Below are 54875 nucleotides of genomic sequence, written 5' to 3' on the forward strand. Positions count from 1 at the left end.
GTGTTGATCGGCTTCCAACCGTCACAGAGGAGGCTGAGCTTGGTATTTTGCGGCTCATAGGGGGTCAGTCTAATGATCTCTCCACCCTTGAAGCAGATTGTCTCGCCTTCAATAACCGTTAATCGGTTGCAGTTTTGACAGCTAACCGACAAAGGTTTACTTTTATTTCCCGCTCCAAAAAACGAATTACTCACCAGTGATTCTCCGTGGCTGCGCTTAACGTCAGCGCGTGCTGCTATTCCATATATCGCTAATGTAATCAAGTTTAGATCATAAAGCTAGCGCTATCTAGACTAATGTCTAATCCTTATTGGGTATTGCCTGAAGTTGCACCATATTGGGTTTTTATCAGGCTACTTGCGCCATCTTGGGGCAGGGAAAGGATAAACAAATTGTCATATTCATCCTCTCTCAATTGAGGTATTTCGGGTCCTCGAAGTGCCTTGATGATCAGTGGCACAGTATTGGAGTGGCCGGCGATGATCACATTGCCCTGCTGCGCCATCACCTTGTCGGCAATGGCCGCAATATGTTTGTCCAAATCCTTGCCTGCGTCGATGACAACTAAAGGAATTCCTCTGGCGGTAATAAGCGGCGTTAAGGTTTCCTGGGTGCGCTTAAATTGTGTGGATATGGCCAGGCTGAGTGGGGTATCGCCCAAGCTTTCAACCAATGCCTGTGCTCGCAACTTGCCCGCGTCATTCAAGCTAGGGTCGCGTCCCTGGTCTGCTTTTTCGGCATGACGCACCAGAATTACCGTCTTGCTGGCGATTGCTGGATTGGCCTGCGCCATTGGCAGGTAAGCTACCAGGGCGAAAAGTCCAATGCTGATGAGTCGTAACATGGGAACCCTTATTTAATTAACGAATTGGTTAGCATACCGCACTTTGTGTGAATTGCCGATGACAGATTAATTGGGCATTTGCGCTAAAGTTGCTTACAAAATGGACGATAATAATAGCTGAGGGCTAATTTAATTTGGTGAGCGAGGCGATTATGGAGATTCAAAATCACGGCGGAGCCGTATCTGCGGCGGCGCACAACAAGACAGATTCGACGACTAACCATGGTCAACAAGTCTCCGAAGTGGCCAAGAACAAGACGGCATTGGCGGCCAGTAAACAGCTGATGAATACGGCGATCTTGGAAGCGCAGCAAGAGGTGAACTTGAGCGCGGGCAATGAGCCCATGCAGCTGTTGTATAAGGCGGCGATTGAGGCGATTAATGAAGAGCTGGCACCAACCATGGGTGAGCACGCCATCGAGAGGGCGGCGGCTCAAGGGGTGGATACCTCACCCGAGGCGACGGCCGAGCGCATCGTCAGCTTTGCGACTCAGTTTTTTGCCATACATCAGGAGCAAAACAGCAGCATGTCCTTCGATGAGCAGCTCAGCTCCTTCATGGACATAATCGGTGGTGCCATTGACCAAGGTTTCGATGAGGCCAAAGATATCCTCTCCGGACTCAAGGTGCTTGAAGGCGATATTGCGGCTGGGGTCGACAAGACCTATGGCCTAGTACAGGAAGGGCTGCAGGCATTCAGAGACAGTTTCAATCAAGAGACAGAGCAAGAATAAGGCCTTCTGACTCCCATTAGATTTCGATAAACCCCTTAAGATAAGGGGTTTTTTGTTGTCTTGACTCGGATAGAAAATCTATGAATCATGGGAGTATCAGTATTGATTGATGCCAGCAGAGGTGGCGATATGTGGGGAGAGGCAAAGGTTGTAGAGCGGATTGACTGGAGCGATCAGTTATTTACCCTGAAGCTGTCGGCCGATATCGGCGATTTCATTGCTGGGCAATTCATTAAGTTGTCGCTGCATATTGACGATAAACGTGTCGCCAGAGCCTATTCACTGGTCAATGCGCCCGATGCGCCGCTGCTGGAGGTGCTGGCGGTCAGTGTCGACGATGGTCTGCTGTCGCCAAAGTTGCAGGCCTTAGCCCCGGGAGACAGCATCGATATCTCCACTAAGGCGGCGGGTTTTATGACGCTGGATGAGATCCCAGCCCAGGGCAAGCATATGTGGTTTTTTGCTACGGGAACCGCGGTGGGCCCCTTTATCTCCATGATGAGAACCACCGAACCCTGGCAGCGTTTTGAGCGGGTGATCTTAGTCTACGGCGTGCGCTATCAAGAGGATCTCGCCTATTATGAAGAGCTTAAGGCGTTCCAGGCCAAATACCCCGGAAAGTTTACCTTAGTTACCTCTGTGACCCGGGAGCCGGTGGAAGGCGCGCTCAGTTGCCGCATCACCCAAGGTGTCGAGAGCGGAGTGATCGAGCAGCAGGTCGGCCTCAAGCTGAGCGCGCAAGATTCACAGGTGATGATCTGTGGCCATCCCGAGATGATCAAAGAGCTCAATACCCTGTTGCAGTCCCGCGGGCTGGCTAAGAACCTTCGCCGCGCGCCAGGGCAGATCACCGTCGAGAAATATTGGTAGAGGAAGCGATATGCAATTACTCTTTTCGCCGGCGTCACCCTACGCCAGAACCGTGCGGGTCGTTATCGCGCAGTTTGCCATCAGAGGGATCGAGCCGATCGCCGTTAATCCACTTGAGAATACCGAGCTATTACTGGATGCCAATCCGCTGGCCAAGATCCCTTGTCTACTGTTAAACGATGGTGGCGCCCTGTATGACAGCGAGGTGATCCTGCGCTACCTGGATCATGAGTATTGTGGTGGCGAGCTGTTTGGACAGCCCGGTGATTCCTGGTATGGCGAGACACAGTATTCCTTGATTAAGGGCTTGCTCGATAGCGCGGTGGCCTTAAGGCAGGAGCAGATGCGCGACGATGAGGGTTTGCGTAGCCCATTTTGGACGGCGCGGTTTGAACAGGCCTTACTCAGGGGCTTGGCGCAGATAGAGTTGATGGCCATTTCTGGCCACAGCAAGGTGTCCTTGCAGCAGATCTGTCTCGCCTGTTTGTTAGAGTATGTAGATTTTCGTCATCCGGATCTGGATTGGCGTAAGGTCGCCCCGGCGACGGCTAGATGGCTACAGACCTTCTCCAAGGGCGCGGCCATGTTAACCACACGCCCCCACGCCTAGGCTTGGCTGTATCACTAAAGAGCTTGCACTCAAGGATTTGGGGTTATTGCTTAGCAGTTAGCAGTTAGCAGTTAGTGGCGAGTATCAGTATGGCGCCGTCCCTTAGCCGGTTGACTGCGTCTGTTGGGCTCGCCAAACACACCATAGAGTTCACGGGTCACACCGAAGTCGACCCGCCTATCGTCAGTTTGTTCTCTCCTGTCTTCATGATGCAGATATCGGCAGCTACATTCGTCCTCACTGCAGCCGGGAAGTGGTAGTGTCGGTGCGTCTATGGAGAGGAATCGTTTGCCTTTTAATTTCTTCGCGCTGCCACACAGGCCCTCGTCGTTGACGATCTCGACACAGTGATAGGGATGGCTGGTATTGAGGCTGTGCGTCGGCGCATGGGGAACTTCTTCGCTGATTATCCTGGCACTCAGGTTGGTCTGCGGCGCCGCTGCCCTGCGGGCCCGCCTGACCCTAACCCGAGTAAATCTATGTTTAAACAGGAATAAAATAAGAATGACGGCGAGTATCAGCGCGAGAATTTCCAGAAACATATGAGATCCTTTTTGTGGCCGAGTCCTTTGAGTCTAGTCAGCGAGGCTTTTTTGGTCAAAATGAGCGGTCTTGCAAATTTTGACGGATCTCACTTGCCGTTTACTGCCAGATTGATTACTCTTGTCGCAATTGATAATTATTATCATTAACTTTATCGCGGAGTATCTGCATGAGATTCATGAAACGTTTGGCTGTTCTGGGTTTTGCTTGTGTCACTTCAATGGCCAATGCGGCCGACAGCATCACGGTTTATTCCTACCGACAGGCTTTCCTTATCGATCCCATTTTGGCTGACTTTACCAAGGAGACAGGCATCAAGGTCAATCTGGTATTTGCCAAACAGGGCATTGCCGAGCGAATCGCCCGCGAGGGGCGTCTGTCACCTGCGGATCTCGTGCTTACCTCAGATTTCTCCCGTTTGATGGAGCTGGCGGATAAAGGGTTGGTGGCCTCGGTCGACAGCGAGACCTTAGCGCAGAACATTCCTGCGAATCTTCGCTCGCCCAATGGCGATTGGTTTGCCCTGACTAAGCGCGTGAGAAATATCTACTCTTCTAAGGAGCGTCTCGGCCCTTTGGAGATCGATTATGAAGATCTGGCGGATCCTAAATTTAAGGGCAAGATCTGTACCCGTAGCGGTAAGCACCCCTACAACATCTCTCTGGTGGCGTCGATGATCGCCCATCATGGTGAGGCAGATACCAAGACCTGGCTGGAAGGCGTTAAGGCAAACCTGGCGCGCAAGCCACAGGGTAACGACAGGGCGCAGGTGAAGGCGGTTAAAGAGGGGCTGTGTGATATCGCCATAGGTAACAGCTACTATCTGGGTAAGATGTTGCAAGATCCTAAGCAGGTACCTTGGGCCGAGGCGGTCAACATCAACTTCCCGAATCAGAAAAATCGCGGTGCCCACATCAACGTCTCTGGCATGGCCCTGGCTAAGTATGCTCCAGCGCGCGAGAACGCCATCAAGTTGATGGAATACCTCTCGGGTCAACAGGCGCAGCAGACCTACGCCGAACTTAACATGGAATATCCAGTCAAGGCAGATGTGAAGCCGTCTAAGCTGGTAGCCTCCTGGGGTGACTATAAGGCCGATGAGCTGCCCATTTACAAGCTGGCCGAGTATCACGGCGCGGCGGTGAAGTTGCTCGATCAGGTCAAGTTCGATCTCTAGTGATAGGCGGTCGTTGCTCAAAAGATAGCCTTCCTTCGGGAAGGCTATCTCGTTTTTATGCCGCATGGGTCACTATTCAATTAATAATCGTTTGCGTTTAAGCTTAGATTTAAGTTGGTCACAGATAATGGCCTGACTCGCTTTATTGAGATTTTCTATGATTTTAGGCTTTCCCAAATCCTGGTCGACCCTAAGCTATCTGACCGCCATCTGCTTCGCCCTGCCCCTGGGGGCCATCTGCATACAGGCAATGGTGCCAGATGAGGCGGTATTCGGTCACCTGATGCAAACCGTCCTGCCGACCTATATTTTCAACACCTTGGCCTTAATGTTGTTTGTCAGCCTGGGCGCCTTGCTGATCGCCGTGCCTGCGGCCTGGTGCGTGGCCCGCTGTGATTTCCCCGGACGCAATGGGTTTCAGTGGGCGCTGCTGCTACCTCTAGCCATGCCCGCCTATGTGGTGGCCTATGTCTATACGGACCTGCTGGATTATGCTGGGCCTGTTCAGGTTTGGCTGCGGCAAGTTAACGGTTGGCTGTCGCCCACGGATTATTACTTTCCCGATGTGCGCACCCTGGGCGGTGCGTCTGTGATGTTGGCACTGGTGCTGTTTCCCTATATCTATCTGCTGGCGCGCACCGCCTTCATGGAGCAGTCGCCAAGCCTGCTGCACGCCTCCAGAGTGATGGGGGCAGGGCCCTGGCGCAGTTTCTGGCGTCTGAATTTGCCTATGGCACGGCCCGCCTTGGCGGTGGGGGCGGCGCTGGTGGCGATGGAGACGGCCGCCGATTTCGCTACCGTCAGCTACTTTGCCGTGCCTACCTTGACGACGGCTGTCTACGATACCTGGCTGGGATACGGCAGTCTGGCGGCGGCAGCCAAACTCTCAGCCATCATACTGCTGGTGATCTTCTGCCTGATCGGTGCCGAGCGCTTTGCCCGGCGTAAACAGCAGCTGTTTCAGAAACAGACGCCGATAACCTCCCACGAACGATATGCGCTCTCGGGTTTCAAGGCCTGGCTCGCCGCGGGCTATTGCGCCGTGCTGCTGCTGTTGGCCTTCGGCCTGCCGGTTTGGGTCTTGCTGGGGTATGCCTGGGATTATTTTGATGTCAGTTGGAATCAGGCCTTCTGGGAATACAGTCTCAACAGCCTGATCATTGCCCTAGTGGTTAGTCTAGTCACTGTGGTGTTTGCCTTGCTGTTGATGTTTGTCCGGCGCTGCAGCCCAAGAAAAATCGATATCCTGCCGTCACGTCTGGCCTCGACGGGCTATGCCCTGCCGGGTACTGTGCTGGCGATAGGCGTCTTGGTGCCTCTGAGCCTTCTTGATTTCGCGGTCAACGATCTCTATGCGTATTTCGACCAGAGTGGGCCAGGACTCATCTTCAGTGGCACCCTGTTTGTATTAATTTTTGCCTTTGTGATCCGCTTTGCTGCCATCGCCATCGGCAGCATAGAAAACAGCTATAAACAGATCAGTCCCTCGCTGGATATGGCATCGGTCACCATGGGGATGAGGCCCAGTGCCATTCTATCGCGGATCCATCTGCCACTGCTGCGCAGCGGCATCTTCGCCGCCATCTTGCTGGTCTTTATCGAGTGTATGAAGGAGCTGCCAGCCGCTTTGCTGCTCAGGCCCGTGGGGTTTGAGAATCTCGCCACCTATGTCTACCAGTTTGTCTCAGACGAACAGCTCGAGCAGGGCGCCCTGGGGGCCATAGTGATCGTCTTGGTGGGGTTAGTCCCGCTTATCTATCTCAATCGCTCCTTGGAGCAAGGTAACTAATATGTCGACACTTACCATAGAACAGGTTCACAGCGATTATCAGGGGCAGACGATTCTGCGCGGCTTAGATCTTGTGCTGCATCAGGGAGAAATTGCCGCCCTGCTCGGCCCAAGTGGCTGTGGCAAGACCACGCTCCTCAAGGCGATTGCTGGGCTGCAGCCTATCTCCCAAGGGCGTATCAGCATCAATGGCCGACTGCTCTCTGGACCCGAGACGTTTGTGCCTAGCGAGCGGCGAGAGGTCGGGATGATTTTCCAAGACTACGCCCTGTTTCCTCACCTGACAGTGGCCGAGAATATCTTGTTCGGGGTGAAAGGCTTGGATAAGGCCGCCAGACAGGCGAGGCTGGGTGAGATGCTGGCGCTGGTGAAGCTAGAGGGCTTAGGGGGCCGTTATCCTCACGAACTCTCGGGGGGTCAGCAGCAGCGGGTGTCGATTGCCCGGGCGCTTGCTTATGAGCCAGAACTTCTGCTGCTCGATGAGCCCTTTTCCAATATCGACGCTAAGGTGCGCGGAGAGATGATGGTGGAGATCCGCGAGATCTTAAAGCAGCGCGGAGTAAGTGCCGTGTTTGTGACCCACAGCAAGGATGAGGCCTTCGTGTTTGCCGATAAGCTGGCGCTCTTCAAGGATGGGGGCATAGCCCAATATGGCAGTGCTGAGAGCCTCTACGCTGAGCCAACGGATAAGTATGTGGCGGAATTCCTCGGTCAGGTGAACTATCTTAGCTGTGAGGTGAAAGATAGCGCCCGGTTACAGACCCTGCTGGGTGAGGTACAAAGCAGCAGTGATTTGGCCAAAGCGGCCGGATATCGCGGCGAGCTCCTGCTGCGCCCGGAGCAGCTGCAGATGACAGAAGATGAGCAAGGTGAGGGCACTATAATAGCGCGGCGCTTCCTCGGTAATCTGTGCCACTACAGCATCTTGATTGGCGAGGAGATGTTGGCGGTGCGCTCGCCCCTGCACCATTTTAGCCCTGGGCAGAAGGTTGGCCTGTCGGTGATGCCTCATCCGGCGGTGCTCTTCTAAGCTGGCCTATGTAACACTTTTGTGAAGGGCATTTGCGTCTGGCTATGGTTGCCAACTTAAAAAAAAGTTAATCTAGCCGGTAAATGACGTTTCGCTTTAACGGTTTGTGGGTTGTGTAATACTAATTATCGCTAAAGTTTCGGATAATAACGCCGAAATTGAGACTGACGAAAGGTAGGTTTATTTATGGATAGTCTGGTTATGCCACGTGAACAGCTGGGTGTGTGTGCCGAAGGAAATTTACATAGCGTGTATCTGATGTTCAACGCCAACGACGGCGTCGAGTCTCAGCTGCGTCCCTGCGTCGCCAATGTCGCTCAGTATATCTATGAATTGGCCGACCAGTATGCCGACAGCGCCTTCAACGGTTTCGTAGCCATAGGTGCCAACTATTGGGATAGCCTGTATCCAGGGCGTCGTCCTTCACAGCTCAAGCCTTTTCCGGCCATGCATGCCGACAATCGTGATGCGCCAGCCCATGAATATGATCTCTTCGTGCATCTGCGCTGCGATCGTTATGACATCTTGCATCTAGTAGCCAACGAGGTGTGCCAGATGTTTGAAGATTTGGTAGAGCTGGTGGATGAGGAGCGCGGATTCCAGTTTATGGATACCCGGGATCTAACCGGATTTGTCGACGGCACAGAGAACCCTAAGGGGCGTCATCGTCAGGAAGTGGCCTTGGTGGGCGACGAAGACAAGTATTTCCGTGGTGGCAGCTATATTCATGTGCAGAAGTTTGCCCATAACCTCAGCAAGTGGAACCGTCTGCCGCAGAAGAAGCAGGAAGATATCATAGGCCGTACCAAGATAGACAATATCGAGTATGCCTCTGAGGACAAGCCGCTTACCAGCCACATCAAGCGGGTCAATCTGAAGGATGCCGACGGCAAGTCGATGGAGATCCTGCGCCAGAGTATGCCTTACGGGTCGATGAAGGAGCAGGGGCTGATGTTTATCTCCGTCTGTCGCAACTCGGTGCATTTCGAGAAGATGCTGAGCAGTATGGTCCATGGCGACGGCGAGGGGAACCATGATCACCTGATGCACTTTACCCAGGCACTGACCGGCTCGGCATTCTTTGCCCCGTCGCTTGATTTCATGGAGCAAGAGGCAGAATTCGAGGATTAGAGTTCGAGGATTAAGGCTAAGCGGCTCTCTTAATCAGTCGCTTAATATGAGTCTCTCGATGTGAGCTCCTCAAAGTGACCAGCGTCTAGCAGCTAGACGCTAACCTAATAAAAAACACACCCTAAGGTGTGTTTTTTTGTGTCCGATTATCGGTGAATTAACGGTCGGGATCCCAGTAGTTGGTGGGGCGCTTGGCATAGATCTCGTCGATGGAGCGCACCTGCACCTTATTATGCTCCGGGTACACCACCACATCGTGGGGATCGCGATTGCCCAGCACCAGAAACAGGAAGTCGGCTTCGGATTCGTTTTTCAGGGTATGGGCGATGCCTGAGTTGGCGGTAAAACAGATATAGTCGCCCTGCTTAAAGGGGTGAGGCTCACCGTCGATATACAGGGTGGCTTCGCCTTGCAGCGCGTAGAGGTGTTCCTCTTCCTTGGTGTGATAGTGGGCGACGGAGGAGAGCTTGCCGGGTTCCAGTCGTTCCATGGTGACACCGATCTGCTGACAACCGGCGGCATCGCCGATATGTTTCTGATGACTGGCGTATCGATCTGAGTGTTGCCAAGATTCCCAGCAAAGGTTGTCGATATTGATTATTTTATTGTTATTCATCTCGGGTCCTTAACCATCGGGTGACAGAGGGGATGGTTTGGACTCAGTGTATCCTATCAGATATATAGTATTCAATTTGAGCTTGATTAAACCTAGGTAAAACCAAGTCAAAACTTAGATAAAAAAACACCCTTTGCCAAACTGGCTAAAGGGTGTCTCTTGGGAGGACGGCTTAGGCCGTCCTTGCGAAGGGGCTAATCGGCGTAGTTAAACAGCGACTTGACCGTCTCGAGCGTCTTGTCCACTTCCTGAATGTTGGAAGGGCAGATGAAGATGGTATCGTCACCGGCGATGGTGCCCAGTATGCCCTCTGGCTTACCAATGGAGTCTAGCAGTCTGGCGATCAGCTGGGCCGCACCTGGGCTGGTTCTGACCACTATCATAGATTGGTTATGGTCGACATCCAGCACTAAGTTTTTCAGTGGGCTGCCGGCCGTCGGGACCCCAAGCTCGGCGGGCAGGCAGTAGACCATCTCCTGCTTGGCGTTGCGGGTGCGCACGGCGCCAAACTTGCTCAGCATGCGTGAGACTTTGGATTGGTTAATGTTGTTGAAGCCCTCTGACTGTAGGGCGTTGACTATCTCGCTCTGGGAGCCAAAACGCTCCTCTTTCAAGATAGCCTTAAAGGTCTTTACAAGTTCGTCTTGATTTTTATTGGCTTGCATATCGAATTATTCTTATATTCAAAAAACTGGCTTATTTTGAATATTTTTGCGCCATTAGTCAAGCGTTATTCGGATTGCGTGAATAAAAATTCAGGCTTACGGGGTGGTTGGAGCACTAAGGGGTCGCAGGCAAGGCCGGGCAGTATATCTTAAATGGGCTGAAAATGGCAGTTGGCTGGGCGAAATTGAAATTATCTGGCCACACGACTAAGGGATAATTGAATTTTTACCGTGATTCCAGTAATGTTGCGCCATCGGTAAATCTAGATCTATATCACATAATATCCAAGAATTAACGGAGATAACTATGAAAGTTGCTGTACTTGGTGCCGCCGGTGGTATTGGCCAGGCTCTTGCCCTACTACTCAAAACTCAACTGCCTGCCGGTTCAAAACTATCCCTTTATGATATCGCGCCAGTCACTCCTGGTGTTGCCGTTGACCTAAGCCACATCCCGACTGCTGTAGAAGTGAAGGGTTTTGCGGGTGAAGATCCAACGCCAGCGCTGGAAGGTGCCGACGTGGTACTGATCTCTGCCGGTGTTGCACGTAAGCCAGGCATGGATCGTTCAGATCTATTCAACATCAACGCGGGTATCGTGAGAAACTTGGTTGAGAAGTGTGCCGCAACTTGTCCTAAGGCGCTGATCGGTATCATCACTAACCCAGTTAACACCACTGTCGCTATCGCTGCAGAAGTACTGAAAGCTGCCGGTGTATACGACAAGAACCGTCTGTTCGGTGTGACTACCCTTGACGTTATCCGCTCTGAAACTTTCGTTGCTGAAGCGAAAGGTCTGAACGTTGCCGACGTTAAAGTGAATGTTATCGGTGGACACAGCGGCGTGACTATTCTGCCACTACTGTCTCAAATCGAAGGCGTAAGCTTCTCTGATGAAGAAGTGGCTGCACTGACGACTCGTATCCAGAACGCGGGTACCGAAGTGGTTGAAGCTAAGGCGGGTGGCGGTAGCGCGACTCTGTCTATGGGTCAGGCGGCATGTCGTTTCGGTTTGTCACTGGTTCGCGGCCTACAGGGCGATGCTAACGTTGTTGAGTGTGCCTATGTCGATGGTGGCAGCGAGCATGCTGACTTCTTCGCGCAACCTGTGCTGCTGGGTAAGAACGGTATCGAGCAGGTACTTGCCTATGGTGAGGTTAGCGAGTTCGAAGCCAACGCACGTGATGCTATGCTAGATACGCTTAAAGCCGATATCGCACTGGGTGTCGACTTTGTAAAATAAGGCTAGGCTAAGTCTTTAGTTAGTCCTTAATAAAAAATGGAGCCAATTGGCTCCATTTTTTTATGGGTAACTTTTACCTTGATATCGAGTGGCGAAAGACTGATTAGGAGCTAATTGTTTGCTAATTAGTGATCGCGCGCCACGGCGATTCTCGCCAGCGATATCAGTGCCTGCTTATAGTCACTATCGGGCAGCATATCTAATGCGCGTATCGCCTTCTCTGCTTCTTCCTGAGCGCGTTTCTCTGTGTAGTCCAGGGCGCCACACTGCTGGAGGGCATTTAATATGGTATCGATATGCTCAGTGCCGTCGCCTTTCTCGATCGCATCGCGAATCAATTGACGCTCCAGCTCGTTGCCGTTGGCGATGGCGTAGATAAGCGGCAGGGTAGGCTTACCCTCGGCTAAGTCGTCGCCTATGTTCTTACCCAGGGCCTCGGTATCGGCCGTATAGTCCAGCAGGTCGTCGGTGAGCTGGAAAGCGGTGCCCAGATACTTACCATAGTCGGCCAATGCGGTCTGCACTTCTATGCTGCTGTCGGCCAGCACACCAGCCAGACGGGTGGCAGCTTCAAATAGTTTCGCCGTCTTGCAGTAGATCACCCGCATGTAGCTCTCTTCGCTGGTGTCTGGGTCGTTGCAGTTCATTAGCTGCAATACTTCGCCTTCTGCCAAAACGTTGGTGGCATCGGCGAGCACTTCAAGTACCTCCATGCTCTTCAGCTCAGTCATCATCTGGAAAGAGCGGGTATAGAGGAAGTCTCCTACCAATACGCTGGCGCTGTTACCGAACAGGGCATTGGCGGTTTCCCGGCCGCGCCGAAGCATAGACTCGTCGACCACATCGTCGTGTAGCAGAGAAGCGGTATGGATAAACTCAACGATTGCCGCCAGTTTAAGATGCGCTTCACCTTCATAGGCGATGGCGCGGGCGGCCAAGATAGAGAGCAACGGACGCATGCGTTTGCCGCCGCCATTGATGATGTAGAATCCGAGTTGATTAATAAGGGCGACATCCGATTCCAACTGCTTATAGATAAGTTGGTCGACGGCTTTCATATCAGCGTCTGCCAGCTGACGAATGGCATTCAAATCCATATAATGGCTCTACTTTTAGGGTTGCGAGGTAATTCAGACAGCCCAAATTAAGGCGAAAATGTTATAATTATTAGATTCTACCTAAAAATGCCTCGCCTGACAGTAGCAGAAGAGTATTGTGCGAGTAATTCCGATCTTTTTTTGATCAAAGTGAATTAGGACTTGTCAGCCAGGCGAACTTAGCGTAAACTCCGCGACCATTGTCATTAAAGCTTTTATAGCACCCAGCCAAACAAAAAGGGTCTGCGTGCTAGAAATATCGGAGTAAAATAGCTATGTACGCTGTTTTTCAAAGTGGTGGTAAGCAACACCGTGTTGCTGAAGGCCATACTGTACGTCTAGAAAAATTAGAAGTTGCTACAGGCGAAACTATCGAATTCGACCAAGTTCTTTTGGTTGCTGATGGTGAAACTGTACACGTTGGTGCACCTTTAGTTGAAGGTGGTAAGGTTGTGGCTGAAGTTATCAGCCATGGCCGTGGCGAGAAGGTAACTATCGTTAAGTTCCGTCGTCGTAAGCACCACGATAAGAAGATGGGCCACCGTCAGTGGTTCACCGAAGTTAAAATTACAGCTATCAACGCTTAATAAGGGGTCTAACTAATGGCACATAAAAAAGCTGGCGGTTCTACTCGTAACGGCCGCGATTCAGAAAGCAAACGTCTTGGTGTTAAGCGTTTCGGTGGTGAATCAGTTCTAGCTGGTAACATCATCGTTCGTCAACGTGGTACTAAGTTCCACGCAGGTGTTAACGTAGGTATCGGTCGTGACCATACTCTATTTGCACTAACTGACGGTAAAGTTAAGTTCGAAGTTAAAGGTCCTAAGAACCGCAAGTTCATTAGCATCGAAGCTTAATACTTAGCTACCCAAGCTAGTTTCTAAAGCCCTGCCTCTGGTGGGGCTTTATTGTTTATGAAGAATCATTACTGGTGAAAGAGCCTGTATATCGCTCCAGCACCAGTCCAATATTGTCTCTGCCGCTTTGTGCTGGGGCAGTTGCATCATTGTTTTTTGGCGGTAAGTTTCGATAGGCAGTATAATCGGTCTATTGTTTGGCGCCTGGAGTTGGTATGAAGTTTGTCGATGAAGCCGTGATCAGAGTCGAAGCTGGTGATGGCGGTAGTGGTTGCGTTAGTTTTCGACGCGAGAAGTATGTGCCCGATGGCGGCCCAGATGGCGGTGACGGTGGTGACGGTGGCAGTGTCTATCTGCAGGCCGATGAAAACCTCAACACCCTGATCGATTACCGTTTCGAGCGTTTCCATTTTGCCGAGCGTGGCGAGAATGGTCGCGGCCGCGACTGTACCGGTCATGGTGGTAAAGATCTTATTCTTAAGGTGCCAGTGGGAACCCGCGCCGTCGATGAAGAAACCCAGGAAGCCCTTGGGGATCTCAAGACCCATGGTCAGAAGCTGTTGGTGGCTAAAGGTGGCTTCCATGGCCTGGGTAACACCCGCTTTAAGAGCAGTACCAACCGTGCGCCGCGTCAAAAGACCCTGGGCACCCCAGGTGAGGTGCGTAGCCTGAGACTGGAGCTGATGCTATTGGCGGATGTGGGTCTGCTGGGTATGCCTAATGCCGGTAAATCGACCTTTATTCGCTCTGTGTCTCGTGCCAAGCCCAAGGTCGCCGATTATCCGTTTACCACTCTGGTGCCTAACCTGGGTGTTGTTACCCCAAGACATGGCCAGAGCTTTGTGATCGCCGATATTCCCGGTCTGATCGAAGGCGCCGCCGAAGGGGCTGGCCTGGGGATTCGCTTCCTTAAGCACCTCGAGCGTTGCCGTGTGCTGCTGCATATCCTGGATATCGAGCCTATCGATGGCAGCGATCCCGTCGACAGCGCCCGGGCCATCGTAGGTGAGCTAGAGAAGCACTCGCCTCTGCTGGCAAGCAAGCCACGTTGGTTGGTGTTCAACAAGACTGACTTGCTGCTCGAAGAGGAGTTGCAAGAGCGCGTCGATCGCATCGTCAAAGAGCTGGATTGGCAGGGTGATGTCTACTGTATTTCGGCCTACAACCGCGAAGGCACGCAGGAACTGGCGCTCAAGCTGATGGACTTTATCGATGCTCTGCCACCAGAGGTCGAGGAAGATCCCGATGCAGAGGTCGAGTTCAAGTGGGACAACTATCATCAGAAGACCCAGGAAGTGGTCAACGAAGACTATGATGATGACTTCGACGACGACTTCGATGATGATGACTATGATGTCGAAATCATCTATCAAAGGTAAGTTTATTAAGTTACCCCTTTCATTCTGAGAGAATTGTGTACGCCGATACTCAAAATGATATTACCCGGCAGGTTGTCCGGGTTGCTCAACTCTTACTGGCCTATGGTGCTGAGTCCGACCTCGTCGAAGAGATCAGCCAGCGCCTGGGTCAGGCATTAGGTCTCGCCAGTGTCGAGATCTCCATCTCCTCTAACTCTCTGGTACTGACCAGCTTGGTGCATGGTCGCTGTATCACCACTACCCGGCGCATTCGCGAGCATGGCATCAATATGACCATCATCTGCGAGCTGCAGCGCATCTGTCTGTTGACGGAGAAGGGGATCTACGGCCTCAACGAGGTACGCAAACGTGTCTCGCGGATCCAGCCAAAGAGCTATCCTAGGCGCTATCTGGTGCCCATGATCGGCCTCTCCTGTGGCAGTTTCTGCCACCTGTTTGGTGGCGATACCATGGCGGTGTTGATCACCATACTGGCCGCATCAGTGGGCATGTCGGTGCGTCTGGCCATCGCCAAGCATCATTTCAATCTGTTGGTGAACTTTGCCGTGACCGCCTTTATTACCACCTTGGTGGCGCAGATGGGCTATCACCTGCAACTGACCGATACCCCTAAGCTGCCGATGGCCGCCAGCGTGTTGATGTTGGTGCCGGGTTTTCCCATGATCAACGCCATCTCAGATATGGTGAAGGGGCACCTTAATGTGGGGATCTCCCGTTGGGGCCACGCCACCCTGTTGACCGTCTCATCCGTCATAGGGATCACCATCGCCATGCAACTGGGAGGACTCTTCCTATGATGGAGCTGCTGCTCAAGCTGCTAAATGATGCGGCCTTCTCGGCTGTTCCTGCGGTGGGTTTCGCCATGGTGTTCAATGTGCCCAAACGCTTCCTGCCATACTGCGCCCTGGCTGGCGCCCTTGGTCACAGCCTGCGCACCTTGCTGCTGCATTTCGGTATGCCGATAGAGTGGTGTACCTTCGCCGCGGCGGCCTTGGTCGGGGTGTTAACCATAGGCTTTGCCAAGAAACATCTGGCACCGCCGCTGATGTACGCCGTGGCGGCGATCATCCCTATGATCCCGGGAACCTATGCCTACAATACAGTGATTGCCTTGGTGCAGTTGTCTGCCCAGTCTGAGGTGAGCCCAGAGCTGACCGCCGAGGTGATCAGCAATGGCTTGAAGACCATCTTCATCTTAGGGGCGTTATCTGTCGGACTCGCCATGCCCAGTCTGCTCTATTTTCGTACCCGCCCAGTGATCTAATTCTAAACCCTACAGACGGCACAAGACCGTTGGAGAGCCCATGAAAATAGCTATGATTGCCGCGATGGCAAATAACCGGGTTATCGGCAAAGATAATCAGATGCCCTGGCACCTGCCAGAAGACCTGCGCCACTTTAAACAGATGACCCTAGGCAAGCCTGTGGTCATGGGCCGTAAGACCTTCGAATCCATCGGCAGACCCTTGCCTGGACGCCACAACCTGGTGGTGAGCCGACAAGAAGATCTGGTTATCGAGGGCGTGACCTGCGTGACCTCATTCGAACAGGCCAAGGAATTGGTGCAGGGCTGTGAGGAGTTGGTGGTAATAGGCGGTGGTCAGCTTTATGCAGAGCTACTGCCTCAGGCGGATCGCCTGTATCTGACCGAGATCAATCTCGATGTCGAGGGCGATACCCATTTCCCGGAGTGGGATGATGGCAGTTGGCAGCTGCTCGACAGTGAATCTCACATAAATGATAAAGGTTTGGAATATCGCTTTATCAATTTGGCAAAAAAATGTTAACTTATGGTGTTGCCCCGAGTTGTCTTTAGGCCGTCACTTTAGTGATAGCCTACTGAAAAAAATAATAAATATTATAGGAGTACCCGATGCGTTTTTTACCGACTACGTTAGCTGTGGTGATTGCAGCCTCTGTTTATACCGTTCCAGCGCCAGTTCAAGCCAACGATCAACTCGTTGCCAATATCTGTAACTATGTTCAGGCCGATGATAAAAACCGTTTACGTAAGAAATTGAAAGAAGCGCGCGTTAAGCTACGCAACGTGTATGAAGGGGTGACCTGTGATGGCAACAGCCTGCTGCGTTTCGCCATGATTAGCGGTGCCAACGATGTGGGCGAGTTCATGAGCAAGCGTCTCTCCACCGAAGAGTTGAGTGTCAAGGAAGCCGATGGTCTGACGGTCGTCGAATGGGCCGAGGGTAACGGTCACGGCGGTAGCCCAATTACCGCGGCAATCAAGGAACGCCTCGCAGGTAACTAATCTGCCAAAACGCTTCGAGTAAGCATTAAAAAACCGGACCCTAGAGTCCGGTTTTTTGTACCTGTTTAAAGACATTATTATGTCTTTAGCTTTTACACCTTAAACTCGCCCACAGAGGCCTGGAGCTCTTCGGCAAGCTGGGCCACCTGATGGCTAGATTGTGCCGTCTGATCGGCGCCTGTGGCCGTCTCTTCGGAGATCGCCGCGATATGCTCTAGCTTCTCAGATACCTGCTGGCTCACCAGATTCTGCTCCTGAGCCGCATTGGCAATATGAGTACCAGAGTCATGGGCATAGTGTACCGCATTGCTGATGCTCTCCAGGGCGACGTTGGCCTGCTCTGTCTTCTCGACGCAGCTGTTGGCCTGCTGACGGCCCAGTTCCATCACGGAAACGGCTTCCTGGGTGCCCTGTTGCAGCACCTGAATCATCTGCTGGATCTCTTGGGTCGAGTCTTGGGTGCGAGATGCCAGGCTGCGAACCTCGTCGGCCACTACGGCAAAGCCTCGGCCCTGTTCACCGGCCCTGGCGGCTTCGATGGCGGCGTTCAGCGCCAGCAGGTTGGTCTGCTCGGCGATGCCACGGATAACGTCCAGAATCGAGCCGATGGAGGCGCTGTCTGAGTGAACCTTGTTGATCACCTGACTCGCCTTGGCGACTTCGTCCGCTAGCGCCAGAATGGTGCGCTTATTCTCATCGGCGATGGCACGCATATGCTGCGCCTCTTCATCGGCCTGTCTGATCTGATTCAGGGCCTCATCGGCACTGGTGCTCACCTGCATGGCGCTTGAACTGAGCTGGGTCGTGGCGGTTGCCACCTGATCGACCTGGTTTTTCTGCTCCTGAATGCCTGCGGTAGTCTGCGCCGTGATGGCCGAGGTTTCTTCGGCGGCGGCAGCCAGTTGGTTAGAGCGGTCCAGTATGCCTTGGATAAGGGTACGCAAGCTGTCGACTAACCTGTTACAGTTGCGCGACAGCTCGGCAAATTCGTCATGACCGCTATCGTCCAGCTTATGGGTCAGGTTACCCGACGCCAGGATATTGAGGGCGTTGTTGACCTTATCGAGTGAGTTCTTAAGTGGGCGGATCACCGCGATACTCACCAGCACGGCCACGACGATGGCGATCAGGACCAGTGCCAGGGTCTTATAGCTGGCGCTGTCGATCTCGTCGATCGCCTTGACGCTAACGGCCTGAGAGGTGGACTCGATAGCCTTGTTCAGGCTGCCCATGCTCTGGTTAACGGCGGTGGCATTGGACTCGACAGTATTAAGCAGTTGACTGGCCTGCAGGTTAAAATCCAGCTGTTGACCCTTGCGTTTAAGAATCGAGTCTGGGCCGTTGAGCATGGTGAACACCTTGCTCGCTTCCGTGTTGATGTTGTCTAACATCTCTTGGTCGATGACGCCTTCCCAGTGACGGCTCACATACTCCAGCTTGTTCTGGGCTTCGCTGATGATGTAGTCCAGCTCCTTGAGTATGGTCTCGTACTTGGATTTCTCCTTGGCATTGACCAGGTCATAGCTGCTGGTGATCAGGTTGCTGAAGCTGTTGTCTATGTTGCTGGCGGTGGCGGCTATTTCACGTTCTGTGGGATCTTGACTGGTCTCCAGATCGATAAGGTCCAGTAGTAGTGATGCGGTATCATCGGCGGCGCCTTCGAGACTTTCCAGGTTGTCTACCAAAGATTCCTGAGTCTGCAGCGACTGCTCTCTGGCCTGCATCATCTTGAGGCTGTTGTCGTTGAACGACTGGTAGTTGGCCCTGAGTGACTTGATCTGGCCGCCAAGATTATCCTCGTGGCCTTGAATGATACGATTGAGTTGATCCAGTTCGGTGATAAAGCCTTTGCTGAGGCTGGTGAATTGGCTGCGAACCTGAGGCAGTTCTTTGGATTGCTTGCTATGGAAGGCCACCAGTAGCTGCTTTTCTTGCAGTGCAAGATTTTGTGTCAGGCCATTGCTGCTCTTTAGGGCGGGAAGGCTCAGGTCTTGCAAAACGAGGGTGCTGCTCTTGATGTTGTCGTTGGTGACCAAGGACGCCACACCTAAGACGATAAGCAGTAAGGTGACGACACTAAATCCACCGATGACTCGAGTGGCGACATTCAATTTCATAGGGCACTCCGGTTTTTGTTGTTATATCCCTAATTACATAACATATTCTCAGGGCAGGGCGGTGATATCCGCTCATTTTTTTATCGGCCAAGCTAAGGGCTAGTTTAACTCTTTTTTAACTTATTTTGGGTAATTTTTTGATTCGATTCAAGATGCCAGAGGGTTAAATATTGTCCCCAGCAGCATCCGGTATCCAGCGCCTGCAGCCCAGGTTGGTTCACCTCTCCCATCAGGGCCGCCCAATGGCCGAAGACCAAAGTATGGCTTTTCATGGCCCGTCCTGGTTGTTTAAACCAAGGGATCAAGCCTTCCTTCTCGCCTTTTGCTGGCGGCAGCTTGCAATCGAAGTTTAATCGACCATCGCTGTGGAGAAAGCGCATGCGGGTGAGGGCGTTGATGGTATAGACGAGGCGCTTGAGTCCCTTGGTCTCGGGAAACCACTCGCTGACGGAGTTAGTGTACATCTTGGCGATGAGGCGCTCGATATAGTCATCTCTTGCCAGTGCTTCCTGTACCTTGCGCGACTCCTTGAGGGCGGTTTTAACGTCCCACTGGGGCGGAATGCCGGCGTGAGCCATCAAGACAGAATGGGCCTTATGTTCCCGGGCCAGTGGCTGTAGCCTGAGCCAATCGATGAGCAGGTTGAGATCCGGCGCCGCCAACAGGGCGCCCAGGTTATCCTTGGGATTGACCCGTTTTACCTTGCCGTGAAGGGCCATCAGGTGCAGGTCGTGATTGCCCAGCACTGGTTTTACCGAGCCCTCAAGCCCCTTGAGGTAACGTAGTGTCTCCAGGGATTGGGTGCCCCTGGCCACCATGTCGCCGACCACCCAGAGCTCATCTTTGGAAGGGCTAAAGTCCACCTTGGCCAGCAGGGCCTGGAGCTCATCGAAACAGCCCTGAATATCGCCCACGAAGTATGTTGCCATAGATGCTCTCGGTTCGCTGTGTCGAATTAATGCAGCAGGCCGGGGGCCGCTAGACGGAAGGGGGCGATGGGTGCCTTGAAGGTCTCACCCTGCTCGGTCACCATCACATAGTAGCCCTGCATGACGGCAAAGGGCGTCTCGCATACCGTGCCACTGGTGTACTGGTAGGCGGTATTAGGCTTGATGGTGGGGGTCTCGCCAACCACACCTGCGCCTTCGACCTTGCTTTCATGGCCATTGGCATCTGTGATACACCACATGCGGCTCTTCAGGGTAACGGCTTCATCCCCTAAGTTGGTGATGGTGATGGTGTAGCTGAACAGGTATCTCTCTTCTTCGGGCGAAGATTGCTCTTCGATATAGTCGGTTTTGACCTCAATCCTGATTGAGGATTCGAGTTGTTTCATTCGGATCCCTAAAGGTTAACGGGTGGGAGGCGCACAGCGCCTCCATCACGGTTAGGCTTGGCGTTTATCGACCAGATGGTTGGCCATGGCGACATATTGCTGCACAGTGATCTGCTCAGGGCGCATGCTGGCATCTATGCCCAGCGCGCTGAAGTCGTCATCGTTCAACAACTGCTTGAGGTTGTTACGTAGTGTCTTACGGCGCATGTTAAAGGCGGTAGTACACAGGTGCCTTAGCAGATCCACATCTTTGCAGGGGTAAGGCTTCTCCTTGTAGGGCACGAGCCTCACCACGGCAGAGTCGACCTTTGGCGGCGGTGTGAAGCAGCCTGGCGGCACTTCGAGTACCGGCATCACCTGACAGAAATATTGCGCCATCACGGTCAAACGGCCATAGGCCTTGGTACCGGGTGCGGCAGAGAGTCTCAGTACCACCTCTTTTTGCAGCATGAAGTGCATATTCTCGATATGCTCGGCAAACTCAAACAGGTGGAACATCAGCGGGGTGGATATGTTGTAGGGCAGGTTGCCAAACACTTTCATCTGCTTGCCTTCTTCGACCAGCTGCATGAAGTCGAATTTCAGCGCGTCGCCCTGGTGGATCTTCAGCTTGTCCTTTAGAAACGGATGTGTCTGCAGACGCTCAACCAGATCTTTATCCAGCTCGACCACGGTTAGCTTGTCGATGCTTTCGGCTACCGGCTCAGTAAGCGCCGCCAGGCCTGGGCCAATCTCGACCATCACGTGATCGTTATCGGGCGAGATGGCGCCGACGATACGATTGATCACATTGCTGTCGGTCAAAAAGTTTTGTCCGAAACGTTTTCTCGCCGTGTGGCCTAAATGTACTTTATTACTCATTACTACTCTTTAAGTGACTCATTCTTGGTGGCTAGTTCGATAGCCTTGTTTAGCGCGCAGACAAAACTGCCGATGTCGGCTTTGCCTGTGCCGGCCAGCTCTAGTGCCGTACCATGGTCGACCGAGGTGCGGATATAGGGCAGGCCTAGGGTGATATTGACCGAGCTACCAAAGCCTTGGGACTTGAGTACCGGCAACCCCTGATCGTGATACATGGCGAGGATCACGTCGGCATCTTCCAGATATTTAGGCTGGAACAGGGTATCGGCAGGCAGTGGCCCGACGATATTCATGTTTTGCTCGCGCAACTCGTTGAGCGCGGGAATGATCACGTCGATCTCTTCGCGGCCCAGGTGGCCATCTTCGCCCGCATGGGGGTTGAGGCCACAGACATAGATCTTAGGATCATCCAGAGCAAACTTGGTCACCAGATCTTTGTGCAAGATCTTGATGATCTGATGCAGACGGTCACGGGTGATCGCCTTAGACACATAGGCCAGCGGAATATGTGTGGTGACCAGCGCCACCTGCAGGCCTGGGGCTGCGAGCAGCATTACCACATCCTGACAGTTGGCCTGGTGGGCAAAGAACTCGGTATGACCGCTAAAGGGGATACCCGCCTGGTTGATGATCCCTTTGTGGACAGGGCCTGTCACCACGGCGTCGAACTCGCCATTCATGTTCTTCTCACCGGCATAGGCCAGGGTGTCGATCACATAGCTGCTGTTCTGTTCATCGAGCTTACCGCACACTGCTTCTTTTACCAGGGGGAAGGGCACTATGGTCAGGGTACCGGCTTCCTGCGGCTTAGGCGCCTGGTTGGGCTGGAAGGGACGCAGCTGGATCGGCAAGCCGATCTGCTTGGCGCGACTGGTCAGCAAAGTGGGGTCGGCACAAACAACAAGCTCAGCGGGCCAAGCGCGCTGAGCAAGTTGAATGACTAAGTCTGGGCCCACTCCGGCAGGTTCTCCCGGTGTGATGGCGATGCGTTTAGTCGTCAATATGATTAACCTCGATTGAAATCGGCATCGAATACTTCAATGTAAGCCTCTGCTCGCATTTCATCCAGCCAGTTTTGTAATTCTTCATTAAACTTGCGGCGGAAGATGAGCTGGTGCGCCCGATTAGTGTTAAATTTATCTGTCGCATCCGTCTTACGTCTCTCCTCCAGCTGCACTATGTGCCAGCCGTGGCTAGAACGGAATGGCTCACTGATCTCGTTGATCTTCAGTGCGCCCAATGTCTGTGCGAAGGCAGGTACATAGACGGTAGGATCTGCCCAGCCCAGTTCGCCGCCTTTGGCCGCCGAACCAGGGTCTTCGCTGTATTGACGGGCCAGGGTGGCAAAGTCGGCTTCGCCGCTTCTTAGCTGGGCCGCAAACTTGTCGAGCATCGCCTTGGCACGCTCTTCCGACAGGATAGGCGACGGCTTGATCAGTATATGACGTGAACGTACTTCGTCAATTTCTTTGGTCTGCAGGCCACGGGCATCCATCACCTTGATGATGTGGAAACCGGCGCCGCTGCGCACAGGGCCTATGATGTCACCCGTCTTGGCGCCGACTAAAAGCTCGGCGAACAGGGTTGGCATTTCATTGACGTTCATGTAATCCCAGATACCGCCTTCCAGCGCCTTAGGGCCTGAAGAGGAGGCGATGGCGGTCTGTTTGAAGTCGGCATTGTCTTGTAGGCGCTTGAGTACGGCGTTGGCACGGCTGCTGGCGGCCTCAAGTTGTTCGCTGTTAGGGCTGTTGGGCACCTCGATCAGGATATGACCGATCTGGTACTCCACCTGCTGCATCCCTTGTTCTTCGATTAGCTTAACCAGGCTGTTGATCTCCTGTGGAGAGACCTGGATACGACGCTGTACCTGAATACGCTGGATCTCGCCCAGGGTGATCTCTTCGCGCAGCTGCTCGCGGTATTGGCTCCAGCTCATGCCTTCGGCTTCGACCTTTTCGCGCATCATCTCAGGAGTCATCTTCTGCTCCTTGGCGATGTTCTCGATTGTCTGGTCCAGTTGCAGGTCACCGATGTGCAGACCTATGCGGTCGGCCATCTGCAGTTGCAGACGGGTCACGATCAGACGCTCGATCACCTGAGTGCGTAGCGCCTTGTCAGAAGGTAATGACTGGCCGGCGGCTTTTGCGTTGGCTTTGACTGTCTTCAACATGTTGACGATTTCGCTTTCCAGCACTATGCCTTCGTTGATCTGAACCGTCACCCTATCCAGGGGCACGTTCTCGGCCATCGCGCCGTGGCTCATCGCCAGTGTAAGTAAAGCAAAAATCAGTTGTTTACAGGGTTTCATCCACAAAAATCCTTGGCATATTCAGGTCGGTCGACACAGGTGTCGACCGAGTATCTAATTCGACTATTCTGATTGGACTACAAGTCCGTATCTAGGTTCAGCGCAAAGCCGATTAAAATATCAAAACTAGTTCTTCAGGTAGAGCGGCTTGCGATAGTTAAACAGGCCATCGTTAAGCATGTCCGATACCCCAAGCGGGCCGGAGCCACCTAATCCCTTGATCACAAAGTTCAGGTAGAAGCCGCTTTCGAACAGCTCCCTGTCGTTGAACGTGGGATCCAGGTTGTCAACATAGTTGGTTTTAATGCGGTAATGATAACTTAAGCGCACCGCCCAGCAACAAGATTCGTATTGAAATCCTGTGTAGGTCTCGACGCTACGCTTCTCATTGAGATCGTAATACCAGTTGCCCACGATATACCAGTTGTCGTTGATCGGCCAAGCCGTACGCAAGCCGGTTTGCGACACATTAACAGATTCGTTGGTGTTGCTGTTAACTAAATCGGGTACATAACGGTAGCTGAGCTGCAACAGCTTGTTGACCCCGGGGCGGAAATCCAGAGTGACCTCACTCTTCTTGTTGTTCTTATTTTTGGTGTCATATTGAATGGCACCGCTCAAGAACCAATCGCTGTAGAGCTGAGTGTTGAGCTCCGCTGCCAGCACTGAGTTTGAGGTATTTTCCTGCTTAAAGATCTCGTTGGGACGGGAAGGATCTGTAATGCCAACCTTGCTGTCTTCGAAGTAGTAGATCTGACCCAGGCTGAACTTGAAGCGCTCAAGGTTATGGTCATCAAACAGACGGGTCGTTAAACCCAGTGTCATCTGGTTGGCGTCGGCGATACGGTCCAGACCCGAGAAGCGGCGATCCCTGAAGAGGCCGTAGTAGTCTTCCTGCAGCAGCGCAGTGTCATAGATGCCGATGTTGGACTGATCTTCATAGCCGACATACAGGTACTGGAACTGTGGCTCCAGGGTCTGACGATAGTTGGCATCGAAGTAGTCGGTGAAACGCTCGAAGTTAATTTGACCGTGGATACGCACCTGGGGCAGGGTACGGCTCACCGAGCTGTCCAGCGGCTCAGTGCCTGTGTAGTTCTTGGTGTCCTGCCAATAGTTGGTCTGCAGCAGCTTAAGCTCACTGGTCAGCGATCCGGCCGGCCCGTGGATCGGCAGTGAGACGCTGGGCTCGAAGTGCAGACGGCTGGCGGTAGCATACTGGTCTTCCTTATGGCGGAAGTTGCTGGCTTCCCCCATGAGGTTGAAGTCCAAGCCTTGCCAGAAACCTGGGGCGCGATAGTTAAAGCCTATCTGCGGCATCACCTGATAGGGAGACTCTTCTTCACCCAATACCTTGATATCTTGCACCCGGGCAGACATGTCCCAGTTATCTTCGAAATAGGCGATTTCGCCTATGCGAGAGAGCTGGTTGTCGGTGGCGCGCAGCACGTCGGAGGGCAGGTCGTTGAAGTAGTTGTTGTCAGACACATCGGTAAAGTTGGCCAGTACTCGCCAGTTGTCGGCGATGGCCCCCTGATGCTCCCAGTGGTAGAGGTAACGGTCGGCGCGGTTAGGCACCAGATCGTCATTGCTCAGGTATTCCACATTCAACTGCCCCTGCTGGGCCTCACCGGCGAGATAGCGAAATTCCGACTTGAGGAACAGGCCACGTGCCGACATATAGTGCGGAGTAAAGGTGAGATCATACTCTGGCGCTATGTTCCAGTAGTAGGGCGTCGCTACCTCGACACCATTGGTGGTGCTGGTGCTGAAATAGGGGAACAGGAACCCTGACTTGCGCTTCTCCGACACGGGAATTGTCATATAGGGCAGGTAGAAGACGGGCACATCGCCTATCTTGAGCTTGGCATCCCAAAGCTCGCCCCACTCTTCGCTGCTGTCTATCTTGATGGTCTCGGCCTCAAGCAGCCAGGAGCTGTCGCCCGGCGGACAGGTCGTGAAGTTGGTGTTCGACAGGTGCAGGTTGTTGTCTTGGGTGATCTCCAGGTTTTCCGCTTCGCCGTGGATCTGCTGGCCGTGGAGCCAATATTGGGCACCCTTAAGTTGGGCGCTGTTGCTGCGCATCTCGGCGCTGAGAGAGTCTGCCGTGACGGTAAACATATTGTCCTGGAACACCAGGTTGCCGTTGGCATCCAGGCGCTCGTTAGCCTGATCCAGTACCGCGCTGTCGGCGGCAATATGGCGGCCGCCCTGGCTGAAGGTCACATCTCCCTGGAAACTGGCCTTGTCACCCATCTTAGCCGCCGATGAGTCGGAAACGATCTTAATCTGCTGCAGATCTAGGGGACGTTCGTCTGTGCTGGGCTCAGGAATAGGAACAGGCGGGAGCACCAGACACTGGGCACCGGGCGCGGGAGTGGTTTCCGATTCGTCTGCCAAGACTAGCTGCGGGAGTAGCGCCAATGCCAATAAGTAACGGATATGCATCTTTTATCGTTTTTGTGATTTCTTAGTCTAGACAAGTTATCGGTGAGAATAGTTGCATCCCCCTCGGGAAGCAACTTAGCAAAAGAGATAGAATCATCTTAATTGCTGTTTCTATTTTGCTTTATAATAAAGCAATTTTCTTCTAAGAGCCATGAGGTGCCCTTGTCAGATCCAAGATTTCTTGCCCTTAATTCATGGATAGCGCGAACTTTAGGCGATGAGGCGCGAGTCGCCTTAATTTCCGGTGACGCCAGTTTTCGCCGCTACTATCGTGTCCAGTTTTCAAACCAGACGTTTATCGCCATGGACTCGCCGCCGGATCTGGTGCCCGTCGCCCCTTTTATCGCCCTAGCAAACGCCTATCACGACCATGGCATACTGGCGCCTGAGGTTAAGGCCGCCGATCTATCCCAAGGCTATCTTCTGCTCTCGGATCTCGGCGATACCCAGCTGCTCGAGGTGCTGAACCTAGACAACGTAGGTCACTATTATGGCAAGGCTCTTGGATTGCTCGATAAGCTACAGACCATCACTTCGGCGGCGGGGCAGCCCTTGCCCAATTATGATGACGCCTTCGTGCTGCGTGAGCTGAATATTTTCGTTGAGTGGCTGCTCGAACATCATCTTAAGCTGAGGCTAAATAGCCAGACCCGGCAGATAATCGATAATTGTTTCGACCTGCTTATCGATAACGTCGCCCAGCAGCCCAAGGTAGGCATGCACAGGGACTATCACAGTCGTAATCTCATGTTGTGTGATGACGAGCTGGCGGTGATCGATTTTCAAGATGCTGTCTTAGGTCCCATCACCTATGACGCCGTCTCCTTGCTGCGCGACTGCTATGTGCGCTGGCCGCTCGACGTGGTCGAGTCTTTACTCGAGCAGCACTATAGGCAGATGCGCGCCCTGGGCCGCCTAGGCAATGAGGTAGATGCAGCTCAGTATCGCCGCTGGTTCGATCTCATGGGGATGCAGCGCCACCTCAAGGCGGCGGGGATCTTCTGCCGTCTCAACTATCGTGACGCCAAGCCGGGCTACCTTAATGATATTCCCCTGACCCTGAATTATGTATGTGACATAGGGGCGCAATATCCTGAGTTTGCCGAGTTTGTTGCCTGGTTAAGGCGTGAGGTGATGCCGCAGATGACGAGCGACAAGTTGTCTCAACTGGCAAGCAAGACGGAGGCGCTGTGATGAAGGCCATGATACTCGCCGCCGGTCGCGGTGAACGCCTGCGCCCCCTGACCGACACCCTGCCTAAACCGCTAGCAGAAGTCGCGGGCAAGCCGCTCATCGTCTATCACATAGAGCGTCTCGCAGCCCTTGGCATCACAGAGATAGTGATCAACCACGCCTGGCTGGGCCACAAGCTAGAGGCCAGTCTGGGGGATGGCAGCGCCTGGGGCGTGAGTATCAGCTACAGCCCAGAGACAGAGGCGCTCGAGACGGGCGGCGGTATCAAGCAGGCCTTGCCTCTGCTTGGGGATGAGCCTTTTTTGGTGCTCAATGGCGATGTCTATATCGACAGCTTGCCAAGTGTTAAGGGGTTGGCGCTGGATGCCGCACTCAATACGGCAAAGATAGCAGAGCTAATGAGCGAGCAGGAGGCCTATCTCTGGTTGGTGGATAACCCTAAGCAGCACCCAGAGGGCGATTTTGCCCTAAGGGATGGCAAGGTGAATGATGAGGACGAGCCTAAGCTGACTTTTTCCGGCATGGCTATCTACCATCCGCGTTTTTTCGCCGGTGCCCCTAGTGGCCGTTTCGGCCAGGCGCCGCTGTTAAGATCCAAGATGCAGCAGGGGCTGATCGGCGGCGAGTATTATCCGCATCTCTGGTGCGATGTGGGCACGCTGGAAAGGCTGGAGTCACTGGACGCCGAGTTAAGGGCGGCACAATCAAACACTGGGGCGACACTTTCACACACTAAGGTTGTTAGATGAAGATTTGGGGTAAGTTTTTCGGATTCGCCATAGGTTTCATGTTTGGCCGCATCATAGGCGGACTCATAGGTCTCTGGCTCGGCCACCTCTATGACAAGAAGCGTTGCGAGGTGGAAAAATTGATGGGTAAGGGCAGCGATCGCCAGGCGCTGTTCTTCAACACCGCCTTTGCCGTGATGGGCCACGTGGCCAAGGCCTCGGGGCAGGTGACAGAACATGATATTCGCTTGGCGACTGCGCTGATGGATCAGATGCGTCTGAGCGGCGATGCCCGCCGCGAGGCCCAGGCGGCCTTTACCCAGGGCAAGGCCGCTGATTTCGATCTTAAGGCGTCGCTGCGCACCTTCAGGTTGATCTCCATGGGGCGCCGGGAGCTGCTGCAGATGTTTCTGGAGATCCAGATCCAGACCGCCCTGTCGGATGCCAAGCTAGATGCCAAAGAACATGCCATACTTTTAACCGTGGCGCAGGAGCTGGGCTTTAGCCGCGAGCAACTCGATGAGCTGCTCAAGCGCTGGCAGGCGGAAGTGAACTTCCAGCGCCATGGTCGCCAGCAGACCTCCATCAAGGATGCCTACGAGGTATTGGGTCTGGATGAGCAGGCCTCGGATCAGCAGGTGAAGCGCGCCTATCGTAAGTTGATGAACGAGCACCACCCCGACAAGCTGGTCGCCAAGGGGTTACCCGCCGAGATGATGGAGCTGGCCAAACAGAAGGCGCAGGATATTCAGGCCGCCTACGACAGGGTAAAGCAAGACCGCGCCATGAGGTGATTATCTAACAAAGGAGAGGGCGATGAAGCGAACAAGGCTGATCTTATTGACAGGACTCTTAGCATGGATGGCAGCCCAGTCTTTCTGGGCCCAGTCTGTTTGGGCAGAGTCGGATATCTTCGTCGCCCCCTTCGGTGGCTACAGCTTCGGCGCCAGTGATCTCGATGCCACCGATATAGATACTAATACCCAGGGTAGTATCAGCATCAAGGATTCCAGCCACTATGGCATCATATTGGGGATGAAGACCCGGGATCCCGGCGATGTCTACCTGCTTTACAGCCACCAGAGCACAGATATGCATGCCTCGGGCATGTTCAACCCCAACCGTTTGGCAAAGCTTGAGCTGGATTACGTCCACCTGGGTGGCTCGCTCTATTTCCCCAAGGGCAATCTGCGTCCCTATGTTACCGTCAGTGTCGGTATGACTCAGATGCGCCCGTCAGGGGATTTCTCCGACGAGTCACGCTTCTCAATGGGAATTGGAGGCGGGGTGGAGTACCTGCTCGGCGATAACTTCAGCCTGTTTGCCGATGGCCGCGGCTACGCCACCTTTATCAATAGCGATAATGCGCTGTTTTGCGATGCCAACCGCTGTATCTGGAATATCCGTGCCGATGTCATGTGGCAGGGCCAAGTGAACGCCGGATTTAAATACACCTTTTAACCCATAAGAGAGCAGTCTTAATGAAGATAGTGGTACTCGATGGTTACACCCTCAACTCTGGCGATCTCGACTGGAAGCCCCTCGCGGCGCTGGGCGAGTTTCACTGCTTTGACAGAACCTCCCCGGCCGAACTCCTGGATCGCGCTCAGGGGGCCCAGGTGCTGCTGACCAATAAGACTGTGCTCGACGCCGATGCGCTCAGGGCGCTGCCAGATCTTGAGTATATCGGTGTGCTCGCCACTGGCACCAATGTGGTGGATATTAATGCCGCCAGCGAGCTTGGGATCAAGGTGACCAATGTGCCTGGCTATGGCCCGGATGCGGTGGCCCAGATGGTGTTTGCCCATATTCTTCATCACACCCAGCGTTTGTCGGACCATCACAACGCCGTGGTGGCCGGTGCCTGGTCTCAGGCGCCAGATTTCTGCTTTACCCTGGCGCCGCTACAATCCCTCAAGGGTAAAACCCTCGGCTTGGTAGGGTTTGGCGACATAGGTCGGCAGGTGGCCACTATTGCGAAGGCGTTTCAGATGCGGGTGCTGGTCAACACGCCTTCTATTAAGCACGACCTCCCAGAAGGTGTCAGCTGGTGCGAGCGTGAGGCGCTCTTTGCCTGCGCCGATATCATCTCACTGCACTGTCCGCTAACGTCGGACACCGAGAAGTTGATTAACCGAGAACGGCTCAGCGCCATGCAGCCAAATGCCATCTTAATCAACACGGCCAGAGGCGGTTTGGTGGATGAGCAGGCACTGGCCGATGCCCTGGCACAGGGGGAGATTGCCGCCGCCGGGGTGGATGTGCTCTCTAGCGAGCCGCCTCAGGCTGACAATCCGCTGCTGAGCGCACCTCATATCAGCATCAGCCCGCATAACTCCTGGGCGACCAGGGAGGCGCGCCAGCAACTGCTGACGATAGCGGTCGATAACCTCAAGGGCTATCTGGCGGGTCAGCCGGTGAACCTGGTGAATTAAGTTCTGATAAGACTTTAATCTAGATAGACAAAGGGCGCCTGATTCATGAGAAGAGGCGCCCTTTTTGTCATAGTTTTGCCGGATTAATCCAGAATCACCTCGACCTGTTTAGCCACGTTAAGCGCCTTGTCGATCGCCTCATCGATGGTATTGCCACGGGCCAGGCCGACACCGAGACGGCGGCGACCGTCGATATCCGGCTTGCCGAACAGGCGTAGCTGAGTATTGGGCTTAACGAGTGCCTGTGCCATCCCCTGGTAGCCTATGTTGTGGCTGGTGCCTTCTGCCAGGATCACCGCCGAGGCCGATGGGCCGTGCTGCACTATGTTGGCGATCGGCAGGCCTAAGATGGCGCGTACATGCAGGGCGAACTCAGACAGATCTTGGCTGATGAGTGTCACCAGGCCGGTATCGTGGGGGCGAGGTGATACCTCAGAGAAGTAAACCTCCTCTCCCTTGATAAACAGCTCGACGCCAAATAGACCGTAGCCACCCAGTGCCTCGACCACCTTGCGGCCTATCTCCTGCGCCTTGGCAAGCACGGCATCAGACATGGCCTGAGGCTGCCAGGACTCACGGTAGTCACCATCTTCCTGACGGTGGCCTATGGGGTCGCAGAAGTGGATGCCATTGACGGCGCTGACGGTGAGCAGGGTGATCTCATAGTCGAAGGGCACGAAGCCTTCGACGATTACCCGGCCACTACCGGCGCGGCCACCATCCTGGGCATAACGCCATGCCGCGAGGATCTGCTCCTCGCTGCGAATGATGCTCTGGCCCTTACCCGACGAGCTCATCACAGGCTTGACGACGCAGGGCAGACCTATGTCGGTGACAGCCTGCTCAAATTCTGCCTGGGTGTCACAGAAGAAATAGGGTGAGGTGGGCAGCCCCAGCGTCTCGGCGGCCAGGCGGCGTATACCCTCGCGATCCATGGTGAGCTGGGCGGCCTTGGCCGTTGGGATCACCTTAAGGCCTTGGGCCTCCATCTCAACCAGAGTCTGGGTGGCGATTGCTTCGATCTCGGGGATCACCAGGTGAGGTTGTTCCTGCTCTATGATGGCGCGCAGGGCCTCGCCGTCCAGCATGTTGATCACATGAAATCTGTGACTGACCTGCATCGCCGGGGCGTTGGGATAGCGGTCGACGCCAATTACTTCGACCCCCAGACGTTGTAATTCGATGGCAACTTCTTTGCCGAGTTCGCCGCAGCCAAGCAGCATGGCGCGCAGCGCGCCGCGTGAATAGGGTGTGCCTATCATGGTGTGGGTACCTTTTTATCTTGAGTGGGTCGTTCGCCCAACTTAGGTTATTTGGCGATCATCTTACCCCGTCCACAGGAATAAGCAGACCCTTTGCGCCGACAAGTGTGTACTGGATCAAGATTCTGACGCGAATTAGAAAAGAAATATCAGCAATTTATGACTAGTATAGTTAAAGTAATGTTGCGAGATTTACCCGTTTGCGCCAGTCTCAATGGGGTGGTGCGCCGCCTGTTAAATGGATTAAATAAGAGTAAGGAGCGAGCCGTGTTTCTGGATTACTTTGCGTTAGGCGTCATCATTTTTGTCGCCGTTTTCCTGTTTTATGGGGTGATCGTCATCCACGATATTCCCTATGAGATAGCCAAGAAGCGTAATCATCCCCAGCAAGATGCCCTGCATGTTGCCGGCTGGGTGAGCCTGTTTACCCTGCATGCCATCTGGCCCTTCCTGTGGATCTGGGCGACCCTGTATCGCGAAGACAGAGGCTGGGGTTTCAACAAGGTGGTCGAGCGCGAGCTGGCGCTGGAAGATGAGGTGAAACAGCTCAATCAGACCATAGCCCAGCTTGAGCAGCGACTCAGCGCGGTCGAGGGCGGGCAAACGGCCCTGCATGTGGTCGAGACGCCGTCCAACGATCAAGAGAAGGAGTCATAAGATGGATCTGCTACTCATTCTGACCTATACCGCCATCTGTATCGCCATCTTTAAGATCTTCAAGATACCCTTAAACAAATGGACAGTGCCCACGGCGATTCTCGGCGGCATAGTGATCGTCGGCGCCCTGGTGCTCTTGATGAACTACAACCATCCCTATACCCCCTATGCCCGTCAGGTGTTTGCGACCGTGCCCATTAACCCTGCGGTGCGCGGCCTAGTGACCAGTGTCGAGGCGAAACCCAATGTGCCCCTGAAGAAGGGGGATGTGCTGTTTCGTATCGATCCCGCCCCCTTCGAGGCGGTGGTGATGCAGAAGCGCGCGGCACTGGCGGCCGCCGAGCTTGAGGTGCCTCAGTTGGAGGCGGCCTGGCAGACGGCGCAGGCCAGTGTGGAGCGCGCCACGGCGGACAGAGACCGCACTAAGTCGGCGTTCGAGCGTTATGAGAAGGGACGCAAGCGCGGCGGGGCCAATTCGCCCTTCACCGAGCTTGAGCTGGATAACAAGCGCCAACTCTACATGGCCTCAGAGGCGCAGCTCACCGCGGCGCGATCCGAGGAGTTGAGAGTCAGACTTGCCTATGAATCCAACGTCGATGGCGTCAATACCAAGGTGGCCGGGATTAGGGCCGAGCTGGACAAGGCGCTGTACGATCTCGAGCACACTGTGGTGCGGGCTCCGGCCGATGGCATAGTGACTCAGATGGCACTGCGCCCCGGGGTGATTGCTGTGCCTATGCCGCTGCGCTCTCTGGTGAGTTTTATTCCCGATGAGGATCGCTACTTTGCCGGCGCCTTCTGGCAAAACTCTCTGCTGCGACTCAAGGAGGGGGATGAAGCCGAGATGATCTTAGACGCCGCGCCGGGTCAGGTGTTTAAGGGGCGGGTGGCCAAGGTGCTGCCAGCCATGGCCGAGGGCGAGTTTCAGTCTCAGGGTTCGCTCATCTCCTCCATGGCGCTGCTGCCTAGGGGGCGTGCCATCGTCTTGATAGAGCTCGATGATCACGAGGCGAAACGTAATTTCCCCGCCGGGGTATCGGGTCAGGCGGCTGTCTATACCGAGCATTTCTCCCACGTGGCTGTGATGCGCAAGGTGTTGCTGCGGATGCAGGGTTGGTTGAACTACCTGTTCCATTAAGCCTTACTTGCTAGATTATAAATCGTCATTAAAAGGCCCCATGGTGGGCCTTTTGTTTTACTGGTGCTTTGTTTTCTTGGGCTTAGCTGTCTATTCAATGTAAATCATAAGGGTTCAGTCTTTGCTGACCAGGCAATTGACAGTATCTGCTACCTGCTGCGCCCCGCGGCGGATCTCGTCGATCAACGCCTGGGTGGCCGCCAGCTGTTGATTGGAGAGGGAGACCTTCTGCTGAATCGACTGCATCCCCTGCTCAGACACTTGGGTCAGCTCGCTGTTGCGGGCGACGATGCGCTCGATATCCTGGGTGGCATTGGAGGTGTTGGCCGCTAGGTTACGTACTTCGTCGGCAACTACGGCGAAACCACGGCCCTGTTCGCCGGCGCGGGCCGCCTCGATGGCGGCGTTGAGCGCCAGCAGGTTAGTCTGATCCGCTACCTTGGCGATGGTGTGCACTATCTGGCTGATCTGCTGCGACTGCTGCGCCAGTTCGCCCATCAGCCTTGTGGCATCGGCCACCGCACCATCGATCTCATTGGCCAGGCTGGTGGCGGTGCTCAGGGTGCTTGCCCCCTGGCCGGTGATCTCTACGGTTTCTACTGCGCTTTGGTGCGCGAGTTGCGATGCCTCCTGCACCGCCTGTTGATGCAACATGCGCGGGGTGATGTCGCTGGCCAGTTTAACCACCCGTACGACCCGGCCTGTATCGTCGAACACCGGGTTATAGGTGGCTTCTAACCAGATGGCTTGCCCATGTCTGGTGACGCGCTCAAACAGGCCGGACTGAAAACGCCCCTTGGCGAGATCGGCCCAGAAGTCGGGGTGCTGGCGCATGAAGGCCTCGGTGCAGAAGAGGCGGTGGTGTTGCCCCTTTAATTGCTCGAGCGAGTAGCCCATGGCGCTACAAAAGTTGGCGTTGGCGTTGATGATCTCCCCTTGCGGGGTAAACTCGATATAAGCAAGAGACTTATTTAAGGCATCGAATATCGCTTCTTGCCGCTCTGCCTGCAGTTTCTCCTGGGTAACGTCGCTGGCGATCTTGACCACCTTAGCGATGCGCCCCGTGTCGTCGGCAACCGGCACATAGGTGGCCTCGATCCAGATTGGTGAGCCATCCTTGTGTTGGCGCTGAAAGGTGCCGTGATTGGCCTCGCCCCTGGCGAGATTTTGCCAGAAGGTGCGATAGGCGGCGCTGCTGGCTAGTGACGGGCTGCAGAGCAGCTTATGGTGCTGGCCCTGTATCTCCTCCAGCCTATAGCCGATGGCGGAGAGAAATTGCTGATTGGCCGATAAAATTTTCCCCTCTATGGTGAACTCGATAAAAGGCGCGCTCTGGCGAATCGCCCTAAGCATCTGACTATCGTCACACAGGGCCTGATAATTCTCGTCCTGTGGGGCTAGCGCTTTTTTTCGATTAAAACCAAACATCTGAACACCTTTGGGTTGCGGTACATAGATTAACAAGGCACTAATCGGCGACAGGGGCTAATTATTATTTTTTTGCCAACCAATTACCTAGGACTATAGCCTGAATTGATACGCTTAGAGACATTTTGCAATAGCGATCTATTTCTACGCCAGTGAGCCCCCTTGGGATCACTGCTGCGGCGAAATGTGCCGCCCATTACCTCTGAGATTGAATTTCCCCGGCTTGTGGGGTATCAATAGCTGATGCCGTCCCCAGGCCGATTAAGCGAGTATAGCGCCTGGCGACCCACTATTTTTCTAAGGATGATTATGCAAGATATCAGGGATCTCACCGCCGTCCTGCGCTCAAACACCCCCATAGTGGTGATCGAAACCTACGAAGAGTACCGGGTAATTGAGTTGCTAAAGCGGGTGTCGACCATCTTATATCAGCCGCTATTCACCTGGAGCATCACCCAGGGGCTGACCCGCGCCGATGTGAAGATGGGGACCCAGAAGTTCAACACTGATCCCACCGAGATCCTGGGGCAGATTAAGTCCACCAGTCAGCAGGGGATCTATGTGTTGTGTGACTTTCACCCCTTCGTCGACAACGCGCCCAAGAATGTGCGCCTGCTCAAGGAGATCGCGCTGGAGTATGAGGCGCTGAAACATACCATAGTCCTGGTGAGCCATGCCTTCGACATTCCGCCCGAGATCAAACGCTACTGCGCCCATTTCTCCATCTCGCTGCCAGATACGGCGCAGCTGCAAAATCTCATCTACGAGCAGATAGACAGGGCCCGTGCCGATGGTCTGCTGCAGAGTGTCGATGAAGATGCGGTGATCAAACTGGCGGAGAACCTCAGGGGGCTGACCTTCGACGATGCCCGTCGCCTGGCCCACAAGGCGATAGTGGATGACGGAGCGATCACCCACTCGGATGTCGACAGGATCAACCAGGGCAAGTTTAAGCTGCTGGATATGGAAGGGGTATTACAGTTCGAATATGACACCAGCGACTTCTCTCAGGTGGCTGGCCTGCATAACCTCAAGAAATGGCTCTCCCAGCGCAGTCCTGCATCGAGTGCGGAGGGGCGGGTCGATCATCCCAAGGGGATTCTGCTGCTGGGGGTACAGGGCAGCGGCAAGAGCCTGGCGGCCAAGGCGGTGGCGGGCATGTGGCAGCGACCCCTGTTGCGTCTGGATATGTCGGCGCTGTATAACAAGTATATTGGCGAGACAGAGAAGAATCTGCGCAACGCCCTGGCGCTGGCGGATCTTATGGCCCCCTGTGTCTTGTGGATAGACGAGATAGAGAAGGGGCTCAGCAGCGGCAGCAGCGATGATGGCACCTCTAAGCGGATACTCGGGGCGCTGCTCACCTGGATGGCCGAGCGTAAATCTGAGGTGTTTCTGGTGGCCACGGCCAACGACATCAGTGCCTTGCCACCGGAGCTGATGCGTAAGGGCAGGATGGATGAGATCTTCTTCGTGGATCTGCCAGACGATAGTGTGCGCCAGGCGATCTTCCTGATCCATCTGAAGCGTCGTCAGCTGGACCCGCTTAACTTTGATCTGGCCAAGCTGTCACAGGCCAGTCAGGGCTTCTCCGGCGCCGAGATAGAGCAGGCGATCATCTCGGCCCGTTACACGGCGCGGGCGTTGGAGCAGAGCGTGTCACAGCAGCTGCTGCTGGGTGAGTTGATGAAGACGCGACCCTTGTCCGTGGTGATGCGGGAAAAGCTGGCCGCGCTGCGTGATTGGGCAAAGGGGCGCACGGTCAACGCCCATCAATAGCGCCCGGGGAGATTATTGGGCCTTAGGGGGAAACTGAGAAAGAATTTTGTTCACGGTTTCCCGGGTCTCTTTGGCCTTCTTCTCGCCGCCGTCATCGTAATCAAACTTATCGCTACCGCGCCAAATAAGCTTATTGCTGGCGCTGTCGACGATATCTATCTGGATGATCTGCATCTTGGCGCTGTCGCTACCCAGCGGCACGCCGACGCTGGTGCCCACACCGACACCGCCAGAGCTGCCCCAGCTCCCTGTGCCTAAGCCGATTGAGAGACCAGAGCTCTTGGGCTTGTCCACCACCTTAAAGCCATAGGTCACCATAAACTGGGACTGTTCGGCAACCTGGCTATAGCCGCGCTGTGTCAGGCTGTCGACGATGGCACTATCGATTCGCTCAGTGCTGAGTGGGTCGCCGATATTAGCCGGTCTCTGCAGGGTGAAGCGCTTGAGCGAATCAAAATCATATTGGGTATCGTAATCTGTGGTGGGCTTGCTGGCACAGGCGCCCAGCAGCAAGGCGGCGATTGTGAGGATGAGCAGGCGTAGTGAGTTCATAGGGCTTCCTGTGAAATAATCATAAATTCAGCTATCAGCTTATTTATACAAGAGTTTTTAGTGTAGCGATATGAATAAAGTTTAGCCAGTTGTCGAGAATTAGGTTATGTTTTAACTATAGGCTCATTTAGCGTCCCCTTATGTGAGCCCGAATTCAAGATGACATAGATAATTAGGTGCGGCTAGCCCCCATGGAACAGTTAGAGTTTTTCGAGATCCCCAGTCCCTGTATTGGTGTCTGTCAGACAGACGCCAGGGGCTATTGCAAGGGCTGCCTGCGTAGCAGAGACGAGCGCTTCAACTGGCTGAACTTCTCTGACGCTCAGAAAAATGAGGTGATCCGCCTATGTAAGCAGCGCCATCGCCGTCGTCGCCTGGCCCTGTTAAAGGCGAAGAAGACGGCTATTCTGGAGGAGCGCGCCGCCGCGACCCAATCGCTGGACTTCGACGTTGACACCGAATGATCTCAGCTGGCGTTAACCCAATGTCGCGTTCGTCCGCATCAACAAACCACTTACTCGTTTAGGCCTGCGTCCGGCAAGCTATTTTCTAAGTCTGTTGGTACTCACCCTGGGCCAGCTCAGGGTAAATACAGTATTGCCAGGCTCGCTGGCCAGTGATACGCGGCCATTGTGTTTGTGCATGATCCGCTTGATGATGGCCAGTCCCAGACCATGGCCCTTGTTGCCGTTCTGTACCACCTTGCTGCGATAGAAGGGCTCGAAGATCTTCTCCTGATCCACGGCGGCTATGCCCGGGCCGTCGTCCATCACCTCTAGCTGTACCGATTTGTTGTCCTGACCGATGGCGATAGTGATATGACTCTTTGCGAAACGCTGGGCGTTGATGATCAGGTTTTGCAGTGCCCGCTCGATGAGTGACGGGTCGCCCATCACCTTCAGCTCAGGCGTCTGCTCGTCAAAATAAATTGGAATGCTGTGGCGGTTTTGCAGCCGGCTGATGGTCTGCTGGGTGAGCCGGGTCAGCTCGCAGCACTCAAACTCCAGATCTTGCTGCTGAGACTCCAGGCTGGCATAGGTCAGCAGCTCCTGTAGCAGGGTCTCCATCTCTTTGACATCTTGCTGCATCTCGTCGAGAAACGCCTGTCGCTGGGCGGGGTCTGAGTCCGGCGCGCAGTATTGGGGCACCAGGGCCAGGGCAAATTTGAGCCGGGCCAGGGGCGTTCTGATCTCGTGGGAGACGGCGTTGGAGAGATGTTTCTGGTTCTCTATCAGGGCGCTGATGTGGCGCGCCATCTCGTTGAAGGTGCTGGCCAGCGGCTGCACCTGAGAACGGCTGGAGAGTTGAATCTGGGTGTCCCACTTGGCCTGGCCAAATGCCTTGGTCGCCAGGCGCAAGGTCTTGAGATCCCGTGACAGGGGCCAGACCCAGATCAGTGCGACCAGTGCCAGGGAGAGGTAGAAAAAGAGGGTAAACAGGCCGCGCAGCTGCTCTCTGGGATCTATCTCTATGGGGCCGGCCATCAGGATCTGTTGGTCATCAACCTGGATAAAATGCAGCTCGTGTTGCTCGTCCGGCGCCGTGACCAGGACGCTGTCGCGCGCGAGTGAATCATCCAGGTTGACCGCCACCTGTGCCTTAGGCAGTAGTCTGAGGGGATAGCTTTGTTGGGTGCTAAGCTCGGCGAGAAACGCCTCGCGCTGGCTCTCTGGCAGTTTGCCGATCAGCTGGGCTAAGGCGATGAGCGGCGCATCCTGGACGCCGCTATCGTCGACATTGTTTTGCCAGATGCTGTCTAAGGTCCAGCCTATACCGAGAAAACTGAGGCTCAGTAGCAGGTATAGGCTGATGAAGAGTCGTTTCAACGCAGCTCCGTTAGTTGTTCCAGGCTTCTGGGGCGAACAGATATCCCTGACCCCATACCGTCTTAATTCTAAATGGGGTTTCGATATTGTCACCTAACTTCTTGCGTAGCCGTGAGATACGCACGTCGATCTTCCTGTCCTTACCGTCGAAATCTATGTTGAGCAGGTATTGATAGATATATTGGCGGCTCAGTACCTGGCCCGCCTGTGAGGCAAGCAACCAGAGGAGTTCGAACTCATGGCTGGTGAGATCCACCTCGAGATCGCCAAGGCGAATCGCCTGAGTGTGGGGATCTATGCTCAGCTTGCCGAAGCTCAGGCAGTGAGACTCCGCCTGCGGTGGCTTGGCGGTGCGTCGCAGCAGATTATTGATGCGGGCGATAAGCAGCGCAGGGTCGACTGGCTTGACCACATAGTCGTCGGCGCCCAGCTCCAGTCCCTTGATCTGATCTTCGTTGGAACCCAGGGCGCTCATCAGCAGGATAGGACCGGCGAAGTAGTCGGGCAGTTTTTCACAGAGGGTAAGGCCATCCATCCCTGGCAGCATGATATCGAGCAAGATGATATCTGGTTTGTAGTTGATCAGTCGGGTCAATACGGTATCACCGCGACGCTCAACTTCCACGTGCATTCCATGCGACTTTAAATAATCCACAATCAGGTTTGCCAGACGAATATCGTCTTCGACGAGCAAGACTCTATGGGTCGATTGAGATTCTGTCATTAGAATAGACTCCAGGGGTTGCGATAACGACGTCTCACCTGAGGCGCCGAAGTAGGGGTAACTTTTAATTTTACGCCGGCCAAGGTTTGGTGGCTTTCTTTGTCTATCATGACAAATTGAATATCTTTTTGTGTCTCAACCTTCAGGGTGAGTGAATGGGTATTGGGCGAGTCGGCGCACCACTTCTCCAGCTCGTTATGATCCGACATGATGCAAACTACCTGGGGATAGGGGGTCTCCCAGTTCAGTACCAACTCGATTTCACAGCTCTGCTCGACATCGGCCGTGATGCAAAATTGGGGTGACAACGACAAGCTGGCCGTAGACTCTTGGCCCGCGGCATAGGTAATGTTACACAGTAAAATGATGACAAGAGTTGCCTGTATCAGCTTGAAAGTCATTGAAAACACTAACCTTAGAACCTATAGGCAGTGCCGATAAAGTAGGTGTTGGTGTAACTTTCAGTGACGAGCGGACTGGCGGTGATTTCATCGGCCAAGTCGGTATAGCGTACCAGGAAGAGCAACTCCCAGTGCTCACTCATTATGTATTGTGTCGTCAATTCTAATCCTAAATTAGTGCCAGAACCGGCACGGTAGCGTTCACTCCAATAGGTGTTCTCACTTGGACGTATGCCGTAATAGTAGTTGATGATCTCTTCGCTCTTCCAGTTAGCCACTGCGGCGAATTCAAATTTCCAGTCGGTCCATGATAGGTTGTAGAGCCACTTCACCTTGGCCTCCATGCCGGAGTGCACATCGAAAAGATCGTGGGCCAGGGCGAGGTTGATTATACCCATTGGTGTGTAAATAAACGCTTCTGCTCCGCCAAGAAGTGTAAATTTTCTGTCTTCCAGCTCATTAAACACCGGCTCGGGCTCGGCACCAAAGGCTTGAAAACGCGAGGTAAATGCCGATGGTGTTGAGCTGAGCTGACTGGTGCCAGAGATAAAGATGTTCGACGGGTCCCAACGGTAGAAGTAGGCGCTGTCGCTGCTGAAGCTGGTGGTCAGGTTGACGCTGAACAGCTCCTCATCCGCCAGGGTGTAACCCAGGTTCCCATTGTCGAAAAACCATCTGTCGCCATAGTAGGCCAGGGTAGGCGCCAGGTAGATGGGGATATCGTCGTAGTCGCGAACAGGGTTGCTGCGCTCGCCATAGCCCAGCGCCAGGCCAAGTTGCCACTGGCCAACTTCGACACATTCATCATCCATATGACAAACCTTCTGCTCGTCGGCCTGCACGGCGAAGCAGAGGAGCAAAGAGGTAAGTAGGCCTGTCAGCAGCTTGTTTTTCATGGGTATAGATACACTAAATTGGATCAAACAGGAGTCTGAACAAAGATTACCATTTACGTCATATATGCACAGCGTTTTCGCTATTCCTGATGCAAAATGATACAGCTTGATGCCTTGTGTTGGTTGCATTTTGGCGAAATGTTGCGCAGCGACAGGGAGCCTGTGATCCCTTTTAGCTATAGAGTTTGCTGACTTGTTGCAACTGTTTCTGCTGCTCGGTGCGCTCCCCCTCTCTTTGCATGGCCAGGCCGACGGTGCGCCTGAGCTGCAGATCGCCAATCGCCTTATAGATGATGTTGCTTTGCTCCATCAATACCGGCAGGGCGGGCACCAGGGCGATGCCGACGCCGGCCGCTACCAAGCCTACCGCATATTCAACCGTCTGGATCCGCGCGCGGATCTGCATCTTTATCCCCTCGAGATCCATCAGCTGTTGCAGATCCGCCAAGGCTTCGCAGGGGGCACGATGAATGAAGGGCTGGCCGCTGAGATCCTGCAGGCGGATCTCCTTTTTCAAGGCCAGGCTCATGTTGGAAGGGATCGCTAGCAGGTAGTCGTCATGCCAGATGGGCTGAAACACTTCGTCCGACTTTAGCTGGCTGGTGGTGATGATGCGGGCGTCGCAGGGCTCGTTGGCCTCGACCAGGGTGAGTTCCATATCATGGCAGGCCTGGCTGAAGTCTTTGAGCAGCATGCTCATGCGCTGCACCCCGAGGGAGTTGATTAGCCCAAGCTTGAAGGGTTGGCGCTGCTCTGGCGTATTAAACAGCGAGGCGATCGCCTTGGACTCGTTTAGCAGCCGCTGAGCCAGGGGATAGAGGCGCTCGGCGGATTCTGTGGGGCTCACACCTCTGCCGTGGCGCTGAAACAGCTGAGTATTGAGCTCGTCTTCGAGCTGGCTGATGGCCGAGGAGATAGAGGGCTGGGCGATATAGCATTGCTTGGCGGCGGCGCTGATGGTGCCCTTATCGTAGACGGCGACAAAGTAGCTCAGGGCTCTGAGGTTCATGGTTAGGCTCTTAGGTTGGTGTCGGGGCTCATCTTTACGTTTACGTAAGATATAGGAAATAACTATGTAAGCTAAACAAAAAGAATATTTTTCCTACGGATAAATTATGCCTATGCTAGTCGAATTAGCAAGTGGTGAATTAGTCACCACTTGCAACACAACAATAAATGACTGCAAGGAACAGACTCATGGCTCGAGTGAAATTTGATTGGCAAGATCCACTGCAATTCGATGCGTTACTTAGCGAAGATGAACGCATGATCCGCGACATGGTGCACGACTATGCCCAAGAGAAGTTGATGACCCGGGTATTGATGGCCAATCGCAACGAGCATTTCGACCGTGAGATCATGAATGAACTGGGCGAGCTCGGGCTCCTGGGGGCGACCCTGCCCGAGACCTATGGCTGCGCTAACGCCAACTATGTCAGTTATGGCCTAGTGGCCCGTGAGATTGAACGGGTCGATAGCGGCTATCGCAGCGCCATGAGCGTGCAGTCTTCCCTGGTGATGCACCCCATCTATGCCTATGGCAGCGAGGCGCAGCGTCAGAAATATCTGCCTAAGCTGGCAACCGGCGAGTGGGTGGGCTGTTTCGGTCTGACCGAGCCGGATGTGGGCTCAGATCCCGGTGGGATGAAGACTCGCGCCGAGCGTATCGACGGCGGCTATCGTCTCAATGGCGCCAAGATGTGGATCACTAACTCGCCTATCGCCGATGTTTTTGTGGTGTGGGCCAAGCTCGACGGCGTGATCCGTGGCTTCATTCTCGAGAAGGGGATGAAAGGGCTGAGCGCACCTAAGATTGAGGGGAAGTTCAGCCTTAGAGCTTCGATCACCGGTGAGATAGTGATGGACAATGTCGAGGTGGGCGAAGAGGCGCTGCTGCCCAACGTCGAGGGACTCAAGGGGCCGTTCGGCTGTCTCAACAAGGCCCGCTACGGCATCGCCTGGGGCGCACTGGGGGCGGCAGAGTTTTGCTGGCACGCAGCGCGTCAATACAGCCTGGACCGTATTCAGTTTAACCGCCCACTGGCGGCCACTCAGCTGATTCAGAAGAAGCTGGCGGACATGCAGACAGAGATCACCACAGGCTTGTTTGCCTGCCTGCAGGCCGGTCGCCTGATGGATCAGGACGCCTTACCTGTAGAGGCCATCTCACTCATCAAGCGTAACTCCTGCGGTAAGGCGCTGGAGATCGCCCGTACCTCCCGCGACATGCATGGCGGTAACGGCATCAGCGACGAGTTCCATGTGATCCGCCACGTGATGAACCTCGAGGCCGTCAACACCTACGAGGGTACCCATGATATTCATGCGCTCATCCTGGGGCGTGCGCAGACCGGCATTCAGGCCTTCGGGTAATCCTTCTCCTTCAGCTCGGAGCGACGGCGTCGCTCCGCCTTCTCGTCGCAGCGGCCGAGTGAACGCCTGTGGTATAGGCCTAGTTGCGCCCAATTGAGGTAGATCAACTTGGAAGATAGAGCTATTGCCCTCGACAGGCAATTTGTCGAACGTGTATCACAGCAAGATTTCCTAGAGATGGAGCAGGGCTGGTGCCACACCCGCCTGGGGCTCAGTGACGCCGATTTCGTCGGCATCTTCGAGTCACAGATGAAGAGCCGTCTGCTGGATCTCGAGTCCCGTAAGATGCGCGCCCGTAATCAGGGCTTCTACACCATAGGCAGCTCGGGGCACGAAGGCAACGCCGCCTGCGCCGCGGCCCTGCGCCCGACTGATATGGCTTTTCTGCACTATCGCAGTGCGGCCTTTATGATAGAGAGGGCGCGCCAGGTGCCCGGCGAGACCTCCCTGTGGGACATGCTGCTCTCCTTTGCCGCCTCCAGCGAAGACCCTATCTCCGGCGGCCGTCACAAGGTGCTCGGCAGTAAGCGGCTGATGATACCGCCGCAGACCTCCACCATAGCCTCGCATCTGCCCAAGGCGGTGGGAGCGGCCCTGAGCATTCCCCTGACGCATAGGCTAGATATCGACAGCGTCTTGCCCGAGGACAGCCTGGTGTTCTGTAACTTCGGCGACGCCTCGGCCAACCATGCCAGTGCGCAGACGGCGATCAACGCCGCCGGCTGGGCCGCTTACCAGCAGGTGCCGCTGCCGCTCCTATTTGTCTGTGAAGACAATGGTATAGGTATCTCTACCGCGACCCCAAACGGCTGGATAGCCGCCAACTTTAAAGACCGCGCCGGCATCAAGTATTTCTACTGTGATGGGCGGGACCTGCTGGATTGTTACCGGGTCAGCCGTCAGGCGGCCGAATATGCCAGGGTTAAGCGAAGGCCCGCCTTCTTGCATGTCAGAACCGTGCGCCTGATGGGCCATGCCGGCAGCGACGCCGAAATCGCCTATCTCAGCAAACAGAAGATCTTCGATAATGAGGCTCAGGACCCATTGCTGCTCAGTGCCAAGCAGATCATCGAAGCTAAGCTTATGAGCCCGGACGAGATAGTCAATCAGTATCAGACGCTCAAATCGCGCATCGCCGCCATCGCCAGGGTGGCGGTTGAGCGGCCAAAACTGCCCAGCGCCAAGGCGGCGATGGCGGCGGTGATTCCGCCCGTCAATGACAAGCCACTGACTCACCATAACCTGACCGATGAGGCATTCGCTCAGCTCTTTAGTGCGGACAAAAACTCTCTGGGTAAACCGCTGCACATGGGTAAGCTTATCAACATGACACTCACCGAGTTGATGGCGCGCCAACAGAACATAGTGGTCTGCGGTGAGGATGTGGGCAAGAAGGGCGGTGTCTATCATGTGACCTCGCGCCTGGTGGAGCGTTTCGGTCCCAACCGGGTGATCAATACCCTGTTGGATGAGACCTCAATCTTAGGCCTGGCCATAGGTATGGCCCACAACGGCCTGCTGCCGATTCCCGAGATCCAGTTCCTCGCCTATGTCCACAACGCCGAGGATCAGATCCGCGGCGAGGCGGCGACCCTGCCGTTTTTCTCTAACGGTCAGTTTAGTAATCCCATGGTGATCCGCATCGCCGGCCTGGGTTATCAGAAGGGCTTCGGCGGCCACTTCCATAACGACAACTCATTGGCTGTGTTTCGCGACATTCCCGGCCTCATCCTGGCCTGTCCCTCCAATGGCGCCGATGCCATGGGGATGCTGCGGGAATGCGTGCGACTGGCCGAACAGGAGCAGCGACTGGTGATCTTCTTAGAGCCAATTGCACTCTACATGACGCGGGATCTCCATGAGGAGGGAGATGGTCTATGGAGTCATGACTATTGTCCTCAGGAAAAGGCCAAAGCCCTGCCCTATGGTGAGCTGGGGGTCTATGGCAAGGGTAAGACGCTGGCCATCCTCAGCTATGGCAACGGCTACTATCTCAGTCGTCAGGCCGAGCGCGAGCTGTCTGGGCTCGGCATCGACTGTCGGGTGATCGACCTGCGTTATCTCATCCCTCTTAACGAGGAGGCGATCATAGCTGCGGTGAGCGAGTGCGAACACCTGCTGATCGTCGATGAATGCCGCCGCAGCGGCTCGGTAAGCGAGGCGATAGTGACCTGCGTCCATGAGCGCTTGGGGGATCTCGCGCCGCAGATGGCGAGGCTCACCGCCGAGGATTGCTTTATTCCGCTGGCCGAGGCGGCGACCCTGCCGCTGCCGAGTCGCTCGCAAATTGTCGAGGCTGCACTGGCCTTGGTTGGTGAGCATTCCGTTGACGATGAGGGCAGTGAAACCATCCAGGATGCGGGAGTGAGACAAGTCTTATGACACAGGAAGCCAAGATGATGAAGAACGAGCAAGCGGGTAGTGCGGCGGGCAAGCTAAGGGCCTTGGTGGTGGCGCCGGGAAGAGGATGCTACAACAAGGAGGAGCTTGGCTATCTCGCCAGATATCACGGCGATAAGTCCGCCTTTATCGAGGCGATCGATGCCTATCGACGCGACTTGGGCCAGAAGGCCATCGCCGAGCTCGATAGCCAGGGTAAGTACTCCTTCAAGCTACATACGCCGGGGGAGAATGCCTCGGCCCTCATCTATGCCTGCGCCATGGCCGACTTCATGGATATCGACCGCGAGCGCTTCGAGATAGTGGCGGTGACCGGTAACTCCATGGGCTGGTATATCGCCTTGGCACTGGCCGGTGCCCTGGATGAGCGCGGCGCCATCGAGGTGATCAACACCATGGGCAGCATGATGAGTGACGGGCTAATCGGCGGGCAGATGATCTATCCCGAGATGGGTGAGAACTGGCGCCGGGACCATGCCAAGACAGCACTGCTGGATAAGGTCATCGATGAGGTGAACCAGGAGGCGGGCTGTGAGCTCTACACCTCTATTCATCTAGGTGGCTATCGCGTGCTGGCGGGTAACGAGGCGGGTCTTACCCAGGCCGAGGCCCATCTGCCCAAGCTGGAAGATCGCTACCCTATGCGCCTCTATAACCACGGCGCCTTCCATTCGCCGCTGCTGCAAGAGATTGCCCGCCGGGGTCAGCAGGCACTGCCCGCGTCGCTGTTTCAGCGGCCTAAGCTGCCCATGGTAGATGGCCGGGGACAGATCTGGGGCCCCTTCTCAAGCGACATGGAAAGGCTGCACAACTACACCTTAGATCATCAGGTGGTGGCGCCCTATGACTTCAGTCAGGCGATGGCGGTTGGAGTGAAGGAGTTTGCCCCTGACTGTGTGATAGTGCTCGGCCCGGGTAACACCCTAGGTGGCCCTGTGGCGCAGACGCTAATCGCCAACCAGTGGTTCGGTTGGCAGAGCAAGCAGGATTTCAGCGAGGCGCAAAAACAGGTGCCAAAGCTTATCGCCATGGGGAATCCGGCGCAGCGGCTGCTTGCTACGGGTAAGGCTTAAGGTTGCGAATTAGTGTTACGGGTTAGTGTTACCGATTAGTGTAAAGGATTAGTGTTGTGGATTAGTGCTAGGGGTAAGTGTCGCGTATTAGTGCTAGGGGTTAGGCCTATAGCCAGCGGAGCGGCGGCCTTGCTCATACTATCATTGCTAAGCTTGCAGTCCCTATGGCATATTGCCTTCTTTTATAAGGAAATATAGGACGTTTATGGCAGAGCATCAGTTTGATTCCCCCCAAGCCCCAGAGATCAGCATACGTCACAGCACAGATGGCGACATAGAGGGGATTTTTGCCCTCTATGGCCAGCGCAGCTGTTATGCCGGCACCCTGCAGCGTCCCTATCCGTCGCTGGCCTTCTGGCAGAAGCGGCTGAAGGATCTGCCGGAGAACTGTTACAGCCTGGTGGCCGTGCGCGAGGGCAAGATTGTGGGCCAGCTCGGCATGGAGGTCTATAGCAATGCCAGACGCAAGCACGTGGCCAACTTTGGCATGGCGGTATGCGAGTCGGCCCGAGGGCAGGGGATTGGCAGTGCCTTGCTGGGGGCCATGATAGATCTGGCGACCAACTGGCTGGCGGTACGGCGCATCGAGCTCGAGGTCTATACCGATAACGAGGCCGCCGTCGCCCTCTATAAGTCCCATGGCTTTGAGATCGAAGGCGAGGCCAAAGATTACGCCTTTCGGGATGGCAGCTATGTGAATGCTTTCCTGATGGCCAGATGCTGCTAAGCCCTTTAAAAAATTTGGCTAAGAGCTTTGGCTCGAGCTAAGCGCTTAAGCCAGTCACACAAGCTAAGCGCCATAATTAGCTTTTGATTGAGGTGCAAAACTGATCTAGATCAGCAGATGGTTAACTAAGCCCCTCTGCTGATTTTTTTTGTGAGTTGGATCACGACAAGCGGGGAAGTGTGAGGCTCATCTTGTCTAGCCCGCTTTTCTTTAGCATTCGATGTTTATCCGGGAGCGGCCCGAAACTCCCTTTGTGATGAATCTCTTGAAATCTCATTTTTTGCGATATTGGTCTCTCGCGGTCTGCTGTCCTTGTTTATCTTAATGAATTCATTAGCGATTTTTCTTGCCTGTCAATGTCCCTTCTCGACAGCCTTTAGTTATCATCTTGTTTTATATCGATTTTAATTATGGCGTTTGGGCCATTTGGCCAGGCATTGTGATGCCCTTAAGACTTCTCTAGAATCCGCCGCGATTTTGACCGCGCCAAAGGGGCGCATCATTCATGCGAGCGATAACGAGGGGAATTAAATGTCGACAAAATTGGCCAATCCAGCGCCTCTGGGTCTGATGGGATTTGGTATGACGACCGTGCTATTGAACATACACAACGCGGGCTTCTTTGCCATCGATGCCATGATCTTGGCGATGGGGATCTTCTACGGTGGCCTGGGCCAGGTGTTGGTGGGCATGATGTGCTTTAAACGGGGAGATACCTTCGGCACTACGGCATTTACTTCCTATGGCCTGTTCTGGCTGACCTTAGTGGGGCTAATCATGCTGCCTAAGCTTGGCCTCGCCGCTGCCAGTCCGAGTCACTTCATGGGCTGGTACTTAAGCCTCTGGGGCCTGTTTACCGCCTTCATGTTTGTCGGCTCTTTACGTTATCCACGCGCCAAGCAAGTGGTGTTCGGCTCCTTGACGATACTCTTCTTCCTGCTGGCGGCCCGCGACTTCACAGGTAGCGAGTTGATTGGGATGATCGCCGGATTCGAAGGGATCTTCTGCGGCGCCAGCGCCATCTACTTCGCCATGGCTCAGGTGCTTAACCAGGAGTATGGCCGGGTGATCCTGCCCATTGGTGAGGTTAAGGCCTAGCCATATTCGATGGCGGTCTTGACCGCCTGAAGGATCTCGGTGCGATTGGAGGGCTTAAGAATATAGCCCTTCAGTCCCACCTGGGCCCAACGTTTGATCAGCTCACGGTTGTTGTTGCTGGTCAGCGCCACCACGGGAATATCCTTGCCGTCATTATCTGCCTTGAGTTGCTTGGTGGTGTTGATGCCATCCAGATGAGGCATGTAGAGATCCATCAGGATCAGGGCGTAATCGTTACCCTTGATCATCTTGAGGGCCGTAAGACCGTCGCAGGCCTGCTCGGTATCATACTCATCTTGCTCCAGCACCTTGACGATCATCTCCCGGTAGATTTGATTATCCTCCACCACCAAGATCTTCTTCTTGGGGGGCTTGGCTTCCTGTTCATCCAGCAGCGAGCTGACTAGGGCCTGGGTGGGGATCTTGGCTTGCTGTTTGGCGATCACCTGCTGCTTAATGTCTTTGATCTCGCTATGGCGACTGGTGAGCTGCGCCAGGATGAGATCCAGCCCATCTTTGATCTCCAGCTCTAATTGAGTCAGCAGGGGCTCGATATGCTGTTTGGCCAGCGACTTGACCAGCGCCTTGTCGTGACTCATGCCCTCACTGCCATGGGGGAGCTGCTCGGTTGACTGTTCGACTGACGCCTTGCAGGAGTCGACCGAATCCAGTAACTGGCGCTTACACTGGCTACTGAGCTCGATGAGCGAGGCGAGGTTGGTATCGATGCGCTCCAGCTGGTCGTCATCCAGACCGGCGTAGTGATCATCCCCCTGGCTCTGTCTCAGTCCGTTGTGGACTATCATCTTCAGGCGAAACTTCTCATACAGGGGCAGGTAGACGAAGTAGTTGTCGAACACCCCCTTGATGCAGCTGCGAAAGGCGAGGGCAGACTCCTTGTTCTTGCACAGTACAATGGCGTAATGCCTGTAGGCGATCTGCTGGTTTTTCAGGAGTTTGGTATAGAGTTCTATGCTGAGCTTCACCGAGCTCATGGCAAAGAGGATCACCGAGGGCTTATGCTCTTTTATCTGCTCGCCCACTAGCCGGGTCACGGGCACGGTGCGGTATTCGTCGACCTGCTCGGCAATGATATTGGCGGCGCCCGAGATATCCTCCTCCTTCTCATAGAGCATGATCACTTCGGGGTGGCGACAGGCAACGCTGGGTTTTCGAGTCATGAGTTGATCACCTCTATCAGGGACTGCAGGGCATTTTTGAGCTGGATGATGAGCTGCTTGCACTGGGGCATATCTTCCCCCAGGGCGGCATATTCCAGTTGTTGCAGCTTGTCGGCAACCTCTTCGGCGCCGATCGCCTTGGCAGAGGTCTTGAGAAAGTGCGCCCCCTGCTTGAGGCCGGCAAATTCACGGTTGTTGTAGTGGGTGGCCAACTCGCGCAGGCTGGTGCGGGCCTGGGCGACGAAGTCCTGCTTAAACTGGGCGATGAGTGCAGGATCGTTGCCGATAAGATCGCGCATGATCTTAGGGTTGAGGATCTGGGGACTATTCTTCATGGCGATACCATTTCTGGATGACCTTCTTCAGGTCTCTAAGCTGCACAGGTTTACTGACAAAGTCGTTCATGCCCGAGCGGTAACAGTCGTCGAGTTCGGTGGCCATGGCGGCTCCTGTGATGGCCACTATGGGCACAGATTTTCGTTGGGTACTGTTCTCTATCTGACGGATCTGTTTGGACATGTCATAGCCGTCTAGGTTGGGCATGTGGCAGTCGGTAAGGATCAGCTTATAGTCTGCCGACTGCCAGAGGTGCACCCCGGCCAGACCATCTTCGGCGAGGTTGCAGCGATAGCCGAGCATGTCCAGCTGCTTAAGGATCAGCTTTTGATTTAACGGGTTATCTTCGACCACCAGTATGTCGGCGTCTCCCTTAAGCCCTGGCATTGGCTCCAGCGTCAGCGGGTCGCAGAGATCCAGCTCCATCTCGTCGAGGTCGATGGCAAGGCCTGTGTCTAGGCGTTTGTGCACTGCCTTAAGCAGCAAGGCCTTGGATAACAGGTAGCTGTCCAGGCTGTCTATCTGAGGAATAGTCTGTGTCAGCGCCTTGCGTTGATGTTGGGGTAGGGCGACAAGCCAGTTGTTGTGGCCCTTTGGACTCGCCGCCTGGTTGGCGAGAAAGCGCAGCTCGTCAGCCTCGCCAGTGGCGAGAATGATCACCAGAGGCAGAGCCTGGGTGTCGATACCCAGTTGCTCGGCCTGGTAGCATTTGACCCTGCCCCCCTTGTCGGTCAGACACTGTTTTATCCAATCAAGTGTGGCCTGGGGCTGGCCCAGGTTCACCACCCCTATGGTGTGTTCGCTAAGCTCCTGGGTCTGTTCATGGTGATGGGCGCGCCAGAAGGGAAGCTCAACACAGAACTGGGCCCCCTGGCCGAGTTCGCTTTTAAGGCTGATGCTGCCGCCCATCAGGTTGGTGAGCTTGCCGCAGATAGCCAGGCCTAGGCCCGTGCCGCCATAGTTGCGCGTGGTCGAGCGCTGGGCCTGCACGAAGGGGGTAAACAGACGTTTCTGGGTCGCCTTGTCTATGCCTATGCCATTGTCTGTCACGGTAAAGCGTACTCGGGTCACTATGTCATTCTGCTCACCTACCGTGATGCTCAGCGACACACAGCCGGTCTGCTCCTGTGTGGAGTGGGTGAATTTCATCGCGTTGCTGAGCAGGTTGCTGAGGATCTGCCGCACCTTGACGATATCCCCTTCGACCCAGTCGGGAAGCTCCAGGGCTTCCTGCACGGCAAAGCGTAACCCTTGACGGCTGGCCACCGGCGAGAAGCTCTTGATCAGGTCGGCGATCACCCCGGCGAGGTGGAAGTCTTGCTGTTCCAGCTGCATCTTACCCGACTCTATTTTGTTGATGTCGAGGATGTCGTTGAGGATATAGATGAGATTATTGGCCGAGGTCGACGCCGTCTCGATAAGATCTCTTTCCTCGCCCGACTTGTCGGCCAGGGAGAGCAGCTCCAGTGCGCCGATCACCGCGTTCATCGGGGTGCGCAGTTCGTGGCTGATCATAGAGAGAAACTCACTCTTGGCCTGACTGGCGATTTCGGCCCGCTCCTTGGCGAGCTGCAATTCTGTGGTGCGCTGCTTTACCCGGCTCTCGAGTGAGCGGTAGCTTTCCTGCAGCGCCAGCCGAGCCTGGTAGATGGGAGTCTGATCGATACAGATGCCATCGATACGGCTGTTTTGTTGGTTCTGCCCCTGGCTCACCTTACCCTTGGCCAGTATGTAGATGATCTCCTGGTTGGGCAGAATGGCGCGATACTCCTGATGAAATGGATTGCCGTTGGCCAGTGAGTCTTCCACCGCGGCCATGACGGCGGGGAAGTCTTCCGGGTGGATCCGCTCGGCCCACTTCTCCAACACGCCAATATCTTCGATGTTGAGGCAAAACATCTCGTTGGCCCTCTGATCCCACTGCCAGATCCACTGCCCCTGTTCATCTATCTGTGCCCGCCAGTTGCCTATGTTACCGGCCTCGAGCGCCAGTTTCTTCGACTCGTTGGCCTCGTTGAGGGCGTCGAGCATCGCCTTGGACTCTGTCTGATCTTTGATAAGGCCAAGCAGCTTAAAGTGGCCATTTTCCAGGTAGATATGCTCGGCGAACAGCTCGTACACCCTGGCGGCATCGTTCGAATCGATGCGAAAACGAAACGCTAGCTTATGTTTCCCCGAGGGCGAGGGGGCGAGAAAGGGGTCGAACTTATGGCGATCTTTCACCGTGACCATCTGCTGTAGACTCTGCCAGCTCAGGGGGCTGTGATGGTTAAGTTGCAGCAACTCCTTCACCCGGTTGGAGAAACGTGTCTCGCCGGTGGCGGAGTCATAATGCCAGATGCCGATATCGGCGGAGCAGAGAAAGGCCTCGAAACGTCTGAGGTACCCCTGAGTGATGTTGGGATCGTCACGCTGTGGGACAAACAGCAGCAGGTAGCGATTATTGCTTAGCGCTTGGGGAAATAGCTGATACCAAGGCGTCCTGGATTGGCGATGAAGACGCACATCGAGCGATTGCCTATCTGCTAAGGTAAGTGCCAAGGCGTGAGTGATGGCCTCAAGCAGTGAGTCGCTTGAGTCGGTCTGATTAAGTGTGAGTAGCTGCTCGAGTGGGCGCTTGACGACGGCTTCATGGTTGAGCTCAAATAGCTCATACAAGGCGTTGTTGGCCTCAATGATCACTCCTTGCTTGTCGCAGATAAGCTGCGCAAACGGCGAGTCGTCTATGCTATTCCCTGCTGGCGCCATGGCATCCACATCCTTGTTATCCCTTGAGAATAAGTCTAGACCTATGGAGGCAATTTAGGGGAGGCGATTTGTGAATCTTTTTTACGGAAGAGGGTTTAAAAGCGTGTCCCTCAAGCAATAGGGCGCGAGGGACACGATAGGATTAGGTGGTTAACCTGGTGCTTAGCCTTGTGGCATTGGGCTTAGCACGATCTCGACACGGCGGTTTTGGGCGCGGCCTTGCTGGGTCGAGTTGTCGGCGATTGGACGAGACTCACCCATGCCCACAGAGCTGATGCGTTGGCTCTTGATTTCACGTGACATCAGGTAGTTGGCAACTTCTGCCGCACGTACCTGAGACAGACGCAGGTTGTATGACTCGCTGCCTGAGCTGTCGGTGAAGCCCATGACATTCAGCATGGTTTCGTCATATTCCTTGGCGACCAGGGCGACGCTGTCCAGCACGTTCTTGGCACGGCTGCTCAGCACAGATTGATCGACACCGAAGGTCACTTCGTTTGGCATGTTAAGGATGATGTTGTCACCGTTACGGGTCACGCTGACGCCTGTCGATTGTAGCTGCTTACGTAGCTCGGCTTCCTGCACGTCCATGTAATAGCCGATACCACCACCGACGGCTGCGCCTGAGGCGGCACCGATAAGTGCGCCCTTACCCCGGTCGCTCTTGCTTGACGAGGCCACACCGATAGCGGCACCGGCGATGGCACCTATGATGGCGCCGTTAGTCGCCTTGGCGTTCTGGCTCTCGTTGGTATAAGGATTGGTTGTCTGACAAGCCGAAATAAAAAGTGTCGAACCGGCCAAGATTGCCGCGGCGAGTTTCTGGTTACTGATCATCGTTACTCCATTATCAGGTTTGCCTTAGGGCGGAGATCGTCCTTAGGGCTTGTTGTTATGTGCGCTATTGTCGCATTTTGTTTGCATAATAACAAAGCGAGGCACTTTTGCCTGAATCTATACAAAGTTTAATAAAACTGCGGCAAATTTAGCCCTGTTTGGCGCCCTTGCCGCGCATAAACTGGCAGCAGGCTTCATCGAGAAAACGTTTCGAGAGGTAGTGTTTCTGGCCGCCTGTCAGCAGCAGGAAGCCTGCGCTGGTTTCCTGTATGTCGTCGATAGTGTCCCAGCTAAGCTGCTGTTTAACGTAGAGGGATTCGATGCTGATCCCTTGTTCGTTCAGGGTTAGGCTGGCCTCGTTTCCGGCGGCCTTGCTCATCATCTGGCGGGTCAGGTACCAGGGGCGCTTAAACTTGATACTTAATCCCTCCAATACGCCGAGGGCGATGATAAACCAGGAGGCGTAGGCGTTGACGCCGGTCAACAGTAGCGCCAGGCCAATCAGCAGAAAGCCGAGCGCCTTAGTGTATTCGACGCGAGGAGCGGGCTGAGTCACAGAGGCATCGAAGCATTCAGCATAATAGGCTCTGTCCAGGGTAAAGTGGGTGCTGTAGTTAAACGAAGCGTTTGATTGAGAGTGAGATGAAGCTGTCATACAAGTAGAGATAGCTGAATTTGGGACACAGTGTAATCCCTTGTGGATGAAGTGCAATCTCGCCGTGAGCTTGTCTTAGATCTTTAGCCAAAATTAGACTAAGTTTAGCTTTCCGAACGTCGGCAATCGGCCTTGAAAATGGGAGCCTCAAGATGTCATTTGTGCCTAAGGGATATGTGAAGTGCAAGAAGACACCAGTGTTTAGCGAGCAGGATATGCCCGCCATCTACCGTGAGAGGCATTTTACCCGGCCCGGCGTGTATGAGCAGATCCATGTGATCCAGGGCGAGCTGATGTTTTTCGGCTACCTAGATAAGTTGGGCGAGGTCAATCGCGAGGTGCGACTAGGAGCCAATGAGACGGCGATTTCTCATCCCGGATATTGGCACAGCATCAAGCCGCTTACCCCAGATACCCGTTTCGAAATTCATTTCTTCATCAAACCCGAGGGGCCGGTAGAGCAGGCCTAGCCGAATCATTTTTTGTCTTCACCTATCGATAAG

The 54875-nt window shown here is 54.5% G+C and carries 56 protein-coding genes (1 of these 56 cut by a window edge); 30 read left to right on the top strand and 26 right to left on the bottom strand.

Annotated elements, in window-relative coordinates:
* Positions 1 to 194 carry the 5' portion of a hypothetical protein gene (locus tag K0I31_RS20100; RefSeq protein ID WP_144200808.1) on the bottom strand. Its footprint begins 16 nt before the window's first position, so 194 of the gene's 210 nt are visible here — the first part of the coding sequence; it begins with the start codon at positions 192 to 194; its stop codon lies beyond the left edge, outside the window.
* 113 nt (positions 195 to 307) lie between these two features.
* Complete coding sequence (locus K0I31_RS04350; RefSeq protein ID WP_220080029.1) at positions 308 to 844, bottom strand: phosphoglycerate mutase family protein; 537 nt, start codon at positions 842 to 844, stop codon at positions 308 to 310.
* Positions 845 to 996: 152 nt separating this feature from the next.
* On the opposite strand from K0I31_RS04350, the gene K0I31_RS04355 reads away from it, so the two are divergent.
* From K0I31_RS04355 to K0I31_RS04365, 3 genes are all read left to right on the top strand, one after another.
* Entirely contained in the window at positions 997 to 1578 is a 582-nt protein-coding gene (locus tag K0I31_RS04355) for a DUF5610 domain-containing protein (protein WP_220080030.1), read from the top strand.
* Positions 1579 to 1707: 129 nt separating this feature from the next.
* Positions 1708 to 2448: a ferredoxin--NADP reductase gene (locus tag K0I31_RS04360; protein ID WP_220080031.1), complete on the top strand. Its 741-nt coding sequence runs from the start codon at positions 1708 to 1710 to the stop codon at positions 2446 to 2448.
* Positions 2449 to 2458: 10 nt separating this feature from the next.
* Complete coding sequence (locus tag K0I31_RS04365) at positions 2459 to 3058, top strand: glutathione S-transferase N-terminal domain-containing protein (protein ID WP_220080032.1); 600 nt, start codon at positions 2459 to 2461, stop codon at positions 3056 to 3058.
* A 71-nt stretch (positions 3059 to 3129) separates the two neighbouring features.
* Here the strand turns inward: K0I31_RS04365 and K0I31_RS04370 are convergent, their stop codons facing one another.
* Positions 3130 to 3600: a hypothetical protein gene (locus K0I31_RS04370; protein ID WP_220080033.1), complete on the bottom strand. Its 471-nt coding sequence runs from the start codon at positions 3598 to 3600 to the stop codon at positions 3130 to 3132.
* Between the two features lie 170 nt (positions 3601 to 3770).
* On the opposite strand from K0I31_RS04370, the gene K0I31_RS04375 reads away from it, so the two are divergent.
* From K0I31_RS04375 to K0I31_RS04390, 4 genes are all read left to right on the top strand, one after another.
* Positions 3771 to 4778, top strand: a complete 1008-nt coding sequence (locus tag K0I31_RS04375; RefSeq protein WP_220080034.1) for a Fe(3+) ABC transporter substrate-binding protein — start codon at positions 3771 to 3773, stop codon at positions 4776 to 4778.
* Between the two features lie 157 nt (positions 4779 to 4935).
* Positions 4936 to 6567 (top strand): ABC transporter permease, encoded by a 1632-nt coding sequence (locus K0I31_RS04380; protein ID WP_220080035.1) that lies wholly within the window; start codon positions 4936 to 4938, stop codon positions 6565 to 6567.
* Between the two features lies 1 nt (position 6568).
* Positions 6569 to 7597 (top strand): ABC transporter ATP-binding protein, encoded by a 1029-nt coding sequence (locus K0I31_RS04385; RefSeq protein WP_220080036.1) that lies wholly within the window; start codon positions 6569 to 6571, stop codon positions 7595 to 7597.
* 186 nt (positions 7598 to 7783) lie between these two features.
* Positions 7784 to 8728: a Dyp-type peroxidase gene (locus tag K0I31_RS04390; RefSeq protein ID WP_220080037.1), complete on the top strand. Its 945-nt coding sequence runs from the start codon at positions 7784 to 7786 to the stop codon at positions 8726 to 8728.
* Positions 8729 to 8885: 157 nt separating this feature from the next.
* Here the strand turns inward: K0I31_RS04390 and K0I31_RS04395 are convergent, their stop codons facing one another.
* Together K0I31_RS04395 and argR are read right to left on the bottom strand one after the other, a co-directional pair.
* Positions 8886 to 9344 (bottom strand): cupin domain-containing protein, encoded by a 459-nt coding sequence (locus K0I31_RS04395; RefSeq protein WP_144200825.1) that lies wholly within the window; start codon positions 9342 to 9344, stop codon positions 8886 to 8888.
* Between the two features lie 194 nt (positions 9345 to 9538).
* A complete protein-coding gene (gene argR / locus K0I31_RS04400; protein WP_011864672.1) occupies positions 9539 to 10009 on the bottom strand; it encodes a transcriptional regulator ArgR in 471 nt (156 codons plus the stop codon).
* Positions 10010 to 10316: 307 nt separating this feature from the next.
* Between argR and mdh the strand changes: the two genes are divergently transcribed.
* A complete protein-coding gene (mdh, locus tag K0I31_RS04405; RefSeq protein ID WP_220080038.1) occupies positions 10317 to 11252 on the top strand; it encodes a malate dehydrogenase in 936 nt (311 codons plus the stop codon).
* Positions 11253 to 11377: 125 nt separating this feature from the next.
* On the opposite strand, the gene ispB is transcribed toward mdh, so the two are convergent.
* Complete coding sequence (ispB, locus tag K0I31_RS04410; RefSeq protein ID WP_220080039.1) at positions 11378 to 12349, bottom strand: octaprenyl diphosphate synthase; 972 nt, start codon at positions 12347 to 12349, stop codon at positions 11378 to 11380.
* A 275-nt stretch (positions 12350 to 12624) separates the two neighbouring features.
* On the opposite strand from ispB, the gene rplU reads away from it, so the two are divergent.
* The 7 genes from rplU (at position 12625) to K0I31_RS04445 (ending at position 16851) form a co-directional block, all read left to right on the top strand.
* Complete coding sequence (rplU, locus tag K0I31_RS04415; protein ID WP_011864675.1) at positions 12625 to 12936, top strand: 50S ribosomal protein L21; 312 nt, start codon at positions 12625 to 12627, stop codon at positions 12934 to 12936.
* Positions 12937 to 12951: 15 nt separating this feature from the next.
* Positions 12952 to 13206 (top strand): 50S ribosomal protein L27, encoded by a 255-nt coding sequence (rpmA, locus tag K0I31_RS04420; protein WP_011864676.1) that lies wholly within the window; start codon positions 12952 to 12954, stop codon positions 13204 to 13206.
* Between the two features lie 215 nt (positions 13207 to 13421).
* Positions 13422 to 14585 carry an Obg family GTPase CgtA gene (cgtA, locus tag K0I31_RS04425; protein WP_011864677.1) on the top strand — a complete coding sequence of 388 codons (1164 nt, stop codon included), beginning with the start codon at positions 13422 to 13424 and terminating at the stop codon, positions 14583 to 14585.
* 35 nt (positions 14586 to 14620) lie between these two features.
* Positions 14621 to 15382, top strand: coding sequence for a threonine/serine exporter family protein (locus K0I31_RS04430; RefSeq protein ID WP_144200831.1), 762 nt, complete (start codon positions 14621 to 14623; stop codon positions 15380 to 15382).
* The gene (locus tag K0I31_RS04435; protein ID WP_011864679.1) at positions 15379 to 15849 is read left to right on the top strand and encodes a threonine/serine exporter family protein; all 471 of its coding nucleotides are present in this window, start codon (positions 15379 to 15381) and stop codon (positions 15847 to 15849) included. Before K0I31_RS04430 ends, K0I31_RS04435 begins: the two co-directional genes overlap by 4 nt.
* Positions 15850 to 15889: 40 nt before the next feature.
* On the top strand, positions 15890 to 16372 hold the full coding sequence (gene folA / locus K0I31_RS04440; RefSeq protein WP_220044418.1) for a type 3 dihydrofolate reductase: 483 nt from the start codon (positions 15890 to 15892) through the stop codon (positions 16370 to 16372).
* 86 nt (positions 16373 to 16458) lie between these two features.
* The gene (locus tag K0I31_RS04445; protein ID WP_011864681.1) at positions 16459 to 16851 is read left to right on the top strand and encodes a DUF3718 domain-containing protein; all 393 of its coding nucleotides are present in this window, start codon (positions 16459 to 16461) and stop codon (positions 16849 to 16851) included.
* 92 nt (positions 16852 to 16943) lie between these two features.
* Here the strand turns inward: K0I31_RS04445 and K0I31_RS04450 are convergent, their stop codons facing one another.
* From K0I31_RS04450 to lptD, 7 genes are all read right to left on the bottom strand, one after another.
* Positions 16944 to 18968 (bottom strand): methyl-accepting chemotaxis protein, encoded by a 2025-nt coding sequence (locus K0I31_RS04450; RefSeq protein ID WP_220073234.1) that lies wholly within the window; start codon positions 18966 to 18968, stop codon positions 16944 to 16946.
* Between the two features lie 104 nt (positions 18969 to 19072).
* Positions 19073 to 19897, bottom strand: coding sequence for a symmetrical bis(5'-nucleosyl)-tetraphosphatase (locus K0I31_RS04455; RefSeq protein WP_220080040.1), 825 nt, complete (start codon positions 19895 to 19897; stop codon positions 19073 to 19075).
* A 26-nt stretch (positions 19898 to 19923) separates the two neighbouring features.
* Entirely contained in the window at positions 19924 to 20304 is a 381-nt protein-coding gene (gene apaG / locus K0I31_RS04460) for a Co2+/Mg2+ efflux protein ApaG (protein WP_220080041.1), read from the bottom strand.
* Positions 20305 to 20355: 51 nt separating this feature from the next.
* Positions 20356 to 21165 (bottom strand): 16S rRNA (adenine(1518)-N(6)/adenine(1519)-N(6))-dimethyltransferase RsmA, encoded by an 810-nt coding sequence (gene rsmA / locus K0I31_RS04465; RefSeq protein WP_220080042.1) that lies wholly within the window; start codon positions 21163 to 21165, stop codon positions 20356 to 20358.
* Positions 21166 to 21167: 2 nt separating this feature from the next.
* Positions 21168 to 22166, bottom strand: coding sequence for a 4-hydroxythreonine-4-phosphate dehydrogenase PdxA (gene pdxA, locus K0I31_RS04470; RefSeq protein WP_011864686.1), 999 nt, complete (start codon positions 22164 to 22166; stop codon positions 21168 to 21170).
* 5 nt (positions 22167 to 22171) lie between these two features.
* On the bottom strand, positions 22172 to 23476 hold the full coding sequence (surA, locus tag K0I31_RS04475; protein WP_144200845.1) for a peptidylprolyl isomerase SurA: 1305 nt from the start codon (positions 23474 to 23476) through the stop codon (positions 22172 to 22174).
* A gap of 126 nt (positions 23477 to 23602) precedes the next feature.
* Positions 23603 to 25924, bottom strand: a complete 2322-nt coding sequence (gene lptD, locus K0I31_RS04480) for an LPS assembly protein LptD (RefSeq protein ID WP_220073237.1) — start codon at positions 25922 to 25924, stop codon at positions 23603 to 23605.
* Between the two features lie 156 nt (positions 25925 to 26080).
* On the opposite strand from lptD, the gene K0I31_RS04485 reads away from it, so the two are divergent.
* From K0I31_RS04485 to K0I31_RS04505, 5 genes are read left to right on the top strand one after another with little or no spacing between them, the layout of a single operon-like run.
* The gene (locus K0I31_RS04485) at positions 26081 to 27118 is read left to right on the top strand and encodes an aminoglycoside phosphotransferase family protein (RefSeq protein ID WP_220080043.1); all 1038 of its coding nucleotides are present in this window, start codon (positions 26081 to 26083) and stop codon (positions 27116 to 27118) included.
* On the top strand, positions 27118 to 27867 hold the full coding sequence (murU, locus tag K0I31_RS04490; RefSeq protein ID WP_220080044.1) for an N-acetylmuramate alpha-1-phosphate uridylyltransferase MurU: 750 nt from the start codon (positions 27118 to 27120) through the stop codon (positions 27865 to 27867). The genes K0I31_RS04485 and murU overlap by 1 nt, the downstream gene beginning before the upstream one ends.
* On the top strand, positions 27864 to 28640 hold the full coding sequence (djlA, locus tag K0I31_RS04495; protein ID WP_220080045.1) for a co-chaperone DjlA: 777 nt from the start codon (positions 27864 to 27866) through the stop codon (positions 28638 to 28640). The genes murU and djlA overlap by 4 nt, the downstream gene beginning before the upstream one ends.
* Before the next feature lie 22 nt (positions 28641 to 28662).
* Positions 28663 to 29307 carry an outer membrane beta-barrel protein gene (locus K0I31_RS04500; RefSeq protein ID WP_220080046.1) on the top strand — a complete coding sequence of 215 codons (645 nt, stop codon included), beginning with the start codon at positions 28663 to 28665 and terminating at the stop codon, positions 29305 to 29307.
* A gap of 20 nt (positions 29308 to 29327) precedes the next feature.
* Positions 29328 to 30281 carry a D-2-hydroxyacid dehydrogenase gene (locus K0I31_RS04505; RefSeq protein ID WP_220080047.1) on the top strand — a complete coding sequence of 318 codons (954 nt, stop codon included), beginning with the start codon at positions 29328 to 29330 and terminating at the stop codon, positions 30279 to 30281.
* 83 nt (positions 30282 to 30364) lie between these two features.
* Here K0I31_RS04505 and purT read toward each other — a convergent pair whose 3' ends face one another.
* The gene (gene purT, locus K0I31_RS04510; protein ID WP_220080048.1) at positions 30365 to 31543 is read right to left on the bottom strand and encodes a formate-dependent phosphoribosylglycinamide formyltransferase; all 1179 of its coding nucleotides are present in this window, start codon (positions 31541 to 31543) and stop codon (positions 30365 to 30367) included.
* A 267-nt stretch (positions 31544 to 31810) separates the two neighbouring features.
* Here purT and K0I31_RS04515 point away from each other — a divergent pair, with 267 nt between their 5' ends.
* Positions 31811 to 32200 carry a DUF3302 domain-containing protein gene (locus K0I31_RS04515; RefSeq protein WP_220080776.1) on the top strand — a complete coding sequence of 130 codons (390 nt, stop codon included), beginning with the start codon at positions 31811 to 31813 and terminating at the stop codon, positions 32198 to 32200.
* Position 32201: 1 nt separating this feature from the next.
* Positions 32202 to 33338: an HlyD family secretion protein gene (locus tag K0I31_RS04520; RefSeq protein WP_011864695.1), complete on the top strand. Its 1137-nt coding sequence runs from the start codon at positions 32202 to 32204 to the stop codon at positions 33336 to 33338.
* A gap of 114 nt (positions 33339 to 33452) precedes the next feature.
* Here K0I31_RS04520 and K0I31_RS20165 read toward each other — a convergent pair whose 3' ends face one another.
* Positions 33453 to 34766: a methyl-accepting chemotaxis protein gene (locus tag K0I31_RS20165; protein ID WP_220080049.1), complete on the bottom strand. Its 1314-nt coding sequence runs from the start codon at positions 34764 to 34766 to the stop codon at positions 33453 to 33455.
* 309 nt (positions 34767 to 35075) lie between these two features.
* Between K0I31_RS20165 and K0I31_RS04530 the strand changes: the two genes are divergently transcribed.
* Positions 35076 to 36545, top strand: a complete 1470-nt coding sequence (locus K0I31_RS04530) for an AAA family ATPase (RefSeq protein WP_220080050.1) — start codon at positions 35076 to 35078, stop codon at positions 36543 to 36545.
* Positions 36546 to 36557: 12 nt separating this feature from the next.
* Here the strand turns inward: K0I31_RS04530 and K0I31_RS04535 are convergent, their stop codons facing one another.
* On the bottom strand, positions 36558 to 37097 hold the full coding sequence (locus K0I31_RS04535) for a DUF4136 domain-containing protein (RefSeq protein ID WP_220044438.1): 540 nt from the start codon (positions 37095 to 37097) through the stop codon (positions 36558 to 36560).
* Between the two features lie 191 nt (positions 37098 to 37288).
* Here K0I31_RS04535 and K0I31_RS04540 point away from each other — a divergent pair, with 191 nt between their 5' ends.
* Entirely contained in the window at positions 37289 to 37561 is a 273-nt protein-coding gene (locus tag K0I31_RS04540; protein ID WP_220080051.1) for a DUF1289 domain-containing protein, read from the top strand.
* A 78-nt stretch (positions 37562 to 37639) separates the two neighbouring features.
* Here the strand turns inward: K0I31_RS04540 and K0I31_RS04545 are convergent, their stop codons facing one another.
* From K0I31_RS04545 to K0I31_RS04565, 5 genes are all read right to left on the bottom strand, one after another.
* Positions 37640 to 38923, bottom strand: a complete 1284-nt coding sequence (locus tag K0I31_RS04545; protein ID WP_220080052.1) for an ATP-binding protein — start codon at positions 38921 to 38923, stop codon at positions 37640 to 37642.
* Between the two features lie 10 nt (positions 38924 to 38933).
* On the bottom strand, positions 38934 to 39647 hold the full coding sequence (locus tag K0I31_RS04550; protein ID WP_011864701.1) for a response regulator: 714 nt from the start codon (positions 39645 to 39647) through the stop codon (positions 38934 to 38936).
* Positions 39647 to 40048, bottom strand: coding sequence for a DUF3019 domain-containing protein (locus K0I31_RS04555; protein WP_011864702.1), 402 nt, complete (start codon positions 40046 to 40048; stop codon positions 39647 to 39649). The genes K0I31_RS04550 and K0I31_RS04555 overlap by 1 nt, the downstream gene beginning before the upstream one ends.
* 14 nt (positions 40049 to 40062) lie before the next feature.
* Positions 40063 to 40944: a MipA/OmpV family protein gene (locus tag K0I31_RS04560; protein ID WP_220080053.1), complete on the bottom strand. Its 882-nt coding sequence runs from the start codon at positions 40942 to 40944 to the stop codon at positions 40063 to 40065.
* Positions 40945 to 41116: 172 nt separating this feature from the next.
* Entirely contained in the window at positions 41117 to 41953 is an 837-nt protein-coding gene (locus K0I31_RS04565; RefSeq protein WP_220080054.1) for a LysR family transcriptional regulator, read from the bottom strand.
* A gap of 188 nt (positions 41954 to 42141) precedes the next feature.
* Here K0I31_RS04565 and K0I31_RS04570 point away from each other — a divergent pair, with 188 nt between their 5' ends.
* The 5 genes from K0I31_RS04570 (at position 42142) to K0I31_RS04590 (ending at position 48615) form a co-directional block, all read left to right on the top strand.
* Positions 42142 to 43317 (top strand): acyl-CoA dehydrogenase, encoded by a 1176-nt coding sequence (locus K0I31_RS04570; protein ID WP_220080055.1) that lies wholly within the window; start codon positions 42142 to 42144, stop codon positions 43315 to 43317.
* Positions 43318 to 43425: 108 nt separating this feature from the next.
* Positions 43426 to 45699, top strand: coding sequence for a dehydrogenase E1 component subunit alpha/beta (locus tag K0I31_RS04575; RefSeq protein WP_220080056.1), 2274 nt, complete (start codon positions 43426 to 43428; stop codon positions 45697 to 45699).
* Positions 45696 to 46790 carry an ACP S-malonyltransferase gene (locus K0I31_RS04580; RefSeq protein ID WP_220080057.1) on the top strand — a complete coding sequence of 365 codons (1095 nt, stop codon included), beginning with the start codon at positions 45696 to 45698 and terminating at the stop codon, positions 46788 to 46790. The genes K0I31_RS04575 and K0I31_RS04580 overlap by 4 nt, the downstream gene beginning before the upstream one ends.
* A gap of 205 nt (positions 46791 to 46995) precedes the next feature.
* A complete protein-coding gene (locus tag K0I31_RS04585; RefSeq protein ID WP_220080058.1) occupies positions 46996 to 47517 on the top strand; it encodes a GNAT family N-acetyltransferase in 522 nt (173 codons plus the stop codon).
* A gap of 531 nt (positions 47518 to 48048) precedes the next feature.
* Positions 48049 to 48615, top strand: coding sequence for an acetate uptake transporter (locus tag K0I31_RS04590; RefSeq protein WP_011864709.1), 567 nt, complete (start codon positions 48049 to 48051; stop codon positions 48613 to 48615).
* Here K0I31_RS04590 and K0I31_RS04595 read toward each other — a convergent pair.
* From K0I31_RS04595 to K0I31_RS04615, 5 genes are all read right to left on the bottom strand, one after another.
* Positions 48612 to 49796: a response regulator gene (locus tag K0I31_RS04595; protein WP_011864710.1), complete on the bottom strand. Its 1185-nt coding sequence runs from the start codon at positions 49794 to 49796 to the stop codon at positions 48612 to 48614. The genes K0I31_RS04590 and K0I31_RS04595 overlap by 4 nt on opposite strands.
* Complete coding sequence (locus K0I31_RS04600; protein WP_220073255.1) at positions 49793 to 50131, bottom strand: Hpt domain-containing protein; 339 nt, start codon at positions 50129 to 50131, stop codon at positions 49793 to 49795. Before K0I31_RS04600 ends, K0I31_RS04595 begins: the two co-directional genes overlap by 4 nt.
* Positions 50121 to 52880: an ATP-binding protein gene (locus K0I31_RS04605; RefSeq protein ID WP_220080059.1), complete on the bottom strand. Its 2760-nt coding sequence runs from the start codon at positions 52878 to 52880 to the stop codon at positions 50121 to 50123. Before K0I31_RS04605 ends, K0I31_RS04600 begins: the two co-directional genes overlap by 11 nt.
* Positions 52881 to 53042: 162 nt before the next feature.
* On the bottom strand, positions 53043 to 53717 hold the full coding sequence (locus tag K0I31_RS04610) for a YiaD family glycine zipper/OmpA-like lipoprotein (RefSeq protein ID WP_220080060.1): 675 nt from the start codon (positions 53715 to 53717) through the stop codon (positions 53043 to 53045).
* Positions 53718 to 53865: 148 nt separating this feature from the next.
* Positions 53866 to 54372, bottom strand: a complete 507-nt coding sequence (locus tag K0I31_RS04615) for a YcxB family protein (RefSeq protein WP_220080061.1) — start codon at positions 54370 to 54372, stop codon at positions 53866 to 53868.
* Between the two features lie 152 nt (positions 54373 to 54524).
* Between K0I31_RS04615 and K0I31_RS04620 the strand changes: the two genes are divergently transcribed.
* Complete coding sequence (locus tag K0I31_RS04620; RefSeq protein WP_011864715.1) at positions 54525 to 54842, top strand: TehB-like domain-containing protein; 318 nt, start codon at positions 54525 to 54527, stop codon at positions 54840 to 54842.
* The last annotated feature ends 33 nt before the right edge of the window (positions 54843 to 54875 follow it).

It is taken from the genome of Shewanella spartinae, assembly GCF_019457555.1.
Taxonomy (GTDB): domain Bacteria; phylum Pseudomonadota; class Gammaproteobacteria; order Enterobacterales; family Shewanellaceae; genus Shewanella; species Shewanella loihica.

Excerpts from the sequence above, each read along its gene's own strand:
- K0I31_RS04610 (WP_220080060.1), bottom strand. The coding sequence starts at position 53,717 with ATGATCAGTAACCAGAAACTCGCCGCGGCAATCTTGGCCGGTTCGACA.
- K0I31_RS04355 (WP_220080030.1), top strand. The coding sequence starts at position 997 with ATGGAGATTCAAAATCACGGCGGAGCCGTATCTGCGGCGGCGCACAAC.
- lptD (WP_220073237.1), bottom strand. The coding sequence starts at position 25,924 with ATGCATATCCGTTACTTATTGGCATTGGCGCTACTCCCGCAGCTAGTC.
- K0I31_RS04450 (WP_220073234.1), bottom strand. The coding sequence starts at position 18,968 with ATGAAATTGAATGTCGCCACTCGAGTCATCGGTGGATTTAGTGTCGTC.
- ispB (WP_220080039.1), bottom strand. The coding sequence starts at position 12,349 with ATGGATTTGAATGCCATTCGTCAGCTGGCAGACGCTGATATGAAAGCC.
- argR (WP_011864672.1), bottom strand. The coding sequence starts at position 10,009 with ATGCAAGCCAATAAAAATCAAGACGAACTTGTAAAGACCTTTAAGGCT.
- K0I31_RS04520 (WP_011864695.1), top strand. The coding sequence starts at position 32,202 with ATGGATCTGCTACTCATTCTGACCTATACCGCCATCTGTATCGCCATC.
- K0I31_RS04505 (WP_220080047.1), top strand. The coding sequence starts at position 29,328 with ATGAAGATAGTGGTACTCGATGGTTACACCCTCAACTCTGGCGATCTC.
- K0I31_RS04555 (WP_011864702.1), bottom strand. The coding sequence starts at position 40,048 with ATGACTTTCAAGCTGATACAGGCAACTCTTGTCATCATTTTACTGTGT.
- K0I31_RS04360 (WP_220080031.1), top strand. The coding sequence starts at position 1,708 with ATGTGGGGAGAGGCAAAGGTTGTAGAGCGGATTGACTGGAGCGATCAG.
- K0I31_RS20165 (WP_220080049.1), bottom strand. The coding sequence starts at position 34,766 with ATGTTTGGTTTTAATCGAAAAAAAGCGCTAGCCCCACAGGACGAGAAT.
- K0I31_RS04540 (WP_220080051.1), top strand. The coding sequence starts at position 37,289 with ATGGAACAGTTAGAGTTTTTCGAGATCCCCAGTCCCTGTATTGGTGTC.
- K0I31_RS04530 (WP_220080050.1), top strand. The coding sequence starts at position 35,076 with ATGCAAGATATCAGGGATCTCACCGCCGTCCTGCGCTCAAACACCCCC.
- K0I31_RS04570 (WP_220080055.1), top strand. The coding sequence starts at position 42,142 with ATGGCTCGAGTGAAATTTGATTGGCAAGATCCACTGCAATTCGATGCG.
- K0I31_RS04370 (WP_220080033.1), bottom strand. The coding sequence starts at position 3,600 with ATGTTTCTGGAAATTCTCGCGCTGATACTCGCCGTCATTCTTATTTTA.
- K0I31_RS04350 (WP_220080029.1), bottom strand. The coding sequence starts at position 844 with ATGTTACGACTCATCAGCATTGGACTTTTCGCCCTGGTAGCTTACCTG.
- K0I31_RS04390 (WP_220080037.1), top strand. The coding sequence starts at position 7,784 with ATGGATAGTCTGGTTATGCCACGTGAACAGCTGGGTGTGTGTGCCGAA.
- djlA (WP_220080045.1), top strand. The coding sequence starts at position 27,864 with ATGAAGATTTGGGGTAAGTTTTTCGGATTCGCCATAGGTTTCATGTTT.
- surA (WP_144200845.1), bottom strand. The coding sequence starts at position 23,476 with ATGAAACCCTGTAAACAACTGATTTTTGCTTTACTTACACTGGCGATG.
- K0I31_RS04375 (WP_220080034.1), top strand. The coding sequence starts at position 3,771 with ATGAGATTCATGAAACGTTTGGCTGTTCTGGGTTTTGCTTGTGTCACT.
- purT (WP_220080048.1), bottom strand. The coding sequence starts at position 31,543 with ATGATAGGCACACCCTATTCACGCGGCGCGCTGCGCGCCATGCTGCTT.
- apaG (WP_220080041.1), bottom strand. The coding sequence starts at position 20,304 with ATGAAACAACTCGAATCCTCAATCAGGATTGAGGTCAAAACCGACTAT.
- K0I31_RS04435 (WP_011864679.1), top strand. The coding sequence starts at position 15,379 with ATGATGGAGCTGCTGCTCAAGCTGCTAAATGATGCGGCCTTCTCGGCT.
- K0I31_RS04445 (WP_011864681.1), top strand. The coding sequence starts at position 16,459 with ATGCGTTTTTTACCGACTACGTTAGCTGTGGTGATTGCAGCCTCTGTT.
- K0I31_RS04620 (WP_011864715.1), top strand. The coding sequence starts at position 54,525 with ATGTCATTTGTGCCTAAGGGATATGTGAAGTGCAAGAAGACACCAGTG.
- K0I31_RS04615 (WP_220080061.1), bottom strand. The coding sequence starts at position 54,372 with ATGACAGCTTCATCTCACTCTCAATCAAACGCTTCGTTTAACTACAGC.
- K0I31_RS04385 (WP_220080036.1), top strand. The coding sequence starts at position 6,569 with ATGTCGACACTTACCATAGAACAGGTTCACAGCGATTATCAGGGGCAG.
- K0I31_RS04580 (WP_220080057.1), top strand. The coding sequence starts at position 45,696 with ATGACACAGGAAGCCAAGATGATGAAGAACGAGCAAGCGGGTAGTGCG.
- K0I31_RS04585 (WP_220080058.1), top strand. The coding sequence starts at position 46,996 with ATGGCAGAGCATCAGTTTGATTCCCCCCAAGCCCCAGAGATCAGCATA.
- K0I31_RS04565 (WP_220080054.1), bottom strand. The coding sequence starts at position 41,953 with ATGAACCTCAGAGCCCTGAGCTACTTTGTCGCCGTCTACGATAAGGGC.
- folA (WP_220044418.1), top strand. The coding sequence starts at position 15,890 with ATGAAAATAGCTATGATTGCCGCGATGGCAAATAACCGGGTTATCGGC.
- K0I31_RS04365 (WP_220080032.1), top strand. The coding sequence starts at position 2,459 with ATGCAATTACTCTTTTCGCCGGCGTCACCCTACGCCAGAACCGTGCGG.
- K0I31_RS04535 (WP_220044438.1), bottom strand. The coding sequence starts at position 37,097 with ATGAACTCACTACGCCTGCTCATCCTCACAATCGCCGCCTTGCTGCTG.
- K0I31_RS04605 (WP_220080059.1), bottom strand. The coding sequence starts at position 52,880 with ATGGCGCCAGCAGGGAATAGCATAGACGACTCGCCGTTTGCGCAGCTT.
- rplU (WP_011864675.1), top strand. The coding sequence starts at position 12,625 with ATGTACGCTGTTTTTCAAAGTGGTGGTAAGCAACACCGTGTTGCTGAA.
- cgtA (WP_011864677.1), top strand. The coding sequence starts at position 13,422 with ATGAAGTTTGTCGATGAAGCCGTGATCAGAGTCGAAGCTGGTGATGGC.
- murU (WP_220080044.1), top strand. The coding sequence starts at position 27,118 with ATGAAGGCCATGATACTCGCCGCCGGTCGCGGTGAACGCCTGCGCCCC.
- K0I31_RS04600 (WP_220073255.1), bottom strand. The coding sequence starts at position 50,131 with ATGAAGAATAGTCCCCAGATCCTCAACCCTAAGATCATGCGCGATCTT.
- rsmA (WP_220080042.1), bottom strand. The coding sequence starts at position 21,165 with ATGAGTAATAAAGTACATTTAGGCCACACGGCGAGAAAACGTTTCGGA.
- mdh (WP_220080038.1), top strand. The coding sequence starts at position 10,317 with ATGAAAGTTGCTGTACTTGGTGCCGCCGGTGGTATTGGCCAGGCTCTT.
- K0I31_RS04380 (WP_220080035.1), top strand. The coding sequence starts at position 4,936 with ATGATTTTAGGCTTTCCCAAATCCTGGTCGACCCTAAGCTATCTGACC.
- K0I31_RS04595 (WP_011864710.1), bottom strand. The coding sequence starts at position 49,796 with ATGACTCGAAAACCCAGCGTTGCCTGTCGCCACCCCGAAGTGATCATG.
- K0I31_RS04560 (WP_220080053.1), bottom strand. The coding sequence starts at position 40,944 with ATGAAAAACAAGCTGCTGACAGGCCTACTTACCTCTTTGCTCCTCTGC.
- K0I31_RS04590 (WP_011864709.1), top strand. The coding sequence starts at position 48,049 with ATGTCGACAAAATTGGCCAATCCAGCGCCTCTGGGTCTGATGGGATTT.
- K0I31_RS04455 (WP_220080040.1), bottom strand. The coding sequence starts at position 19,897 with ATGGCAACATACTTCGTGGGCGATATTCAGGGCTGTTTCGATGAGCTC.
- rpmA (WP_011864676.1), top strand. The coding sequence starts at position 12,952 with ATGGCACATAAAAAAGCTGGCGGTTCTACTCGTAACGGCCGCGATTCA.
- K0I31_RS04395 (WP_144200825.1), bottom strand. The coding sequence starts at position 9,344 with ATGAATAACAATAAAATAATCAATATCGACAACCTTTGCTGGGAATCT.
- K0I31_RS04550 (WP_011864701.1), bottom strand. The coding sequence starts at position 39,647 with ATGACAGAATCTCAATCGACCCATAGAGTCTTGCTCGTCGAAGACGAT.
- K0I31_RS04500 (WP_220080046.1), top strand. The coding sequence starts at position 28,663 with ATGAAGCGAACAAGGCTGATCTTATTGACAGGACTCTTAGCATGGATG.